The organism is Thiomonas sp. (assembly GCF_034007205.1).
Taxonomy (GTDB): Bacteria; Pseudomonadota; Gammaproteobacteria; order Burkholderiales; family Burkholderiaceae_C; genus Thiomonas.
On the sequence record NZ_JAVERI010000011.1, the window covers coordinates 1 to 56,261 of the forward strand.

At 66.7% G+C, this 56,261-nt stretch carries 49 protein-coding genes and 1 tRNA gene (1 of these 50 running past the window's edge); 18 read left to right on the forward strand and 32 right to left on the reverse strand.

The features are described from left to right. From RBR52_RS10085 to RBR52_RS10095, 3 genes are all read left to right on the forward strand, one after another. Window positions 1-193 (forward strand): hypothetical protein (locus RBR52_RS10085; RefSeq protein ID WP_320377073.1); only part of this gene is annotated, 193 nt, incomplete at its 5' end. Between the two features lie 109 nt (window positions 194-302). After that, complete coding sequence (locus tag RBR52_RS10090) at window positions 303-797, forward strand: hypothetical protein (RefSeq protein WP_320377074.1); 495 nt, start codon at window positions 303-305, stop codon at window positions 795-797. Window positions 798-906: 109 nt separating this feature from the next. After that, window positions 907-1,440, forward strand: a complete 534-nt coding sequence (locus tag RBR52_RS10095) for an SCP2 sterol-binding domain-containing protein (protein WP_320377075.1) — start codon at window positions 907-909, stop codon at window positions 1,438-1,440. Between the two features lie 109 nt (window positions 1,441-1,549). Here the strand turns inward: RBR52_RS10095 and RBR52_RS10100 are convergent, their stop codons facing one another. From RBR52_RS10100 to RBR52_RS10115, 4 genes are all read right to left on the reverse strand, one after another. Next, window positions 1,550-3,571 carry a bifunctional 2',3'-cyclic-nucleotide 2'-phosphodiesterase/3'-nucleotidase gene (locus RBR52_RS10100; protein ID WP_320377076.1) on the reverse strand — a complete coding sequence of 674 codons (2,022 nt, stop codon included), beginning with the start codon at window positions 3,569-3,571 and terminating at the stop codon, window positions 1,550-1,552. A 50-nt stretch (window positions 3,572-3,621) separates the two neighbouring features. Further along, a complete protein-coding gene (nadN, locus tag RBR52_RS10105; protein ID WP_320377077.1) occupies window positions 3,622-5,460 on the reverse strand; it encodes an NAD nucleotidase in 1,839 nt (612 codons plus the stop codon). Between the two features lie 99 nt (window positions 5,461-5,559). Next, window positions 5,560-7,068: a ribonuclease G gene (gene rng / locus RBR52_RS10110; protein ID WP_320377078.1), complete on the reverse strand. Its 1,509-nt coding sequence runs from the start codon at window positions 7,066-7,068 to the stop codon at window positions 5,560-5,562. Then, window positions 7,065-7,742, reverse strand: a complete 678-nt coding sequence (locus RBR52_RS10115) for a Maf family protein (protein WP_320377079.1) — start codon at window positions 7,740-7,742, stop codon at window positions 7,065-7,067. Before RBR52_RS10115 ends, rng begins: the two co-directional genes overlap by 4 nt. Before the next feature lie 81 nt (window positions 7,743-7,823). Here RBR52_RS10115 and RBR52_RS10120 point away from each other — a divergent pair, with 81 nt between their 5' ends. Both RBR52_RS10120 and aroC read left to right on the forward strand, forming a co-directional pair. Further along, window positions 7,824-9,572 (forward strand): Mur ligase domain-containing protein, encoded by a 1,749-nt coding sequence (locus RBR52_RS10120; protein WP_320377080.1) that lies wholly within the window; start codon window positions 7,824-7,826, stop codon window positions 9,570-9,572. Window positions 9,573-9,581: 9 nt separating this feature from the next. Next, window positions 9,582-10,673, forward strand: coding sequence for a chorismate synthase (gene aroC / locus RBR52_RS10125; protein WP_320377081.1), 1,092 nt, complete (start codon window positions 9,582-9,584; stop codon window positions 10,671-10,673). A gap of 50 nt (window positions 10,674-10,723) precedes the next feature. On the opposite strand, the gene RBR52_RS10130 is transcribed toward aroC, so the two are convergent. Beyond that, window positions 10,724-11,041 carry a DUF2442 domain-containing protein gene (locus RBR52_RS10130; RefSeq protein ID WP_320377082.1) on the reverse strand — a complete coding sequence of 106 codons (318 nt, stop codon included), beginning with the start codon at window positions 11,039-11,041 and terminating at the stop codon, window positions 10,724-10,726. On the opposite strand from RBR52_RS10130, the gene RBR52_RS10135 reads away from it, so the two are divergent. Beyond that, complete coding sequence (locus tag RBR52_RS10135) at window positions 11,040-11,330, forward strand: type IIL restriction-modification enzyme MmeI (protein ID WP_320377083.1); 291 nt, start codon at window positions 11,040-11,042, stop codon at window positions 11,328-11,330. The two genes, RBR52_RS10130 and RBR52_RS10135, sit on opposite strands and share 2 nt — an antisense overlap. Before the next feature lie 65 nt (window positions 11,331-11,395). On the opposite strand, the gene RBR52_RS10140 is transcribed toward RBR52_RS10135, so the two are convergent. From RBR52_RS10140 to RBR52_RS10170, 7 genes are all read right to left on the reverse strand, one after another. Then, window positions 11,396-11,470 (reverse strand) — tRNA-Arg (locus tag RBR52_RS10140). Window positions 11,471-11,503: 33 nt separating this feature from the next. After that, on the reverse strand, window positions 11,504-12,331 hold the full coding sequence (locus RBR52_RS10145; RefSeq protein WP_320377084.1) for a lysophospholipid acyltransferase family protein: 828 nt from the start codon (window positions 12,329-12,331) through the stop codon (window positions 11,504-11,506). After that, entirely contained in the window at window positions 12,328-13,632 is a 1,305-nt protein-coding gene (locus RBR52_RS10150; RefSeq protein WP_320377085.1) for a dihydroorotase, read from the reverse strand. Before RBR52_RS10150 ends, RBR52_RS10145 begins: the two co-directional genes overlap by 4 nt. Continuing rightward, a complete protein-coding gene (locus RBR52_RS10155; RefSeq protein ID WP_320377086.1) occupies window positions 13,629-14,597 on the reverse strand; it encodes an aspartate carbamoyltransferase catalytic subunit in 969 nt (322 codons plus the stop codon). The genes RBR52_RS10150 and RBR52_RS10155 overlap by 4 nt, the downstream gene beginning before the upstream one ends. 12 nt (window positions 14,598-14,609) lie before the next feature. Continuing rightward, window positions 14,610-15,164, reverse strand: coding sequence for a bifunctional pyr operon transcriptional regulator/uracil phosphoribosyltransferase PyrR (pyrR, locus tag RBR52_RS10160; protein ID WP_320377087.1), 555 nt, complete (start codon window positions 15,162-15,164; stop codon window positions 14,610-14,612). 2 nt (window positions 15,165-15,166) lie between these two features. Further along, the gene (ruvX, locus tag RBR52_RS10165) at window positions 15,167-15,553 is read right to left on the reverse strand and encodes a Holliday junction resolvase RuvX (protein ID WP_320377088.1); all 387 of its coding nucleotides are present in this window, start codon (window positions 15,551-15,553) and stop codon (window positions 15,167-15,169) included. Next, a complete protein-coding gene (locus tag RBR52_RS10170) occupies window positions 15,546-16,118 on the reverse strand; it encodes a YqgE/AlgH family protein (RefSeq protein WP_320377089.1) in 573 nt (190 codons plus the stop codon). The genes ruvX and RBR52_RS10170 overlap by 8 nt, the downstream gene beginning before the upstream one ends. 81 nt (window positions 16,119-16,199) lie before the next feature. Between RBR52_RS10170 and RBR52_RS10175 the strand changes: the two genes are divergently transcribed. Beyond that, window positions 16,200-17,693, forward strand: a complete 1,494-nt coding sequence (locus tag RBR52_RS10175; RefSeq protein WP_320377091.1) for a deoxyribodipyrimidine photo-lyase — start codon at window positions 16,200-16,202, stop codon at window positions 17,691-17,693. On the opposite strand, the gene RBR52_RS10180 is transcribed toward RBR52_RS10175, so the two are convergent. From RBR52_RS10180 to RBR52_RS10205, 6 genes are all read right to left on the reverse strand, one after another. Continuing rightward, window positions 17,687-23,707, reverse strand: coding sequence for an Hpt domain-containing protein (locus RBR52_RS10180; RefSeq protein ID WP_320377092.1), 6,021 nt, complete (start codon window positions 23,705-23,707; stop codon window positions 17,687-17,689). The genes RBR52_RS10175 and RBR52_RS10180 overlap by 7 nt on opposite strands. Window positions 23,708-23,768: 61 nt before the next feature. Beyond that, complete coding sequence (locus RBR52_RS10185; protein WP_320377093.1) at window positions 23,769-25,979, reverse strand: methyl-accepting chemotaxis protein; 2,211 nt, start codon at window positions 25,977-25,979, stop codon at window positions 23,769-23,771. A 119-nt stretch (window positions 25,980-26,098) separates the two neighbouring features. After that, on the reverse strand, window positions 26,099-26,623 hold the full coding sequence (locus RBR52_RS10190) for a chemotaxis protein CheW (protein WP_320377094.1): 525 nt from the start codon (window positions 26,621-26,623) through the stop codon (window positions 26,099-26,101). Window positions 26,624-26,683: 60 nt separating this feature from the next. Next, complete coding sequence (locus tag RBR52_RS10195) at window positions 26,684-27,049, reverse strand: response regulator (protein WP_320377095.1); 366 nt, start codon at window positions 27,047-27,049, stop codon at window positions 26,684-26,686. A 49-nt stretch (window positions 27,050-27,098) separates the two neighbouring features. After that, the gene (locus RBR52_RS10200; protein WP_320377096.1) at window positions 27,099-27,509 is read right to left on the reverse strand and encodes a response regulator; all 411 of its coding nucleotides are present in this window, start codon (window positions 27,507-27,509) and stop codon (window positions 27,099-27,101) included. 119 nt (window positions 27,510-27,628) lie between these two features. Further along, window positions 27,629-27,781 (reverse strand): rubredoxin, encoded by a 153-nt coding sequence (locus RBR52_RS10205; RefSeq protein ID WP_320377206.1) that lies wholly within the window; start codon window positions 27,779-27,781, stop codon window positions 27,629-27,631. 196 nt (window positions 27,782-27,977) lie between these two features. Between RBR52_RS10205 and RBR52_RS10210 the strand changes: the two genes are divergently transcribed. Then, window positions 27,978-28,841 (forward strand): hydroxymethylpyrimidine/phosphomethylpyrimidine kinase, encoded by an 864-nt coding sequence (locus RBR52_RS10210; protein ID WP_320377097.1) that lies wholly within the window; start codon window positions 27,978-27,980, stop codon window positions 28,839-28,841. A gap of 54 nt (window positions 28,842-28,895) precedes the next feature. Beyond that, window positions 28,896-30,182, forward strand: coding sequence for a glutamate-1-semialdehyde 2,1-aminomutase (gene hemL, locus RBR52_RS10215; RefSeq protein ID WP_320377207.1), 1,287 nt, complete (start codon window positions 28,896-28,898; stop codon window positions 30,180-30,182). A gap of 70 nt (window positions 30,183-30,252) precedes the next feature. Here hemL and mtgA read toward each other — a convergent pair whose 3' ends face one another. The 11 genes from mtgA to RBR52_RS10270 all read right to left on the reverse strand — a co-directional run bounded on the left by mtgA (window position 30,253) and on the right by RBR52_RS10270 (window position 42,109). Then, the gene (gene mtgA, locus RBR52_RS10220) at window positions 30,253-30,969 is read right to left on the reverse strand and encodes a monofunctional biosynthetic peptidoglycan transglycosylase (RefSeq protein WP_320377098.1); all 717 of its coding nucleotides are present in this window, start codon (window positions 30,967-30,969) and stop codon (window positions 30,253-30,255) included. A gap of 2 nt (window positions 30,970-30,971) precedes the next feature. Continuing rightward, window positions 30,972-31,838, reverse strand: a complete 867-nt coding sequence (gene aroE, locus RBR52_RS10225) for a shikimate dehydrogenase (protein ID WP_320377099.1) — start codon at window positions 31,836-31,838, stop codon at window positions 30,972-30,974. A gap of 14 nt (window positions 31,839-31,852) precedes the next feature. Continuing rightward, window positions 31,853-32,740, reverse strand: a complete 888-nt coding sequence (locus RBR52_RS10230; RefSeq protein WP_320377100.1) for a TonB family protein — start codon at window positions 32,738-32,740, stop codon at window positions 31,853-31,855. A gap of 32 nt (window positions 32,741-32,772) precedes the next feature. Continuing rightward, window positions 32,773-34,821 carry a ribonuclease catalytic domain-containing protein gene (locus RBR52_RS10235; protein WP_320377101.1) on the reverse strand — a complete coding sequence of 683 codons (2,049 nt, stop codon included), beginning with the start codon at window positions 34,819-34,821 and terminating at the stop codon, window positions 32,773-32,775. Next, on the reverse strand, window positions 34,818-35,558 hold the full coding sequence (gene fabG, locus RBR52_RS10240) for a 3-oxoacyl-[acyl-carrier-protein] reductase (RefSeq protein ID WP_320377102.1): 741 nt from the start codon (window positions 35,556-35,558) through the stop codon (window positions 34,818-34,820). The genes RBR52_RS10235 and fabG overlap by 4 nt, the downstream gene beginning before the upstream one ends. Window positions 35,559-35,569: 11 nt before the next feature. Next, complete coding sequence (locus tag RBR52_RS10245) at window positions 35,570-36,202, reverse strand: YqiA/YcfP family alpha/beta fold hydrolase (RefSeq protein WP_320377103.1); 633 nt, start codon at window positions 36,200-36,202, stop codon at window positions 35,570-35,572. A 42-nt stretch (window positions 36,203-36,244) separates the two neighbouring features. After that, window positions 36,245-37,054, reverse strand: a complete 810-nt coding sequence (locus tag RBR52_RS10250) for an ABC transporter ATP-binding protein (protein WP_320377104.1) — start codon at window positions 37,052-37,054, stop codon at window positions 36,245-36,247. Next, entirely contained in the window at window positions 37,051-37,779 is a 729-nt protein-coding gene (locus RBR52_RS10255) for an ABC transporter permease (RefSeq protein WP_320377105.1), read from the reverse strand. Before RBR52_RS10255 ends, RBR52_RS10250 begins: the two co-directional genes overlap by 4 nt. Window positions 37,780-37,961: 182 nt before the next feature. Then, entirely contained in the window at window positions 37,962-38,942 is a 981-nt protein-coding gene (locus tag RBR52_RS10260; protein WP_320377106.1) for a hypothetical protein, read from the reverse strand. A gap of 57 nt (window positions 38,943-38,999) precedes the next feature. Further along, entirely contained in the window at window positions 39,000-41,192 is a 2,193-nt protein-coding gene (locus RBR52_RS10265) for a TonB-dependent receptor (protein ID WP_320377107.1), read from the reverse strand. Window positions 41,193-41,620: 428 nt separating this feature from the next. Then, window positions 41,621-42,109: a CBS domain-containing protein gene (locus RBR52_RS10270; protein ID WP_320377108.1), complete on the reverse strand. Its 489-nt coding sequence runs from the start codon at window positions 42,107-42,109 to the stop codon at window positions 41,621-41,623. A 115-nt stretch (window positions 42,110-42,224) separates the two neighbouring features. Here RBR52_RS10270 and RBR52_RS10275 point away from each other — a divergent pair, with 115 nt between their 5' ends. Next, a complete protein-coding gene (locus tag RBR52_RS10275; RefSeq protein WP_320377109.1) occupies window positions 42,225-42,998 on the forward strand; it encodes an alpha/beta hydrolase in 774 nt (257 codons plus the stop codon). Here RBR52_RS10275 and RBR52_RS10280 read toward each other — a convergent pair. Continuing rightward, window positions 42,914-43,291, reverse strand: a complete 378-nt coding sequence (locus tag RBR52_RS10280) for a DUF2917 domain-containing protein (protein WP_320377110.1) — start codon at window positions 43,289-43,291, stop codon at window positions 42,914-42,916. The two genes, RBR52_RS10275 and RBR52_RS10280, sit on opposite strands and share 85 nt — an antisense overlap. Before the next feature lie 139 nt (window positions 43,292-43,430). Between RBR52_RS10280 and RBR52_RS10285 the strand changes: the two genes are divergently transcribed. Further along, window positions 43,431-44,441: a LysR substrate-binding domain-containing protein gene (locus tag RBR52_RS10285; protein WP_320377112.1), complete on the forward strand. Its 1,011-nt coding sequence runs from the start codon at window positions 43,431-43,433 to the stop codon at window positions 44,439-44,441. 1 nt (window position 44,442) lies between these two features. On the opposite strand, the gene mnmC is transcribed toward RBR52_RS10285, so the two are convergent. Together mnmC and RBR52_RS10295 are read right to left on the reverse strand one after the other, a co-directional pair. Next, the gene (gene mnmC, locus RBR52_RS10290) at window positions 44,443-46,665 is read right to left on the reverse strand and encodes an FAD-dependent 5-carboxymethylaminomethyl-2-thiouridine(34) oxidoreductase MnmC (protein WP_320377113.1); all 2,223 of its coding nucleotides are present in this window, start codon (window positions 46,663-46,665) and stop codon (window positions 44,443-44,445) included. Next, entirely contained in the window at window positions 46,662-47,282 is a 621-nt protein-coding gene (locus tag RBR52_RS10295) for a 5-formyltetrahydrofolate cyclo-ligase (protein WP_320377114.1), read from the reverse strand. The genes mnmC and RBR52_RS10295 overlap by 4 nt, the downstream gene beginning before the upstream one ends. A gap of 15 nt (window positions 47,283-47,297) precedes the next feature. On the opposite strand from RBR52_RS10295, the gene RBR52_RS10300 reads away from it, so the two are divergent. The 7 genes from RBR52_RS10300 to ppsA all read left to right on the forward strand — a co-directional run. After that, window positions 47,298-49,382, forward strand: coding sequence for a lytic transglycosylase domain-containing protein (locus RBR52_RS10300; protein ID WP_320377115.1), 2,085 nt, complete (start codon window positions 47,298-47,300; stop codon window positions 49,380-49,382). Between the two features lie 91 nt (window positions 49,383-49,473). Further along, window positions 49,474-50,466, forward strand: a complete 993-nt coding sequence (locus RBR52_RS10305) for a complex I NDUFA9 subunit family protein (protein WP_320377116.1) — start codon at window positions 49,474-49,476, stop codon at window positions 50,464-50,466. Window positions 50,467-50,694: 228 nt separating this feature from the next. Further along, a complete protein-coding gene (locus RBR52_RS10310; RefSeq protein WP_320377117.1) occupies window positions 50,695-52,707 on the forward strand; it encodes an ATP-dependent helicase in 2,013 nt (670 codons plus the stop codon). A 108-nt stretch (window positions 52,708-52,815) separates the two neighbouring features. Further along, complete coding sequence (locus RBR52_RS10315; protein ID WP_320377118.1) at window positions 52,816-53,463, forward strand: DUF1345 domain-containing protein; 648 nt, start codon at window positions 52,816-52,818, stop codon at window positions 53,461-53,463. 139 nt (window positions 53,464-53,602) lie between these two features. Next, the gene (locus tag RBR52_RS10320; RefSeq protein ID WP_320377119.1) at window positions 53,603-54,265 is read left to right on the forward strand and encodes a hypothetical protein; all 663 of its coding nucleotides are present in this window, start codon (window positions 53,603-53,605) and stop codon (window positions 54,263-54,265) included. Window positions 54,266-54,546: 281 nt separating this feature from the next. Then, window positions 54,547-54,906, forward strand: a complete 360-nt coding sequence (locus RBR52_RS10325; protein ID WP_320377121.1) for a hypothetical protein — start codon at window positions 54,547-54,549, stop codon at window positions 54,904-54,906. Continuing rightward, window positions 54,903-56,261, forward strand: the 5' portion of a protein-coding gene (gene ppsA, locus RBR52_RS10330; protein ID WP_320377122.1) for a phosphoenolpyruvate synthase. The gene runs 1,074 nt beyond the window's last position; the window shows 1,359 of its 2,433 coding nt (coding positions 1-1,359); the start codon lies at window positions 54,903-54,905; the stop codon falls past the right edge of the window. The genes RBR52_RS10325 and ppsA overlap by 4 nt, the downstream gene beginning before the upstream one ends.

Here is a 56,261-nt window from a genome sequence, read left to right on the forward strand (position 1 = left end):
CCTAGGAGCCTGTCGGACTTGGGGCGTCGATAGCGAAAAACGGCCCCGGCGAGGACAGTTTTTGCCGATTTCGCCGGGCAATAGTCGAACTATTGCCCAAGAAAACGGTGAAAAATGGACCGGCGAGGCCGTTTTGCAGCCGACGATCCTCAAGTCCGACAGGCTCCTAGGTCTGGCGGTATCTGCGGGTTGATCCGGGTGCAAAATACTCGACGGATCGGCATACTCCAGCCTCTACCGCGCGAATCGATGCGGGCAAAAACATTGGAGGCAGGTTCGCGGTCAACGCGAGCTCGAGGTGGATGTCTGCAGATTTGCCGCTGGACTGGATATTCGAGAAAACGCCCAAGGGAAGGGACGAACTCGCCACCCGCGCCAATGGCCTGCTGCCCGGGCAGCGCAACCTGCTCATCCTCGCCGACGGCCACCGCCCCGTGCACGAACTGCTCAAGGCCGGCGCCGATCCGCAGCGCTGCATGCAGGCGCTGTGCGGACTGATCGACGCGGGCTATCTCGTGCACACGGCAGAAGACGCAGCACAAGCTGCCCACGGCGCAACCCCGAGCGCCGCTGCGAACCCATCCGCAGCCAGTCCGCACGCCCTGCTCATCGCCCTGGCCGAAGAACAGTTCGGCGCCCAGGCGCCCCGGCTGGTGCAGAAAATCGAACAACATCCCGACACGCCCGAAGGCCAGGCCGCAGCCGTGCAGGCCTGCGTCAAGTTCATCCGCCTGTTCATCGACGAAAAGCAGGCGGCTGCTTTCGCCCAGCGCGCGCAGGAGTTGCTGCAGCACTAAGTACAGCCTTCATGGCTCCGCCTTTGACCATGTCGTCGCGCCATGGCCGGGCTCCTTTCCCCCTGCGCGAGCTTTTCAATCCAACAGGAGACAAACCCACATGAAAACGATGTTCAACCCCCACCGCACCCTGCAAGCCCTCGGGCTGGCCGCCGGCCTGGCGCTGTCGTGCGCAGCCGCCACAGCCTGGGCCGACACCCCCGTGCTGATGTCGCCGCAATGGGCCAGCGAAGCCTGCACAGCGTGGAACAACACTCCCGAGCTGACCAATGGATTGAAGGGAGAATTCATGCACGATGACAAGGGCCGCGGCTACAAGCTGGTCGAGATGTACCGCAACGACTGCGGCAAGGCCAGCGTGGTTGAACTCAAGCTGCAGTTGCGCAACGACAAGGCGATGTGCGTCTATGGCGGCGCGCCCATGCTCCAGCCCAATTTCGATGTGGACTTCCTGATGCACGCCGACACCAAGCGCTGGGAGGAAATGGGCAAGGGCGACTACGGCCCGATGTCCGCGATGATGTTCGGCCGCCTGCAATTCGAAGGTCCCAAACTGGTCGCCATGCGGGCGATGGACCCGTTCAGCTCCTTCCTGCTGCTGGTCGGCAAGGTGCCGGGCAGCACCGCGACCTGCCCGAAGTAAGCAGCCCCGCATCTTCCCAGGGTCGGCTCGCCTGGTCCGGGGATTTGTTGAAATGGTGCCAAAGCGAAAACGGCCTGCGCATGCAGGCCGTTTTCACTCTAGGTCCGGCCTACTGGTCGAGGTGCAATTGGTAGATGCTGGCGCTGCCGTCGGGTTTGGTGGAGTCGAGGGTCACATGGGTGATGCCGTCGTCGATGGCGAGTTGCAGGGCGTTCGGCCCGGATTCGAACAGCACCTTGCCGGCAGTGGCCGTCTTGACGAAGCGCCAGTTGCGGTTGGAGGCATTCGCCGCGCGGGTCAGGGTTTTTTGCGCCTTGACGAACGAGATGATGGCCTCGCGGTTCTCGTCGGGCGATTCGTAGATGACATAGCTCGAATCCGGGAAGGTCTTGCCGATGAATTTGCCCAGGCCGCTGGCGCGGTAGTTGTTGGTCACGACAATGACTTCGGCCGCCGGGTCGAGCGCCGCTCCGTTCATTCGCAGGTTGACGATGCGCTGGCCGACAGGTTTGGTGACATCGATCTCGTAGGTCAGCCCCGATCCCTGGATGACGTCGAAGTTGTACGAGGGAAAGGTCGAATCGATGAGCTGCTGGTCGGCGGTCTTGGCGGGGTCGATGGTGTTGAAATATTGCGCCGACTTTTCGAGCCAGAGCTTCACGTCGGCACCGGTGATTTTGACCGCCTGCAGCGTATTGGGGTAGACGTAGAGATTGGCCATGTCCTTGATCGCCACGCCCCCGGCAGGAATGTCGGTGTAGCCGGTGGCGCGGAAATTCATCTTGAACGGCGCCGCCGCCGACAGCACCGGCAGGCCGGCATACTGCGGCAGGTTGGCGTCGGCATACGACTTGTAGGCGGCAATCTGGGCATCGTTGATCAGTTGCACCACGCCGACATCGCCCACTTGCGTGAACTGGCTGGCAATGCGGTATTCCGAGGTGCCGATGGGCGTGCTGACGTAGTTGACGGTCGCATCGTGTTCGGCCTGGATCAACGCCTTGATCGCCGGGTCGGCAGGAATGACCACGGCGGTTCCGCTGGCGTCCTTGGAATTGATCGATTGCAGGCTGGAAGTCGCGCTGGCAACTTTCCACTGCTTGCCGTCCCAGCTCAGCTCCATTTTCATCAGGCCGACGCTGTTGCCCCAGAATCCACCCATGATGGCGGGCACCCCTTTGATCGTGCCCTTGACGTTATCGACCTCCGGGAGGTTGGCGTAGTTCTTGCCGTCGGGGAAGTAGCTGTGCGAATGCCCCATGAACATCGCGTCGATTCCGGGCACGTCGGCGACGTAATACGCGGCGTTTTCCATCGTGGGGCTGTACGGTGCGGTGGAAATGCCGCCGTGCACCAGCGCCACGACGACATCGGCGCCCTTGCTGCGCATCTCGGGCACGTACTTGGCGGCCATTTCCTTCACGCCTTCGGTGTAGACGTTGCCTTCGAGCCAGCGCTTGTCCCATTGCATGATTGGCGGCGGCGTGAAGCCGATGACGCCGATCTTCAGCGAATACGCCTTGCCGTCGCTCGCGGTGAACTGGCGGTCGAGCAGGGTGTAGGGGGCGTACAGCCCCTGCTTGTCCGCGGTCTTGTAGACATTGGCCGTGACCAGCGGGAAGTCCGGGCCCTTGCAGTTGGCGTATTGCGGGTTCCAGTTGGCGTTGTGCGTGACCTGGCTGAGGAAGTCGAGTCCGTAGTTGAACTCGTGATTTCCCACCGACATCGCGTCGTACTTCAGGTAGTTCATCGCCTTGAAAATGGCCAGCGTCTGATCGCACGAGACGCGTTCGACGCTGGCCTGATAGTCCGCCAGCGCCGTGCCCTGGATGGTGTCGCCGTTGTCGAACAGCAGGGTGTTGGGGTGGTCCTTGCGGATGGCCTCGATCAGCGTGGCGGCGCGGTCCAGGCCCAGGGTGTTGGTGTCTTGGGTCGTGTAGTAGTCGTAGCTCAAGACATTCGTATGCAGGTCGGTGGTCTCGACCAGGGCCAGGCTGAGTTTTGTCCCAGCCGCAGGGGTGTCGGCGGCGGCTGTGCTGTCTCCGCCGCAGGCGGCAAGCGCGAGCGCGGCGCTGCCCAGGACGGCCAGCGCCGCGCGGCGGCTGATGAGAGGCAATTCCTGGAGATTCATGAAAGACTCCTGAGGATCAGACGGTTTCGTTGCCTGTCTGGCGGGGGCGATCACTGCTGGAGCGCGCCGGTCTTGTCGTAGAAGTTCTGCGTCGAGTAGTCGCTCACCGGCAATTTGTCGAGCGTGCCGACCTTTTTGACGTAATCGACAAAGGACTGGGCGTAGTCCAGATAGGTATCGAGCGCCCGGCCGCTGTCGGTGACGGTCTTGAAGGTCAGATAGCCGTCCTTGCCCTGCGCGGTGTAGCTGTTGGTCACGACCTTGTAGGTGGCGGCGGGGTCGAGGGCGGTCCAGGTGCTGGCGGTCTTGGCCTTGAACTGCAGGTTGCTGAAGCGCTGACCCTTGGGCAGCGACAGGTTGACGTCCCAGCGCAGGCCGGCGGCGTAGGGGTAGGCGCCGGTCGACCCGCCGGTCATCAGCGCATAGTCGAGCGCCTCTTCGAGCACGGCCTTGATTTCCGCGCCGGTCATGGTCAGTTCGGTGAGGGTGTTGGCAAAGGGCAGCAGGGTATAGGCGGTCTTGATGGTGACGTCGCCCGCAGGTACGTCGATGCGCACGCCTCCGGCGTTCTGGATGGCGATGTCCGAAGTCAGGCTTTGCGCAAGAAACGCCTGGGCCACGATGTTGGCGATGTCCGAGCCGTGCGCGCGGGTCGCTTCGGTGCATCCCGCGGCCTTGGAAGCGTCGCCGGGAAAGCGCACATGGCAGAGGTATTGCGCCGATTGACCGATGACCTGGGTTTCGAGCTGGCTGATCTGATCCTTGTAGCCCTTGAGCACCGATTCCGCGCCGGCATCCGGCGCGATCATCAGCAGTTGCGGGTCCTTGGCGATGGTGGCCTTGAGGGTGTCGAGTTCGGCTCCGGCGACGGTGTAGGTCTTGCCGTCGGCGCCTTTGCGGGTGAAGGTGTCGCCCAGCAGCAGGTGCGGCGTGCCTGTGCAGGTCTGCACCGTCTGGTCGGCGGCGAAGTTCACCTGCAGTTCACCGACCGCCTTGCCGTATTCCCAGGCCTGCGCAATGCAGACGGTGCTGCCGTCCTTGTTTTTCAGCAGCGTCGGGTAGTCGCCCGACTTGGGCAGGCCGTAGCGGGAAAAGTCTCCGAGCAGGGTGTGCGAATCGCCTCCCACGATGACATCGACATCGGTGAGCTGCGGCGCGATCTGCTGGTCGAAGGTGTAGCCCACATGGCTGAGCAGCACGATGCGCTTGACGCCCTGCGCCTTGATCTGGTCGATGGCCTTTTGCGCCGCGGTCACTTCGTCGGCGAAGGCGGTGGTGGGCAGCGGGCGCGAAGAGCCCTGGGTCTTGCCGACGACGGTCAGGCCGACGATGCCGATCTTCTCGCCGCCGACCTCCTTGATGACAAAGGGCTTGATGTAGTCGGTCGCCGATTGCGGCGCCAGCGGCGTGCCCGGTTGCGGGGTGACGTTGGCCGACAGCATCGGAGTTTTGCAACTGCCGGCGTGCAGAAAGTCGATGAAGCGGCTGAGCCCGGCGTCGCCGTCGTCGAACTCGTGGTTGCCCACGGCCATGGCGTCGAAGCAGATGGTGTTCATCAGGTCGGCGTCGGCCTTGCCCTGAAACAGGGTGTAGTACAGCGTGCCGACCAGGGCGTCTCCGGCGTGCAGCTTGAGGGTGTTCGGGCTCTTGGCGGCGATTTGATCGACCGCGGCCTTGACTCGGCCAAAGCCGCCGATCTGCACCGTGGTGGCAACACCGTCGAGGGTCAGCGTCGTGGTGGTCGGCGACAGGTTGGAGTGCACGTCGTTGACATGGGCGATGGTGACGGCGACGGGCTGGTCTGCGACCGGGGAGTCGCTTCCCCCGCCGCAGGCGGCGAGCAGGGTGAGGGGAAGCAGGCAGGCAGCAAGGGCGGGGAACGGTTTCATGGAGAAATATCCAGTCACAAAAGGACACAATGCGACTGTATTTTTCGCTCATGACAGTGCCGTGTCGGCCCGGCCGGGCGCCGTCGGACGACGCTCGAATCACGTCAGCACGATGTCGTACTGCTGCTGCGAGAACGCCGGTTCGACCTGCAGCGAAACCGGCTTGCCGATGAAGTCCGACAGCGACGCCAGGTGGCGGCTTTCCTCTTCCAGGAACAGGTCGATGACGTCGGCGTTGGCGACGATGCGGAACTCGCGCGGGTTGAACTGCTTGGCCTCGCGCAGGATTTCGCGCAGGATTTCGTAGCACACGGTGCGCGCGGTCTTGACCTGGCCGAGCCCGCCGCAGGTCGGGCAGGGCTCCATCAGCATGTGCGCCAGCGAGTCGCGGGTGCGCTTGCGGGTGAGTTCGACCAGTCCGAGCTGCGAAAAGCCGCTGATGGTCACCTTGACCTTGTCGCGCGACAGCGCCTTGCGCAGTTCGTCGAGCACGGCGGCGCGGTGCTGGCTGCTGTGCATGTCGATGAAGTCGATGATGATCATGCCGCCGAGGTTGCGCAGCCGCAGTTGCCGGGCGATGGCCTGCGTGGCTTCGAGGTTGGTGCGGTAGATGGTGTCGTCGAAGTTGCGCGCGCCGACGAAGCCGCCGGTGTTGACGTCGATGGTGGTCATCGCCTCGGTCTGGTCGATGATCAGGTAGCCGCCGGACTTGAGGTCGACGCGGCGGCCGAGCGCGCGCTCGATTTCCTCGTCGACATTGGCGGTCTCGAACAGCGGCCGCTCGCCGCGGTAGAGCTGCAGCAGGCCGCTGACCCTCGGCATGTATTCGGCGGCAAAGGCCTGAAGCGCCTCAAAGTTTTCGCGCGAATCGATCTGCACGCTGCGCGTGGCCTCGCTCACCAGATCGCGCAGCACGCGCTGCGCCAGACTGAGTTCCTGATAGATCAGGGTGCTGGGGCTGGCGTCGTGCGCGCGTTGCTGGATGGCTTGCCAGGTCTTGCGCAGATAGGCGATGTCTTCGGCCAGTTCGGCGTCGCTGGCGTCTTCGGCATTGGTGCGCACGATGAAGCCCTGCGAGCTTGCGGCTTCATCGGCGGCGAGCAGCGCGCTCATGCGTTCGCGCAGCGCGGCGCGCGCTTCGGCGCCGTCGATCTTCTGCGAAATGCCGATGTGGTCGTCCTGCGGCAGGTGCACGAGCATGCGCCCGGCCAGGCTGATCTGCGTGGTCAGGCGCGCGCCCTTGGTGTTGATCGGGTCCTTGAGCACCTGCACCATCAAGGTCTGGCCCTCGTAGAGCAGTTTTTCGATGGGCTGCAGAGACGAAGCCGCAGGGGCATCGGCGGCCCCCTCGGTGGTTACGGGAACGGTCTGCCGCTGCCACAGATCGGCCACATGCAGAAACGCGGTGCGCTCCAGCCCGATGTCGATGAAGGCCGACTGCATGCCGGGCAGCACCCGCGCCACCTTGCCCAGATAGATATTGCCCACCAGCCCGCGCTCCAGGCTGCGTTCGATGTGCAGTTCCTGCACGGCGGCGTGGGCGACCAGCGCGACCCGGGTTTCCTGCGGGGTGATGTTGATGAGAATGTCTTCGGGTGTGGGGTTCATGGGCGGGTTGTCTGTGTTGATGTGTGGCATGCCGTGTTCGCGGGCCAGCCTGCGGCGCGCAACAACCGCAGCGTTTCGAACAGCGGCAGGCCGATGATGCCGCTGGCGCTGCCGCTGATGTGTTCGACGAAGGCCGCGCCGCGGCCCTGCAGGGCGTAGGCGCCGGCCTTGCCGAAAGGCTCGCCGCTGGCGATGTAATCGGCGATGTCTTGCGGGCTCAGTGCGGCCAAGCGCACTCGTGAGGTCTGCAGCGCATCAAACCGCTCATCGCCGCGCTGCACGCTGACGGCGGTGAGCACCTGGTGCGTCCGGCCGGACAGGGCGCGCAGCATGCGTGCGGCGTCGTCTGCGCCCTGCGGCTTGCCGTAGATGCGGCCGTCCAGCGCCACGGTGGTGTCGGCGCACAGCAGCAGGGCCGAGTCGGGCGCCACATCGGGATGGCACCGGGCCAGGCGCGCGCGCGCCGCATCGAGCTTCAGGCGGGTGACGCGCTGCACATAGTCGCTCGGCGGCTCGCCGGGCAGCGCGGCTTCCAGCGCCTCGCTGTCTTCGTCGGGCGGCGGCGCGAGCAAGGTGAAGGGCACGCCGACCTGCCGCAGCAACGCCTGCCGCCGCGGGCTGGCGGAGGCCAGATAGATCGTGACGGCAGGCGTGCGGCTCGGGTCGGTGTGCATGCGAGGTCGGGAAAGCGTGGAACGTTTATTGTCCGTGCAAACGCGGTTCCCGAGACCGACAGGCTCCTAGAATCTCCCGACATGCATATTCATATTCTTGGCATCTGCGGCACTTTCATGGGCGGCTTGGCGGCGCTGGCGAAGGAGGCCGGGCACCGGGTGACCGGCTGCGACGCGCAGGTCTATCCGCCCATGAGCACCCAGTTGCAGCAGTTGGGCATCGATCTGGTCGAAGGCTACGGCGCCGATCAGCTCGCGTTCAAGCCCGATCTGTGGGTCATCGGCAATGTGGTGTCGCGCGGCAATCCCTTGATGGAGGCGATCCTCGATGCCGGGTTGCCCTATGTCAGCGGCCCGCAGTGGCTGACCGAGCATGTGCTGCAGGGTCGATGGACCCTGGCAGTCGCGGGCACGCACGGCAAGACGACGACCACCTCGATGTTGGCGCATATTCTCGATGTGGCGGGGCTGAATCCCGGTTTTCTCATCGGCGGCGTGCCGCTGGACTTCGGCCAGTCGGCGCGGCTGGGGGGGGACAAGACTCCCCACCCCAACCCTCCCCACGAGTGGGGAGGGGGCGAACACGCTTCCCCCAAGCGTGGGGGAAGCCGGGGCGGAGATGCCCACCCCAACCCTCCCCACGAGTGGGGAGGGGGCGAACACGCTTCCCCCAAGCGTGGGGGAAGCCGGGGCGGAGATGCCCACCCCAACCCTCCCCACGAGTGGGGAGGGGGCGAACACGCTTCCCACACGAGCGCAGGAGAGTATGAAAGCTCCTCCCCCACGGCGTGGGGGAGGTTGGGAGGGGGAGGCTTTTTCGTCATCGAAGCCGACGAGTACGACACCGCCTTCTTCGACAAGCGCTCCAAGTTCGTGCATTACCGGCCGCGTACCGCGATCCTGAACAACCTCGAATACGACCACGCCGACATCTTCCCCGATCTCGCGGCCATCGAAACCCAGTTCCACCATCTCGTGCGCACCGTGCCGCGCAGCGGTCAGCTCGTGGTCAATGCCCGCTCGGATGCGCTGCAGCGCGTGCTTTCGCGCGGCTGCTGGAGCGAAGTGGTGCATTTTGACGATGCTCCTGAGAAACTCGCCGGGCCGCCCCAAGAGTTTCTCACCCCCTCGGGGGGGCTGGCGCGCAGCGGCAGCTCAGGGGGCTCACACCCAGGCTGGAGCGCGCAGGGCGGCGAGCAGCAGTTCGAGGTGCTGCTGGGCGGCAAGCGTATGGGCGAGGTGCGCTGGAACCAAACCGGGGCGCACAACCGCAGCAACGCCCTGGCCGCCATCGCCGCGGCCCGGCATGCCGGGGTGTTCGCCGACGCAGCCTGCGCCGCGCTGTGCAGCTTTCAGGGCGTGAAGCGCCGCATGGAACTGCGCGGCACCGCGGGCGGCGTTGCGGTGTACGACGATTTCGCCCACCACCCCACAGCCATTGCCACGACCATCGCCGGTCTGCGGCGGCAGATGGACGCCGACCCCGCGACCCGTGCCGGCCGCATCCTCGCGGTGTTCGAGCCGCGTTCCAACACCATGAAGCTCGGTGCGATGAAGGCGCTGCTGCCGGGCGCACTGGCGGACGCCGACCTGAGCTTCGGCTATGCCGGCGGCCTGGGCTGGAATCTGGCCGAAACCCTGCAGCCGCTGGGCGCCAAGGCGCAGGCTTTCGACGATCTGGGCGCGCTGGTGGCCGCCGTGGCCGCCGCCGCCCGCCCCGGCGACCGCGTGCTGGTGATGAGCAATGGCGGCTTTGGTGGGGTGCATGACAAACTGCTGCGCTCGCTCGCCGCCCGCGTCTCTGACGCCACGCCCGCCCCTCGATACTGAAAGTCCCCCATGTCCGGCAACACCCTCGGGCTGCTGTTTGCAGTGACCACCTTCGGCGAATCCCACGGCCCGGCCATCGGCTGCGTCATCGACGGCTGCCCGCCAGGAATGGAACTGAGCGAGGCCGACATCCAGCCCGATCTCGACCGCCGGCGGCCCGGCACCAGCCGCCACGTCACCCAGCGACAGGAAGCCGATCAGGTGGAAATCCTCTCCGGCGTGTTCGAGGGCAAGACCACCGGCACACCCATCGCCCTGCTCATCCGCAACACCGACCAGCGCAGCAAGGACTACGGCAACCTGCTGAACACCTTCCGCCCCGGCCACGCCGACTACACCTACTGGCGCAAGTACGGCCTGCGCGATCCGCGCGGCGGCGGGCGCTCGTCGGCCCGGCTGACCGCGCCCATCGTCGCCGCGGGTGCGGTGGCGAAAAAGTGGCTCGGGCTGCACCACGGCGTGGTGGTGCGCGCCTGCATGACCCAGCTCGGCGCAGTGCCCATCCCCTTTCAGTCGTGGGACGTGGTGCACCAGAACCCGTTCTTCGCCCCCAACACCGACATCGTGCCCGAGCTGGAGGCGTATATGGACGCACTGCGCAAATCGGGCGACTCGGTCGGCGCGCGCATCCTGGTTGCGGCCAGCGGCGTGCCCGCAGGCTGGGGCGAGCCGCTGTACGACAAGCTCGACGCCGACATCGCGCATGCGCTCATGGGGCTGAACGCCGTCAAGGGCGTGGAAATCGGCGCGGGCTTCGCCAGCGTGGCGCAAAAAGGCTCGCAGCATGGCGACGAACTCACCCCGCAGGGCTTCACCTCCAATCACGCAGGCGGCGTGCTCGGCGGCATCAGCACCGGGCAGGACGTGACGGCCTCCATCGCCATCAAGCCCACATCGAGCATCCGCCTGCCGCGGCAATCGGTGGACCTGCACAACGCCCCCACCACGGTCGAAACGCATGGCCGGCACGACCCCTGCGTGGGCATCCGCGCCGCGCCCATCGCCGAAGCGCTGGTGGCCATCGTGCTCATCGACCACGCGCTGCGCCACCGCGCCCAGTGCGGCGACGTGCGATTGGACGTGCCGCCGATTGCGGGGTAGGAGCCTGTCATCCCCTGCGAGCGTGGGCAGGGCGATTTTTCAGCGTGGCCTCAAGCGGCAATCGCCAGCTCGCCGAAGGTGGCCTTTGCGCACAGATCAGGGATGTAGAGCCCTTCATCAAGATCGGGCCAATAGAGATCGTGGCCCGCGCCCTCGATGCACACATTCGCTTTTTCCATTTCTGTCGCACCGGCGACGCGTTCGGGCAGCAAGGAAAACGGCACCGCGATTTGCGCCCCGTTATCCAGATCGAGCACCAGACGATGATGGGTTTGATCCATCGAGGTGGCAAGAGCCCTGGGCTGGATGCGGTCGAGCGCTTTTCCGCGTTCCAGCGCGGATTCGATGGAGGATTCAGTAATCGCCATGTGTTTCTCTCCAGGCTTGACACAGTCGGGGCAGGGCGGATTCGATTTCCCGCAACAAGCCCGCGCCCGCTATCCCAACGCCACGCTGGCCGATCTCTACGACCCGCTGACCCTGCCCGCTGAGCTGCGCCGCGCCCACCAGGCCAACGACCGCGCCGTGGACGCCGCCTACAGCTACAAAGGCGACCGCGCCGACGCCCCGCGCGTGGCGTTTTTGTTCAGCCTGTATCAGCGGCTCACAAGCTTGCTGCCAGCTCCCGGCAAAAAACGCCACGCTCATCCTGACTGAAAGTACGAGCAGAGGTGTGTTTGCTCCCTCTCCACTTGTGGGGAGGGCTGGGGTGGGGAGGTTCATGGTCCCGCCGACAGGAATCGAACCTGTATTTGCCGCTTAGGAGGCAGCCGTTCTATCCATTGAACTACGGCGAGGTGAGCGGCTGAATTGTAGGGGCACGCCCAGGTTCAGCGGCTGTCGCGCAGGCGCTGGTGGAGATGTTCGGCGATGGCCTCGCGGGTTTGATCGGCCAGCGCGCGGCGGCTTGGGGCGCGCAGCGGGGGCAGGTAATCGACTTCCACGCGCAGCGGGGCGGCGGCGCTCATGCGCCACAGACTGCCGACCATGGTCTCATTGCCGACATACGAGGCGGCGCGACTGAAGCGGCCGCTGCGGCGGTCGGCGTAGAACAGCGCCACGGGCTGCACGGCAAAGGCGCCGTCGCGGCTGCAGGCGGCCTGGAACAGATTGGCGTGAAACGGCAGGAGTTCGTGGCCATAGCCGGTGGTGCCTTCGGGGAAGACGCCGACATGGTCGCCCTTCTGCAGGCATTGCGCCATCTGGTGGATGACGCGCACCACGTCCTGCGCGCGCTCGCGCTCGATGAACAGCGTGCCCACGCCGCGCACCAGCGGGCCGACGAGCGGCCATTGCGCCGCTTCGGACTTGGAGACGAAGCGCACGGGCTGCACGGCATTGATGGCGAAAATGTCGATCCACGACACGTGGTTGGCGGCCACGAGCGACGGGGTTTGCAGCGGCGCGCCATTGACTTGCAACGCAATGCCGCTCAATCGCAGCAATTCAGCCGACCAGTCGCGGATTTGCTGCCGACGCCCGGCGGCGTCGAGCCGGGGAAACAGGCGCTGCACGATGCGCTGGCCGCGCAGGGCATGGGCGCCGAGCCGGGTCAGCCGGGAGGTGAAGCGCACCGGCGCGCCGATGCGGTGCAACAGGGGCGCAGGCGCCAGCGGGGGCGGCTCGGCGAGGGCGGCGGGTTCCTGCGCCGGGTTCATGCCAGCGCGGCGGCGGGCTGCGCGCTCCACACCACGCGACCGTCGATCACGGCATGCCGCACGCGGCCGGGCAGTTCGATCTCGGCCAGGGGGGTGTGGCGGCTTTGGCTTTGCAGCGCGTCGGGAACGGCGCGCCAGCGCGCCTGGGCGTCGACGAGGATGAGCTCGGCGGCGGCTCCTGCCTGGAGCGTGGCGGGCGGCAGACCTGCGGCCTGCGCGGCGCGGTGGCCCACGCAGCCCAGCGCCTGCACCAACGGCAGTTGCAGATCCAAGGCGAACTGCAGCGCGGTGGACAGCAGCAGCTCCAGCCCGGTGGCGCCGGGGGCGGCGTCGGCGAAGGTCTGGGTCTTGTCTTCGCTGCTCACCGGGGTATGGTCGGAGCACAGCGCGTCGATGGTGCCGTCGGCCAGCGCGGCGCGCAGGGCGTCGCGGTCTCTGCTCTGGCGCAGCGGCGGGTCGAGCCGGGCGCGGGCGTCGAAGTAGCCGATGTCCAGATCGGTGAGCATGAGACTGTTGATCGACACGTCGCAGGTCAGCGGCAGCCCTTCGGCCTTGGCCTGGCGCACCAGCGCCACGCCGGCTGCGCTGGAGAGCTTGCTCACATGCACCGCGCAGCCGGTGGCGCGCATGAGTTCGAACAGAGTGTGCAGCGCCACGGTTTCGGCCATGACGGGCACGCCGCTCAGGCCCAGGCGCTGGGCATAGGCGCCGCTGGCGGCGATGCCGCCGCGGCTCAGCGACGCATCCTGCGCGCGCAGCCAGACCTTGTAGCCGAAGGTGCTGGCGTATTGCATGGCGCTGTAGAGCACCTTGGTGTCGGCGATGGGGGTGTCGGCCTGGGAGAAGCCGATGCAGCTCGCGCGGGTGAGTTCGGCCATTTCGCTCAGCCGTTCGCCCTGCAGCCCTTTGGTCAGCGCGCCCAGCGGATAGACGCGCGCGCTCTTGATGCGGCGGGCGCGCCAGCGCAGCATTTCCACCAGGCTGGGTTCGTCGAGCACGGGATCGGTGTCGGGCGAGCAGACCACGCGGGTGACGCCGCCGGCCAGCGCCGCGACCAGTTCGGTTTCCAGCATGCCCTCGTGCTCGTAGCCGGGCTCGCCCAGGCGGGCGCAGAGGTCGATGAGGCCGGGCAGCACGAGGAGGCCGCGCGCGTCGAGCGTCTGCTCGGGGGTGAAGCCTTCGGGCGCTTTGCCCACAGTGACGATGCGCTCGCCGGAAATGGCCACATCGCCCTCGGCGTCGAGCCCGCGCAGCGGGTCGATGAGACGGCCGCCGCGGATCAGAATTTGCGTGGTGCTCATGCCGGGCTTTCGGTGGAGGCGACGATGGACAGCACGGCCATGCGCACGGCGATGCCGAAGCGCACCTGATCGAGGATGACGCTGCGCGGGCCGTCGGCCACGGCGCTGTCGATCTCGACGCCGCGGTTGATCGGGCCGGGATGCATGACGATGACATCGGGCCTGGCCAGCGCCAGGCGTTCGGGCGTGAGGCCGTAGGTCATGTTGAATTCATGCGCGGACGGCAGCAGCGCGCCCGACATGCGCTCGTTTTGCAGCCGCAGCATCATGATGACGTCGGCGCCGCGTATGCCCTCGGCCATGTCGTGGCAGACGCGCACGCCCATGTCGCGCAGATTGTCGGGCGCCAGGGTCTTGGGGCCGACGGCGCGCACTTCGGCGGCGCCCAGCGTGGTGAGCGCGTGGATGGCCGAGCGCGCCACGCGCGAGTGCACGATGTCGCCGACGATGGCCACCGTCAGATTGCTGAAGTCACCCTTGAAATGGCGGATGGTGTACATGTCCAGCAGGCCCTGCGTGGGGTGGGCGTGACGGCCATCGCCGGCGTTGACGATGTGCACATGCGGGGGCGTGTGCTGGGCGATCAGAAAGGGCGCGCCGCTGTCGGCGTGGCGCACGACGAACACGTCGGCATCCATCGCTTCGAGGTTGGCGATGGTGTCGAGCAGGCTCTCGCCCTTGGAGGTGGAAGAGCGCTGGATGTCGAGATTGAACACATCGGCCGACAGGCGCTGCGCCGCGATCTCGAAGGTCGTGCGGGTGCGCGTGCTGTTCTCGAAGAACAGGTTGAACACGCTCTTGCCGCGCAGCAGCGGGACTTTTTTCACTTCGCGGCTGCCGAAGCTCACGAAGCCCTGCGCGGTGTCGAGGATGTGCGTGAGCACGTCGCGCGGCAGGCCTTCGGGGGTGAGCAGGTGGCGCAGCTCGCCGTGGGTGTTGAGTTGGGGGTTGTGGGCGCGGGTCATGGCCGACTCGATTTATCTGTTCACCAGGTCGAAGCGAAAGCGGATGCCCTCGGTCACGTCCTCATCGCGCAGCAGCGCCAGCGAAAACTCAGCGGGCAGGGTGAGCGTGGCCGCGGCGATCTGCGGGCAGATGGGCAGCTCGCGGCCGCCGCGATCGACCAGCACGGCCAGATCGATGCGTGCCGGGCGGCCGAAATCGAACAGCTCGTTGATGGCCGCCCGGGTGGTGCGGCCGGTGTGCAGCACGTCGTCGATCAGCAGCACGGCGCGGTCGGCGATGGATACCGGCAGGGCGGTGCGGTTGGCGCTCGGATGCAGGCCGCGGGTGGCGAAGTCGTCGCGGTGAAAAGTGGACGAGACCACGCCGTAGGGCTGGGTCAGTTGCAGATCGGCGTGCAGACGTTGCGCCAGCCAGGCGCCGCCGGAATAGATGCCGATGAGCAGAGGCGGCTCGGGCTGCGCCGCCAGCGTGCAGCGAACCTGGTCGAGAAGCCGGGCGTAGAGCGCCTCGGCGTCGGGCGGGGCGGTGATCGGGGAAGCGGTTGGGGCGACAGGGGAGGAAGGCATGGTCAGCGTTGCTGCAGGTATTGTTCGACGATGAGCCGGGCGGCGGCGCTATCTACATCTTCGGCGCCTTCGTCTTCGGCGGCGACCGAGGTGTAGCGTTCATCCACCAGCGCCACCGGCAGGCTGAAGCGACCTTCGAGCTGGCGCGCGAAGCGCTGGGCGCAGGCGGTATGGGCGTGCGCGGCGCCGTCAGGGTGCAGGGGCAGGCCGACCACGAGTTGCTGCGGCTGCCACTCGCGGATCAGCGCGGCGATGGCGTCGAACTTGAGGTCGTTGCGATCGGCGCGCAGTGTGCGCAGCGCGGTGGCGCTGCGGGTGATGCTGTTGCCCACCGCCGTGCCGATGCGCTTGGCGCCCCAGTCGAAACCGAGCACGGTGATGTCAGGCATGTCCTGCGGTTTGCGACAGCATGGCGGGGTTGAAGCCCAGCAGCGCCATGGCGGCGTTGAAGCGCGCCTCCACCGGGGTGTCGAACAGCACGATGGGGTCGGCCTCGACGGTGAGCCAGCCATTCTGCGCAAGTTCTTCTTCGAGCTGGCCGGCGTTCCAGCCTGAATAGCCCAGGGCGATGAGGCTGCGCGCCGGGCCGCCGCCGGCGGCCATGCGTTCGAGCACGTCCTTGGACGTGGTCATCTGCAGCCCGCCGGGAATGTCGAGGCTGGAGGCAAAGGCGGTTTCGGTGGCTTCGTGCAGCACGAAGCCGCGCTCGGTCTGCACCGGGCCGCCTTGCAGCACCGGCTGAGCTGCGGGCAGGCCGGAGGCATCCAGCCCCACGCGCTCGAACAATTCCTTGACGGTGATGTCTGACGGGCGGTTGATGATCAATCCCAGCGCGCCGCGCGCCGAGTGCTCGCAGACATACACCACGGTTCCGGCAAAGTTCTCATCGACCTGGCCGGGCATGGCGATCAAAAACTGGTTGCTCAGATTGGAAGCGTCGGGACGTGGGTTCATGGAGTGGAGTTTATCGCGCTTACCGCACACCGCCGCCGGGCTTGGGCTATGGTGTGTTTTGGTGAGACGTGGTGGATGCCGATGACCTGCGAAACCTCCTTTTGCTGCGAATCGCCGCGCGCCCGGCGTCTGCCGCTGGGCCTGGTCTGGCTGCGGCGCGATCTGCGGCTGCACGACCACGCAGCGCTCAGCGCCGCGCTGCGCGCCTGCGACCGGGTGGCGCTGGCCTTCGTCTTCGACCGCGACATTCTCGATGCGCTGTTGCAGCGCGGGCTGCAGGCGGATCGGCGGGTGGAGTTCATTCTGGCGGCGGTCGAGGAAATTGACGCCATCTTGCGCGAACGCGGCGCGGCGCTGATCGTGCGCCATGCCAGCGCGCGTGAGGCGATTCCGGCCCTGGCCGCCGCGTTGGGCGCCCAGGCGGTGTTCTGCGGCCGCGATGACGAACCCCAGGCGCGTGAGCGCGATGCCGCTGTCGAGCGCGCATTGCAGCGAGACGGCCGGGCGCTGCACACGGTCAAGGAGCACACGATATTCGAGCGCGACGAGGTACTCACCGCCCAGGGCAAGCCGTATTCGGTATTTACGCCTTATCGCACGGCCTGGCTGGCGCGTTATGCCGCCCAGCCGCAGCATCCTTGGGAGGGTGAACTGAGCGCCGGGCGTCTGGCCTCTTTGCCTGCTGCGCTGCGACATGCACTGCCCACACTCGCTGAGTTGGGTTTTGCGCCGACGAATCTGCGCGAGCTGAAACTGCCGCTGGGCGCGTCGGGCGCGCGGGAGCTGGTGGGCGATTTTCTGCGCCGTATCGATGACTACGACCAAGCGCGCGATTTTCCGGCGCGCAAGGGGCCGAGCTACCTCTCGGTGCACCTGCGCTTCGGCACGGTGTCGGTGCGCGAACTGGCCGCGATGGCGTGGGCGCGGCAGCAAGCGGGCAGTGAAGGGGCGCGGGTCTGGCTGTCGGAACTGGTGTGGCGCGATTTTTATTTCCAGATTCTGTTTCATCATCCGCAGGTGGTGCATGGGGCGTTCAAACCGGTTTACGACCGCATTCAGTGGCGCAATGACCCGGCGCAGTTCGCCGCCTGGTGCGAGGGCCGCACGGGCTATCCGCTGGTGGACGCGGCCATGCGCCAGATCAAGCAGACCGGCTATATGCACAACCGCCTGCGCATGGTGGTGGCGAGCTTTCTGACCAAAGACCTGGGCATCGACTGGCGCTGGGGCGAACGCTACTTTGCCGACCATCTCAACGATTTCGATCTGGCGGCCAACAATGGTGGCTGGCAATGGGCCGCCAGCAGTGGCTGCGACGCCCAACCGTATTTCCGCATTTTCAACCCGGTGGCACAAAGCGAAAAGTTTGATGCCAGAGGCGATTTCATCCGCCGCTACCTGCCGGAGCTTGCGCAGCTTTCTTCCAAGGACATTCACGCGCCGTGGAAGGCGCCGACGGCGCTGCTGCAGGCGGCAGGGGTACGTCTGGGAGAAAACTACCCCGCGCCGATCGTGCGACACGATTTGGCGCGGGCTGAAACGCTCGAGCGCTATTCGGTGATGAAGGCTCAGTGATCCGCTGCGGACTGGGTAAAGGTGCGGATGAGTTCGAGCAGCTCGGTCTCGGAATAGGGCTTGCCGAGATAGTGATCCACCCCGAGCTGCGCTGCGTAATTGCGGTGCTTGTCGGCGATGCGCGAGGTGATCATGATGATGGGCAGCTTCTGCAGCCGCGAATCGGCGCGGAGGTTGCGCGTGAGGTCGAAGCCGTCCATGCGCGGCATTTCGATGTCGAGCAGGATGACGTCGGGCAGGGTGCTGGTCTGCTGCAGTTGCTCCAGGGCGTCCAGGCCGTCCTTGGCGAGCTGCACCAGATAACCGTTGCGCTGCAGGAAGCGCTGCGTGACGCGGCGCACGGTGATGGAGTCGTCGACCACCATGACCAGCGGACTGCCGCTCCTGGCGGCCTGTGCCACGTCGCCGCCGCTCGCCGCTTCCGCGCTGGCGATCAGCGGCTCGGCAGGCGCAGCCTGCGCTTCGTCGTGGGGCGCAGGAGCGAGCTGCGCGGCCTGCATGCGGGCGTGTGCATCGTCTCCATAGATGGCAGCCAGCGCCACCGGGTTGTAGATTAGCGCGGGCTCGCCGTCGGGCAGCACGGAAATGCCGGCCAGGCCGGGCACGCGCGCGAGCTGGGGCCCCAGGTTTTTCACCACCACTTCGCGGCTGCCCAGGACTTCATCGACCTGGATGGCCACGCGCTGCGTGGCGCTGCGGATCACCACCACCGGCACGCTTTTGCCGAAGGGTTCGCTGCTGGCGCCAGACTGCCCGAGCAGCGCGTCCAGCCAGTAGAACGGCAGGGTGCTGTCGGCATACTCGATGCTCTGGGCGCGCGCGGCGCTGGCGATCTGCTCGGGTTTGAAGCGCAGCACGATGTCCACCAGATTGGCGGGCACGGCATACACCGCGGCGCCGATGCGCAGCAGCACCACGTGTGTGATGGCCGTGGTCAGCGGCAGCAGCAGGGTGAAGCGCGTGCCCGCGCCGGGCTGACTGTCGAGCAGCACGCGGCCGCCCAGGGCGCTGACTTCGGTGCGCACCACGTCGAGACCGACGCCGCGGCCGGCCACCGCCGTGGTGCTCTCGGCGCTGCTGAAGTGGGGGCGGAACACCAGTTGGGCGAGTTCGTCGTCGGAGAGCGCCTGCTCGGGGGTGACGAGGCCGAGCCGTTCGGCCTTGGCGCGGATGGCGGCGTAGTTCAGCCCCTGGCCATCGTCGGCCAGGGTGATGACGACTTCGTTGCCTTCCTGCCGCAGGCTCAGGGTGATCGTGCCGACTTCGGGCTTGCCCGCCGCGCGCCGTTCCTCCGGGGTTTCGATGCCGTGTGCCACGGCGTTGCGCAGCAGATGGTCGAAGCTGCCGGAAACCCGTTCGAGCACCCCGCGATCGAGTTCGATGGTGCCGCCCACGATTTCCAGCCGCACTGCCTTGTTCAGGTCTTTGGCAGCCTGGCGCACGGTGCGGTAGAGGCGCTCGGACAGGCTGTCGAACTCGACCATGCGGGTGCGCAGCAGGTCGCGCTGCAGCTCGCGGGTCTGGCGGGCCTGGCGGGTCATGTCGTCGTCGACTTCGCGCAGCAGGCGGCCGAGCGTGCCCTGCACCATGGCGATGTCGTTGACCGACTCGGCCATCATGCGGGTGAGTTCCTGTGTGCGGGTGAAGCGGTCGAATTCCAGCGGGTCGAAGTCGCGGTTTTCGTCGCGCGCGGCCTGGACCTGCGCGCTCATCTGCGCCTCGGCCTGGATTTCGATTTCGCGCACCTGCTGGCGCAGGCGCTCGAGGTTGTCGCTCAGATCGGCGACCGAGCCGCGGATGGCGCCGAACTCGTTTTCCAGCCGGGCGCGGGAAATGGTGATTTCACCTGCCTGATTGACCAGACGGTCGAGCAGGCCGGCCCGAACCCGCACGGGCTGGGCGGCGATGCGCGGCGTGAGGGTGCGGGTTGCCGGGGCCGTGACCTGGGGTGCGGCGAAGACGGGCGCGGCCGTGACCGTCTCGGCGCCGGCTTGCGGCTGGGCCGGGGGCGCGGTATCGGGCTCGGGGGCCGGGATGAAAACCTCGGACAGGGCCGCCGCAGGCAGGTCGGCCAATTGGCTCTCGCCGCGCTGCGCCGCGGCGCATAGCCGGTCGAAGCGGGAATTGAGATGGTCGAAGCGGTTCAGCAGTTCGGCCAGGTCGGCCTCGCCGACGGGGGCGTTGGCGGTCAGGGCGTCGATGTCGGATTCGAGGCGGTGCGCCAATTCGCCGAGCTGCATGGCGCCGGCCATGCGTGCACTGCCCTTGAGGGTGTGCAAGGACCGCATCGCCTGCGCCGCAGGTGCGGTGTCGGCAGGATGCTGCTCCCACTGGCGCAGGCTGGCGGCCAGGGTGGGCAGCAGTTCATTGGCTTCTTCCTCGAAAATCGGAAACAGGTCGGGGTCGATGGCATCGACGAGCTGATCGGCGGGTGCGGAAAACGGCGCTGCGCCCGTCTGTGGCGGCGGGGTGGGTTCCGGTGGCGCAAGCGGCTCGGGGGCTGGTGGCTCGGGGGCTGGCGCTTGCGGTTCCGAAGCCGCAGCCCAGGAAGGCTCGTGGGCAGCCGGCGTGAACTCTGGCGCGGCAGTTTGGGCTGTTTGTTCAGTCTGGACAGGTGCTTCGGCGCTGGGCGTCTGCGCGGCTTCCTGCAGGGCTTCGAGCCGGGCGAGCAGTTCGGGCTGTACGGGTTTGAGGAAGCCTGCGGCAAACTGGTGCAGCAGTTGTTTGATGTCGTTGCAGGCCTGCGCCAGGGCATCGAGGTCGGCGGGAGGTGCGGCGCCTGCGGGCAGGTCGCGCAGGGCGTCGAGCGCATGCTCGGTGTGGCTGGCCAGATCGGCCACGCTGCGCAGGCCGACGGTGGCGGAGCTGCCCGCGAGCTTGTGTGCCGAGATGATGGCCACTTCATCCGGGGGCTGGGCCGGGTCGGCCAGCCAGTCGTGGATGGCGCCGTGCAGTTGGCGCGAGAGCTCGTCGGCCTCGGCCAGGTAGATGTTGTAGAGCGGGGTGGGGATGCGCAGATCGCCGATCTGGCGGTAACCGCGGTCGCCCTCGTCTGCCGGCGGCGCGGCGCTGACGCTGGTATCGGCCGGGGTGATCTGCTGGGCCGAGACGGCGGCCTCGAACGCGGCCATGTCGGCTTCTTCGACCAGGGGCATCTCGACCTGGGGCATCTCGACCGGAGGCGTTGGCTCGGGCGCCGGAGCGGGTTGCGGCAGTTCGAGGTCGATGCCTTCGAACAGGGCATTGAAGTCGGTGGGTTCGTGCGCCTCGATCAAAACTTCGGGCGCCTCGATGCCGCTGGGTGACTCCAGCGGCACGGCGGCCGTTGCGGCAGAAAAAGCCGGCTCTTCCAGAGCGTCTTGCAGGACGGGCAGCGCTTCGGCTTGGGTTTCGGCCGCCGATGGCTCGGCAGCGAAGACCTGTTGAGCGGCGGCTTCGGGCGCGGGCTCGGCAGGCGCCGGTTCGATCTGGGGGGGCTCGGTCTGGATGGGTTGCTGCGGCGCGGCGGATTCTCCGGCGGCGTAGGCCTCGGCGGCGCGGCGCAGCGGTTCGCTGCCGAAGGCCTCGGCCTGACCCTGCTGGATCGCCGCCGTCCAGGCGCCGAGCTGGCCGAGGGCGTATTCAGCCAGGGTGAGCAATGCCGGCGTGGCCCGGTGTTGGTCGGCGATCTGCCGGTTGAACACTTGTTCGAGCGCCCAGGCGGCTTCGCCATAGTCGCGCAGGCCGACCATGCGCGAGCTGCCCTTGAGGGTGTGAAAGGCGCGGCGCAGGCTGATGAGCGCGTCTTCATCGTCGTGATGGGCGCGCAGCCGTTGCAGCAGTTCCTGGCCGTTGCCGATGACTTCCCGGGCTTCTTCCAGAAAGATGTCGATCAGTTCGTTTTCGGCGCCTTCTTCCGGCTCTGTGGACGGGGGGATGGGTTCGCTGGCGGCGGCAGTTTCGGCGGGTGCCGCAGGAGTCTGCTGCGCTGGCGCGCTGGCCATCTCCGGGGGCATGGGGGCGGCGATCGGTGCGATGGACGGTGCGGCCGATGGTGCGGCAACGGCCTCGCCCGGCGCGCTCAATAGTTGCGCAGGCAGATCGGGCACCCCAGCCAGGGCGGCCTCGGCGCGCAACTGGGCCAGACGCTGCTCGGTCTGTTCGGGGGGCAGACCCTGCGCGATGTCGTCCTTGAGTTGCTGCGCCGCTTGCTCGACATCCTGCTGCAGGCTGGGCGGGGCGGTGCGCCGGGTGGAAGCAACGACGGCGCGCAGCTCTTTTTTGTCGTCGTCGAACACGAACAGCGTCTTGGCCAGCTCGGGCTGGTAGGACAGCATGTCCACCAGGAAGCCGAGCACGCCGATATTGCTGGCCAGGGCATCGAAGCGCTGGCTGTCGGTCGCCGCATCTTCGGCCATGAGACGGTCGATTTCCGTGCGCAGATGGCTCAGTGCCTGGCTGGCCACGTCGACTCCGAGCACGGAAAAGACGCCGCGCATCTGCGACAGCAGGTGCGGCACCTGCGCCAGATCGGGCTTGTGCGAGGGATCGCGGAAATAGGCGTCGAGCAATTTCTCGACGGTGTTCATGTCGGCGCGCAGTTCCTGTACCACGCTGCCCAGGGTCTGCGACTCGGAGGCCTGGCGGAACAGGTTTTCCATCCAGTCGGCCAGCGGGTCGGGAGTTTCGCCCCTGGTGCTCTGGTCGAGGCGGCGCGCGAGAATCTGTGCGCGTTCGAGAAATCGCTGCTCTTCGGGACGGAAATGGGCGAAAGTGATTTCGAGAAACAGGATGGCGGTGGCCACATCGAGCGCGCGCTCGGGAGTGAGAAAGTCGCTGTGCGCGCTGATTTTTCTGAACAGGGCGGCGAGCGAGCGCGGCAGCGCTTCGCTGCCGGGCGTGAGCGCGCGCAGGGGTTGCTCCAGCGCCTGGGTGAGCTCGACCAGACGGGCCATGCGTGTGGGATCGAGGTGGCTCTGCACATGACCGGCCAGCGCGCCCCAGGCGTCGCGCAGGATCTGCACGCGCTTGCGCACCTGTTGCACCAGGGCGGGGTCGATCAGGCCGAAGTGACTCTGACGGTAGTCGGCAAATGGCGCAGCGGCGAGGTGCAGGCGGTCGTCGAGGGCACGCAGCATCGGCAGGGACCGTGCCGAAGCGTCGCCTTCATGCAGCGCCTGGGCGCAGAAGAAGATCAGATCGTGGCCGAGTCGCTGCGGAGCTGGGCTTTGCCCCTGCAACTGGTTGCGCAGTTGCAGGTTCAGGCGGCCCAGCAGTCGCTTGATGTCCAGATCGGGGGCGAGCAGGCCGTGGCCGATGGCCTCGAACAGGCCGCGCGACAGCCACCACAGGCTGGCGGTCGGGCCAGCGCTGTTCTCCTGCGCGCGCCGGGCCACCGCATCGAGGGACTGCATCGCCTGCGACGTTTGTTGCCCGCGCAGGACGTGCAGCAAGGCCATTTCGAACTGCGCCCGGTCTTCGGGCGTGAGGGGGCGAGGGGGGGAAGCGGTGCCTTGGCCTGTGGGGGGGGCTTCGGGCCAGGTCCAGTCGTAGTCCCACAGGTCGGCCGGATGGATGCGTTCGGCCTGCGCCAGTTCCATCAGGTCGCGGTACTGGGGATACAGCTTGAGCGCCGGTTCGTTCTTTCCGGCGCGGTGGGCTTCGAGGAAATCGATCAGGGCGTTGAAACCCGCATCGAAGCGCTGCAGTGCGGCGTGGTCGAGTTTTTCCGGTTGGTCGATCAATCGGTCCAGCGCGTTCTCGGCTGCCTGCATCAGTTTGGCTGCGCCGAAGAATCCCAGCAGTTCGATGGCGCCTGCCGCCTGGTGCACCTGGGTGCGGGCAGAGCGCAGGCCGGTTTTTTCGGCCTGGGCCGATCCGAGCACGCCGTCGTCCTGCTGTTGCGCGGCGCGCTTGAGCGCGGTGCGGGCGGATTGCAGGTTGTCGCTGATCTGATCGAGCAGCCAGGCCAGAGGCCCCATGTCCGTCTCAGGGGCGGATGCCACGGCGAGGTTCGAAGCTAAGACTGTGTTCATGCCGGAAAACGCGAGGAACGGGCGTGGGTGGGGACGCTGGGATGTGAATGCGGCGGATCGGTCAGTTGATCTTGAACCGGGAGACGGACTGGCGCAGATCGTCGGCCACACGCGCGAGTTCGCGCACCAGCGAGGCGGTGGAGCGGGTGCCTTCGGAGGTCTGCTCGGTCACGGTGAAAATGGTCTGGATGTTTTCGGCCACTTCGTTGGCCGAGCTGGCCTCGATCTGGGTTTGCTGCGCAATCTGGGTGATGAGGTCGGCGAGCTGGCGCGACACCTGGTCGATCTGCGCGAGCGCGCCGCCGGCGTTGTCGGCCAGCTTGGCTCCCTCGACCACGCCCTGCGTGCTTTTTTCCATGGCCGCCACGGCGTCCTGGGTGTCGGTCTGAATGGTGCGCACCAGCGCGGCGATCTGCTTGGCGGATTCGGCCGAGCGTTCGGCCAGGCGCTGCACTTCCTCGGCCACCACCGAGAAACCGCGGCCCGCTTCACCCGCAGACGCGGCCTGAATGGCGGCGTTCAGCGCCAGCACGTTGGTCTGTTCGGTGATGTCGGAAATCAGCTCGGTGATTTCGCCGATTTCCTGCGACGATTCGCCCAGCCGCTTGATGCGCTTGGAGGTTTCCTGAATCTGCTCGCGGATGCTGTTCATGCCGTCGATGGAATTGCGCACTGCGCGCTGGCCCTGTTCGGCGGCCTGCAGCGACTGGTTCGCCACCTGCGCCGATTGCTGCGCCTGCTCCGACACCTGGTTGATGTGCTGCGCCATGCCGAGCACCGACTGGCCGGCCTCACGAATTTTCTGGAGCTGCTCGTCGGCCTGCTGCATCAGACGCTCGGAAGTGGTTTGCGCCTGTGCCGCGCCTTCGATCACCTGGTCTGCGGTCTGCTGCACCTGCCCCACCAGGTTGCGCAGTTCTTCCACCGTGTAGTTCACCGAGTCGGCGATGGCGCCGGTGATGTCTTCGGTCACGGTGGCCTGCTGCGTGAGGTCGCCTTCGGCCACCGTCTGCAGTTCGTTCATCAACCGCAGAATGGCGGCCTGATTCGACTCGTTGGTGCGCCGGGCTTCGAGTTCCTGGCGCTCGGTCTGCCGCCGCTGCAATTCCACCAGGGTGGCGCGCTGGCGCGCGTCGTTGAGCAGGATGTAGATCAGGTCGGTCGCGGCGATGACGGCCAGCAGACCCAGCAGGGTCATGAACAGAACCGCCGACCCGTTCACCCCGGTACGGGCCAGATACAGTTTCTGGAGTTGGCTGAGGTCTTGATACAACAGGCCCGATGCGGTGAGCACTGCGTTCTGCGCCTCGCGCGCCGAGGCCAGGCTGGGCAGATTGGCCAGCAGCTTGCGGGCGGCGGCTTCGGTCTTGGCGTAGGTCTCAATCAGGCCTTGCAGTTGCTGGCGCGCCTGCGGGTCGGTGAGGGCAGTGAGCTGCAGGTCGGCGTTGCCGTTCAACAGTCCCTTGGTCAGATCGTTGAAGGTGCTCAGATCCTTGCCCAGGGTGAACACGGCCTCGGGCCGCACGCCCTGGAAGGAGAGGAAGGCGTTGGCCGATTTGTCGATGCGCTGGGTCAGCATGGTGAGCTGACTCGCGGCGTTGATGTTGGCAGACGGCGCATGCTGCTGCAGCAGCAAGGTCGTGAGCGTCTCGGCGCTGTCGAGCAGGGCATCGGTCTGGCGGTTGATGTCAGCGAGCTGCTGGGCGGTGGTGGTGAGCACGCCCTCCTGCTTGACGAGCAGCTCGGCGTTTTTCACGCTCGTCTGGGCTGCCGGGACGATTTTGTCGAGCATCTCTCGGGCGCCTGCGGGTGCGCCGGTTTGCTGCAGGACGGCGACCTGGTTTTTCAGCGCCTCGGCGCTGGAACGCACGGTGGCGAAAGCGTCCTTGTTGCCCAGCAGCGCCGCATTCATCGCCCGCGCCAGACGCTGCGACTGGGTCAGCGCGGCGCCCGAAGCCTCCAGTTGCCGCGCCGCATCGGAGGTGCCGCGCAGCACCACGACCAGGGTCAGGCCGAGCAGCACCAGCGAGATGATGAGCAACACGCCAAAAAAACGCTGCTGTTGCGCCAGCGGCATGCGGCTGATGACCGGCAGCCGCAGAATCAGCGGGCGGTTGCCCTGGGCCTGATGCAGCGCAGCGGCGGGATCGCTGATGCTGGAATCGATCTGCAGGGTTTCCTGTCCGCCCTGGGCGAGTGCCGTCGGGGCAATTTCGGTGTCACCTTCAGAGGCGCTGTTTTTCTTTCCGAAAAGGGACGAGAGTAAGGACATGACTGCTCCGAAAGACGTGTTTCAAGTGAAGGATGCAAACCGCAGGGATGCAAACCAAGGGACGGTTGACAGAAATGGGGCCATGCGCAGGTGCGACAGCATCGCGGCGCTCGAAAGGTTCAGGTGACGCTCAGGAATTGCTCGTTTTCGGCCAGGACCAGCAGATCGATTTCATGCCAGAGGTTCTGCTCGGCATCGCGGTAAGTCGTCCCCAGCCACGGGTGGGAGCCTTCGCCAGAACCCTGATCCTCGATGCCGAGAACTCTCTGCAATTGCTCAGGACTGCGCAGCCCAACCAGTTGATCGACCAGCAAGGCGACATTGATGTCGAGCGCGGGGGCGAACTGGATCAGCCGCGCCTGCGCGGTCGGCGCGCTGTCGGCTGCGCCCAGGAACCGGCCCAGGTGCACCACGCCGCAGACCTGGCCGCGCAGGCTGGTCAACCCCAGAAACCAGGGTCGGGCATGGGGCAGCGGGGCGCAGTGCTGCACCGGCGAAATCTCGCCGGAAAACTCCAGAGGCAGCAGCAAACGCCACTGCCCGGCCATCACGGCCAGCCAGCGCGAGGGAGCCTGCCCGCTCTGCGCGGCCGCCAGGCGTTGGGCGAGATGGGTCTGGAATTCGCGCAGCGAAGCTCGGGACATGGCGCAGCCGGTGGCGTGAGGGTCGAGGAAAGGAAAGGTCAGGAGGAATTTCAGCGCAGGTCAGGCGATGCTGCGGATCTTGTCGAGCAGCACGGTGGCGTCGACCGGCTTGATGACGTAGTCGGACGCCCCTTGGCGCATGGCCCAGACCTTGTCGGTTTCGAGCTTCTTGCTGGTGCACATGATGACCGGAATGCCGGCGTAGGCCGGGTCGCGCGTGATCTGCCGGGTGAGCTGAAAGCCATTCTGCCCCGGCATCACCACATCCATCAGAATCAGGTCGGGCTTGGCGGCGGCGAGCAGGGCCAGCGCCTGCTCGCCGTTCTCGGCGGTGTTCACCGAATAGCCGTGCCTGGTCAGCAGATCGGAGAGGAAATACAGCTCGGTCTTGGAATCGTCGACGACGAGGATATTGTGTACGGGCATGGCGGTTCAGGAATGGAAAACGGTCAGGTGCAATGATCGTGCGGGTCGATCAGGTGCCGGTCGCGGCGGCGGGCTGATGGGCATTCAGGTGCCGCTTGACCGCGTCGAGCAACTGGTCTTTGGTGAAGGGTTTGGTCAGGTAGTCCTGCGCGCCGACCATGCGGCCGCGCGCCTTGTCGAACACCCCGTCCTTGCTGGAGAGCATGACCATGGGGATGTGGGAAAACTTGCCGCTGCGCCGGATGATGGCCACGGTCTGGTAACCGTCGAGCCGGGGCATCAGGATGTCGCAGAAGATCAGATCGGGGTTGTGGTCGTTGACCTTGGACAGGGCGTCGAAGCCGTCTTCGGCGAGCAGCACCTCGTAGCCTGCCTGCTTGAGAAAGATTTCGGCGCTGCGGCGGATGGTGTTGCTGTCATCGATGACCAACACTTTGAATGGGCTGGTAGGCGCAACCATGCACATCCTTCGAAAGGAGAGGAAAGGAAAAATACGGTGACTTGCCGTTCCCGATCAAACCGGCACCTTCTTAAAAAATGGCGCCGGCTAGACCGGCACCTTCTCAAAAATGGCGCCGTCTAGACCGGCACCATTTCGAAATCTTCTTTGCGGGCGCCGCACTCGGGGCAGGTCCAGTTCATCGGCACATCGGCCCAGCGCGTACCCGGTGCAATGCCACTTGCCGGATGCCCCTCGGCTTCAAAGTAAATGAAGCCGCAAATCAGGCACATCCAACTGCAATACTCTTGTTTGTCCACAGCGTATCGGGGTAGAGGAGAAGATTCAACGATTCTATGGTGCGCTGTTGCATTTTGACCCACATGGGGAGGACTGCTGCGCGCGATCAAGGCCGGCGGCAGGGTTCGCGTCAAGATCGAGCTCGGTCGGGCTTGCGCCATCCTGAAGCCGCACTACCATGCCAGCATGATGACCGAATCCACAGAATCCCCTCCCGCCGTGATGTTCTTCAACGCCGCCGATCCCAGCGGCAGTGCGGGGCTTGCGGCCGACCTGGCGTCGTGCTCGGCGGTGGGCTGCCATCCCCTGCCTGTCACGACCGCGCTCTGGGTGCGCGACACCGCGGAGATCTTCGACACCATCGAGATCGAGGCCGATGCGGTGGTCGAGCAGGCGCGCGCCGTACTCGAAGACGTCCAAATTTCCGCCTGGAAGGTCGGGTTCCTCGGCAGCGTCGATGTGGTCAATGCCGTGGCCGAACTGTTGGCTGACTACAGCCAGGTGCCGCTCGTCACCTATGCCGGCAATTTCCACGTGCTCGACGAGTCGCAGACCGACGATTACATCAAGGCGATGCAGGATGTCATTCTGCCGCAGACGCGCGTGCTCACCGGCAACCAGAGCGCGCTCACCCAACTGCTGTTGCCCGAATGGGATGCCGAGGCCCCCCCCACGCTCGACGCGCTGATGCTCAAATCGCATCAACTGGGCGTGCAATACCTGCTGGTGACGGGCATCGTGGCCAGCGAAGGCAAGGTGGAGAACGTCTTGATGAGCCCGCGGCGGGTGCTTTTGCGCGAGAGCTTCGATCTGTTCGAGGCCGGGTTCACCGGCGCGGGCGACACCCTGTCGGCGGTGCTCACCGCGATACTCGCCAATGGCGCCAAGCTCGATCAGGCGGTGCACGAGGCCATCGAATACCTCGATCATTGCCTCGATTTCGGCTATCGCCCCGGCATGGGGCAGGTCGTGCCCGACCGCTTCTTCTGGGCCCAGCCCACCGACGAGGAAGACGAGATGCCGGGCGAGCCGGGCTCGCCGACCCTGCAGTGAAATCCAGGGACGTTCGACTGGCGTCAGCGTCCACTGTTCTATTCAAAAATAGGCATCATGACCAATCTGCAACTCTTCGACCGCGCCCAGCGCACCATCCCTGGCGGGGTGAACTCGCCGGTGCGGGCCTTCCGCCAGGTCGGCGGCGTGCCGCGCTTCATCGACCGCGCCGAGGGCGCCTACCTGATCGACGCCGAGGGCACGCGCTACATCGACTACATCGGTTCGTGGGGGCCGATGATTGCCGGGCATGCGCATCCCGAGGTCACCTTGGCCGTCCAGCGCGCCGCGACTCGCTCGCTGAGTTTCGGCGCGCCCACGGCCGACGAAATCGACATGGCCGAAGCCATCTGCCAGCTCATGCCCGCGGTCGAAATGGTGCGCCTGGTGTCCAGCGGCACCGAAGCGGGCATGAGCGCCATCCGCCTGGCGCGCGGCTTCACCGGGCGCGATGCCATCGTCAAGTTCGAGGGCTGCTACCACGGCCACGCCGACAGCTTGCTGGTCAAGGCCGGTTCGGGCCTGCTGACCTTCGGCAATCCCAGCTCCGCCGGCGTGCCGGCCGATCTGGCCCGGCACACGCTGGTGCTGGAGTTCAACAACATCGCCCAGATCGAGGAATTGTTTGCCCGGCAGGGTCACGAGATCGCCTGCGTGATGGTCGAGCCCATCGCCGGCAATATGAACTTCATCCGCGGCACGCAGGCCTGGCACCAGCGTCTGCGCGAGCTTTGCACCGAGCACGGCGCGCTGCTGGTGTGGGATGAGGTGATGACGGGTTTTCGCGTGGCGCTGGGCGGTGCGCAGCAGGTGTACGGCATCCGCCCCGATCTGGTGGTGATGGGCAAGGTGATCGGCGGCGGCATGCCGCTGGCGGCCTTCGGCGGCCGCGCCGATGTGATGCACAAGCTCTCGCCGCTGGGCGCGGTGTATCAGGCTGGCACTCTGTCGGGCAACCCGGTGGCGGTGGCCGCGGGCATGGCGCAACTGCGCCTGATCCGGCAACCCGGCTTTTACGAGCGACTCAGCGCCGCGACGCAGAAACTGATGCAGGGCCTGGAAGCCGCCGCGGCCCGGCATGGCGTGACCTTCCGCACCGACAGCGAAGGCGGCATGTTCGGTTTCTATTTCTCGGCCGAACTGCCGCGCAACTATCCCGACATGGCCCGCGCCGACGTCGAGGTGTTCAAGCGCTTCTTCCACGCCATGCTGGATCGCGGGGTGTATCTGGCGCCGAGCATGTATGAGGCGGGTTTCGTCTCGGCGGCGCACGATGACGGGGTCATCGAGGCTACTCTGCAGGCGGCGGACGGCGCGTTTGCCGAATTGGCCAGGGGCTGACCGGGAAGGCTGCGAAGCTCCCCACCCAACCCTCCCCACAAGTGGGGAGGGAGGTCCATTCGGCACGTTCTCAGCGCGGAATCTGCACCTCCCACTGCCGCGCGGCAATCACGGCGGTGCGCGCGTTCATGTAAGGCGAGTACAGGCGCTTTTGGTAGATGCGCGGCGCGGGCAGCATCACGGCCAGCCGCGCGGCCTGCGCCGGGGTGAGGCGCGCGGCGCTGGTGTGAAAGTAGGTTTGCGCCGCAGCCTGCGCGCCATAGATGCCGTTGCCCCATTCCACACTGTTGAGGTAGATCTCCAGAATGCGGCGCTTGCCCAGTATGCCTTCGAGTATGAAGGTGATGATGAGCTCCTGCCCCTTGCGCAGATAGTCGCGCTCGGGCGAGAGGAACAGGTTCTTGGCGAGCTGCTGGGTGATGGTCGAGCCGCCGACGACCTTGCCGCTGCGCTCGAAGGCGCGGCTGTGGTTGCGATCCCAGGCGTTGCGTATGGCATCCCAGTCCACGCCGTCGTTACTGAGGAAGGTGGCGTCTTCCGAGGCGACGACGGCGCGTTTGAGGTGCGGGCTGATGGCGTCGTAGGGGATCCAGTCGTGCTTCCATTCGACCTTGTCCCCGCTCTTGAGGATGCGCAGTTCGGCGGCGCGCATGAAGGTGGTGCTCGACGGTGGAATGATCTTCCACAGTGCGATGCGCAGGGCGAAATAGGCCTGCAGCACCAGGATGGACAGCACCAGCAGCTTGAGCAGGCGCCGCCACAGCGGCGCGGCGACGCGCGACGACATGGTCAGGACGTTTGCGATGCGGTGAGTTCGGCGCGCAGCGCAGCCAGCACCGGGGCGGTGTCGGGGGCTTCGCCGTGCCACAGGGTGTAGCTCTGCGCGGCCTGTTCCACCAGCATGCCCAGGCCGTCCCAGGCGCTGGCGCCCGCGGCGCGGGCCTGCGCGACGAAAAGCGTGTCTTGCGCCCCATACATCATGTCGTAGGCCCAGCGGCCCGGGCGCAACACGCCCTCGGGCAGGTCGAGCGCTGCGCCCCCCAGGCTGGCGGCAGTGGCGTTGATGACGCCGTCGGCCCAATGTGCGGGCGGCTCGAACACCACTTGCAGATCGGCGCCGTGCTGCGCGGCCAGGGCGCTGTGGCGCGCGGCCAGTGCCTGCGCCTTGTCGGCGCTGCGGTTGCACAGGGCGATGGCGCGTGCACCGGCTTTGAGGAGCGGGCCGAGCACGCCGCTGGCCGCGCCGCCGGCGCCGAGCAGCAGCACGCGCTGGCCCTGCAAGGGGCGGTGCGCATCGGCGCCCAGCACGCGCGCCAGATCGCGCACCAGGCCGATGCCGTCGGTGTTGTCGCCCCACAGCCCGCCTTCGTCCCAGCCCAGGGTGTTCACCGCCTGCGCCAGTTGCGCCGCCGCGCTGCGGCGAGCGCACAGGCGCCAGGCGTCGAATTTGAACGGCACGGTGACATTTGCGCCGCGACCGCCTTCGGCGTGGAAGGCGTCGAGCGCGGCTTCGAAGCCATCCACCGGGGCGAGCCGGGCTTCATAGCGCAGCGCCACGCCGGTCTGCTCGGCGAACAGGGCGTGGATGCGTGGCGAGCGGCTGTGAGCGATGGGGTTGCCGAACACGGCGTAGAGCGGGGGCTGCGTAGAAGTCATGGAAATGTCTGCGGTCAGGGTGTGGCCTGAGCCGGGCTTTGCGGCGCCTGCACCGCGGTTTCCAGACCCTGCGTGCGGGTGAAGCGAAAACGCGAGATCACCACGATCTGATCGGCCTGCCTGAGCATGGCGTCGGTGAAGCGGCCATACGGCTGCGCGGCCTCGACAATGGCGCGCGCCTGGCGGTCGAGCGTGGGGTTGCCCGAGCTTTGCACGATTTCGGTGGAAACCAGCCGGCCGTTGGCGGCGATGGTGATCGACATGATGAGGCTGCCGTACAGCTTTTGGCCGCCGCTTTGCGGAAACTCGCGCGTGCCCAGGGTTTCGATCTTGGTGCGCAGTCTGTCGTAATACAGCGCGTAGGCGGCTACGCGCGTGGACGGGCCGATGTAGCGGCGGCGCGGCCTGGCGTTCTGCTGCTGAATCTGGCGTTCGATGGCGCCGAGCATGTCGAGCAGTTGACGGCGCTTTTGCTCCAGCGCCTGCCGGGTCTGGGGATCGTTTTCCTGCCGCACGGTCTGCGCCAGTTGCACGATCTGCTGCCGCACCTGGGTGAGCAACTGCTGCTGCTTGCGCTCCAGCGCCGAGAGCGTGCGCTGCTGGTTGACCGCCGCGTCGCCGAGCGACACGTCGGCGGTGTAGGGCAGCGGCGTGGTGGCCAGGCCCTTGTCGGCCTTGCCGCCCGCGTCGAGATTGGCCTGCGCGACGGCCTGCGGCTTGGCCGGGGCGTCTGCGGTGCGCTGGTTGACCAGCACGACGTCGAGCGGTGCATTGTCGAACAGGCGGTTGAAGGTCTCGGGCGCGGCAAAGCGCAGGCTCAGCAACGCGGCATGCACCCCGATCGAGGCGATCAGGGCCCATTGCAGGGAGCTGGGAGAGCGCAGGCGTAGGGCGGCGGGCACGGAGAAGGCGGATGAGTCGGGTGGCGGCGATTTTATGAAGCCTGCGGGTCGGAGGATGCGGGTTCTTCGGCTTCGGGCGCGTCAGCGTCCACCGCCACGCTGATGGGTGCGGCCAGTTCCACGGCGTCCTCGTCTTCCTCGTTGGCTTCTGCGCTGGGCTCGACGGCTTGTTGCGGGGTGTCGAGCTGGCCGAGCACGCGGCCGAAGACTTCGAGGGTGATGAGGTCGGTTCCGGTGATCTGCACCCGCACCCGCGTGTTGCGCGGCAGGTCTTGCGCGCCCACGGCGGTGAACACCAGCGGCAGACCGTCCACGCGCACCGCGCCTTCGCGCAGCACGCTGGCCTCGAAGGTGTCCTGCCCCTGCTGGGCCAGGTAGCGCAGCGTCCAGTAGCGTTCCAGCGCCGACTGGTGCGTGGCGTAGGCCTTGTAGGTGTCTTCGAAGGATTCGACGATGGCGAACAGCAGCGGGTCGCGCGGCTTGAACGGCGCCTGCAGCAGCGCGGTCTTGCCCAAGCGCGCGCAGGCGATGAGCTGGCCCTGGTTGAGCAGATCGACATAGCGCCGCAGCGGCGAGGTGCACCAGGCATACTGCGCCACGCCCAGGCCCTGGTGCGGCGCGGGCTTGAGGCCCATGCGGGTGCGCAGATTGGCACCGAAACCGCTCTGGCTGCGGTAGATGCCGGGCATGCCCAGTTCGGCCAGCCAGCCGCCCCAGGTGGCGTTGGCCAGGATCATCAGCTCGGCGACGATGGTGTCCAGCGGCGCGCCGCGGCGGCGCGGCTCGATGCGCACCGTGGCGTTTTCCGCGCCTTGATCCAGGCCGTCGATGCGGAAGGTGTAGTCCACCCCGCCGGCGCGCTCGGGTTTGCCGCGCACCTGTTCGCGTCCGCGCTTGAGTTGCTGCGCGAGAGTCCACAACCACGCGAGTTCCCGCGCATGGGGATAGCCTTGCGCCGCCGGGTCAGCCGCGAGGGCTTCCTCGGTGACCACGGCGTCGAGTTGATCGTGGCGCAGATTGCTGGCCATGCGCACCTGTTCCACGCGGGTTTCGAAGTCGACGGGCTGCAGGTCGCTGCCGACGGTGCAATAGAGCGACAGCGCCGGGCAATCGCGTCCGGCTTGCAGGGTGAAGGCCTGCACCAGGTCGTCGGGCAGCATGGTGATCTTGTCGCCCGGCATGTACACGGTGGACAGGCGGTTGCGCGCGACCTGTTCCCAGGCGGAGTCGCGCGTCAAAGCCAGTGCAGGTGCGGCGATGTGGATACCGAGCCGCACCCGGCCATCGTCCAGCCATTGCAGCGAGAAGGCGTCGTCGATTTCGGTGGTCGCCGAATCGTCGATGCTGAATGCAGGGGCCGCCGCCAGCGGCAATGCCTCGTCGAAAGCCGGCATCGGCAGCGCCGGAAACGCCGTGCCCTTGGGAAAGCGTTCCAGCAAAAAACGCTGCATGTGGAAGGTCCACGGCGAGGCGATGGCCCCGGCGTCGCGCAGCAGGGTGAGCGCGCCGTGGCCGGTGTGTTTCACCGCCAGCGCCACGGCCTTGTATTCCGGGCTGTTCTTGTCGGGCCTGAACAGGATTTGATAGAGCTTTTCCGCGATGGGCTGCGGGCAGCGGCCTGCGGCCAGCTCGGCGGCGAAGGACTCGATCTGGCGCAGTTGCTCCTCCTTGCGGGCGATGGCCGCCAGCGCCGCCTGCACCTGCACGGCGGGCGCCTTGCGGAACTGGCCGCCGCGCCCGCGGCGCTGGAAGTAGTGCGGCGCGCCGAACAGCCGCAGCAGGATGGCCGCGCGCTGGCCGCCGTCTGGCGTGCCGCCGTAGTAGTCGGCGGCGACCTGATCGAAATGGAATTCGTCTTCCGGGGCGAATTCCCACAGCAGATCGAGGTCGATCTCGTCCTGCTGCGCCTGCGCCCAGGCCATCAGCTCGGCGGGCGCGGGCTTGTCGAAACGCACCAGCGCCTGCGCTGTTTTGATCTTCTGCCGTTTGCCCGAATCGAGCTCGACCTGCAGACTGGACTCGGCCTCGCTCATGATGCGACCGGCGTGGAATTTGCCGGCGTCTTCGAACAAAACATTCATAGAGTCATGCCGCCGTCGACCTCGATGACCGCGCCGCTGATATAGCTGGCTTCGCTGCTGGCGAGAAAGGCGTAGACGCTGGCGATTTCTTCGGCCTGCCCCAAACGGCGCAGCGGCACGCGCTCGGCCATTTGTGCCATCACCTTGTCGGGAATGGTGGCGAGCATGGGCGTCTGGATGAAGCCGGGCGCCACTGCATTCACCCGCACGCCCTTGGGTCCGAGTTCGCGCGCCCAGGTCTTGGTCATGGCGATGATGCCGGCCTTGGTCGCGGCGTAATTGGTCTGGCCGAAGTTGCCATACAGCGCGACCACGCTGGAGGCGCTGAGAATGGCGCCGCTGCCGCGCTCGATCATGTGCGGCGCGACGATCTGGGTGCAGCGGAACACCGCGCGCAGGTTGACGTCGATCACGGCGTCGAACTGCTCGTCGGTCATTTTCACCAGCCGCGCGTCGCGGGTGATGCCGGCGTTGTTGACCAGGGTGTCGATTTTCCCGAACTCGGCGAGGGCGCCGTCGACCAATGCGGTGAACGCGGCACGGTCGGAGACATCGAGCGCCTGCGCCAGCACCGGCGTGCCCGCGGCGCGCAGCGCGTCGGCCACGGGGTTCAGCGTGTCGGGGTTGCGGTCGCACAGCACCAGGCTGGCGCCTTCGGCGGCGAATTTGTGCGCCGTGGCCAAGCCGATGCCTTGCGCCGCGCCGGTGATCAGGGCGATGTTTCCTTGAAGTCGCATGATGAGTTTCCTTAAAGTTCAGTTGAAGCGGGGTTGAGGCACCACCGCAAGACCGGGTCGAGGTGTCGTTCGGCGTAATCGGACAGCGCATGATCGCCGCCGGGCAGGATGTCGCACTTTGCGCCGCGGTAGCGTGCGGCCATTTCGCGCCAGTCCAGCACCTCGTCGCCCTGCGCAATGATGACGTAGTAACGTTGCGGCTCGGCGACAGGCGCGCGCAGATCGCCGACCTCCAGCGCGCGGAGTTCGTCCACGTGCGCGGCGGTGAAGTTGAATTGCAGCGTCGGGTCGTGCCAGGCGGTGAGGCTGCCGATCTGACCGCGCAGATCGCGGGCAGGATCGACTGCGGGGTTGAGCAGCGCCGCGCGGGCCTGCAGGGTGTGCGCCAGCCAGGTGGCGTAGAAGCCGCCGAGCGAACTGCCGATGAGACTGAGGTTTTCTCCGCACGTGTCACCCAGCAAGTTGCGGCACAGCGTCATGGCGTCGCGCGGCGAGGGCGGAAGCTGCGGGCAGAGCCAGCGGATGGGCGGCTCCCCTTGCGCTACCCGCTGTGCATTGATTCTCTGCACGCGCTGCGCCGTGGCGCGCGCCTTGGCGGATTGCGGTGACGAGCGAAAGCCGTGGAGATAGAGCAGGGTGGGCATGAGAGCGCAGTCAGCGCGGTGCAAGCGCGCCGCCCCCGAATGCTACCCTGCTGCCCCGCTGCTGCCGTTGTCGGCGCAGCGCGGTTGGATCGAGGCATGTGCCGGCGATCCGCCGATGTGTTCGAGGATTTGCTGCTCGAAGTCCAGCAGGGTGCGGCGATGCCGGCCCGGGCCGACCGGCCTGGACAGAATGCCGGCAATCCGTCCGGGGCGGCCGCGAAGCACGATCACGCGGTCGCACAGCAGGGCGATGTCGCGCACGTCGTGGCTGACGAACAGCGTGGTCAGATTGCGCTGCCGCGTGCGCTGCATCATCACCTCCAGCAAGGCCGTGCGCGTGAAGGTGTCCAGGCTGGCGAAGGGCTCGTCCATGAGCAGCATATCGGGATCGATGGCCAGCGCCCGGGCGATGCCCACGCGCTGCGCCATGCCGCCGGAGAGCTTGGCCGGATGGAGATCGCGGGCATGCGCGAGGTCGACCTCGGCGAGCGCCGCCTGCGCGCGCGCCGCAGCCTGATCTTCCGGCAGGACGAGCCTGACGTTGTCGAGCGCGGTCAGCCAGGGCAGCAGACGGGGCTCCTGGAACACCATGCCGAGTCGATGGAAATTCCGCGTGATGCGTCCCGTTGTGGCTTCGGCCAGCCCGGCCACCAGCCGCAGCAGGGTGGATTTGCCGCAGCCGCTCTGCCCCGTGATGCCCAGGATTTCGCCGCGGCGCACTGCGAAGCTCAGGTCGGAAACGCCGCCGCCCTGAGCGAAGATCAGGCTGACGTGATCGAAGCGCAGTGCTGTCTGGATGTCGCCGGAGTCTGGCAGGGCTGCGTTTTCTGCAGAGGCTTCAGGGGAGGTCATGTTCTGGCATGGTGCAGTCTGGACAGTATCCACAGGCGCACCGGGTGGATCAGCGCGTATTCGATCACGAGTCCGAGCAGCACGATCCACAGGATGCTGGCGTAGACCTGTGTGATTTCGCCGTAAAGATAGCTTCCCCAGAGATAGGGCCCCAGTCCGGAGGAACTCGAAAACGCCTCGGCCATGATGACCCCGCGCCACGCCACCGACAGCGTGCCGGAGGCGGCGCCGGCCAGGGTGAGCGCCAGCGATGGCAGGATGATCTTCTGCATGCGCTTGCGCGCGCCGAGATGGTATACCCGGGCCATGTCGAGCAGGTCGTTGTCGATTTGCTGCAGGGCATGCAGGGTGGCGATGAAAATCAGCGGCAGCGCCATGCTGACGCCGACCAGGATCGACGGCCCCTGCCCCAGACCCAGCCACAGAATGGCCAGGACCAGCCAGGCGATGGTCGGCGCCGATTCGACCGTCACCATCAGCGGGTGAAGCAGGTCGGCGAGCAGCCGCAGGCGAAACGCGGCCAGCCCGATCAGCAGCCCGCCAACCACGGCCAGAACAAAGCTGATCAGCACATTGCTGAGCGTGATGAGCGAATCACGCCAGAGCTGCCCGTCGCTCATGCCGGTCTGCATTGCCTTGAGGGTGTCCCACAGCGGCGGCAGCACGCCCGGGGACATCGTCTGCGCCGCCCATTGCCACAGGCCGAGCAGGATCAGCACGGTCACGAAGGGGGCGGCCAGGCGCCAGGTTCTCTCAAGGAAACGCCGTGACGCCCCAAGTTTCCTCGACCCCAACGGGGGACGGGTGGGCGAGCCGGCCCTGGAGACACACACTGGACTACCCTCCTCGCTGCGCTCGACTCCCCGAGGAAGTCGAGCGCCCCCTTCGGGCGGCCGTGCGGAGGCGCTCATGGCGTGATGAACAGCGCAGGCGGCATGGCGATGCCGAAAACGTCCTTGAGATAGCGCTCGACCACAGGTCTGGCCGTGGCGGCGTCATCCATGCGCCAGACGACGCGATGCGCCTGGAGCATGTTCTCGAAAGCCTGCGGTGGAACGGGCTGGCGGAAAAAATCGGCATAGCCCTTTGCCGCGATGCGCGCCGCCTCTGCCTGATTGCGCGGATCGTTGGCCCACTGCGCCGCGCGCTGCAAAGCGGCGACGAAACGCTCGCGTGCGGCGGCAGGCAGGCTGTTGCCGATCTGCCAGAGCGCGCCCAGCGGGATTTCAGTGCCCAGAGTCTGCGTCGGATCGAGCGCCACGGCCCAGCGCACGGGCCAGTTTTCCTGTTGCTGGCGCAGCAGAACCTGGCTGACCATCGGCTCGGCAGCGGCAAACCCGGCAGGCGCCCTGGACGGATCGCGCAGCAGATTCATCAGCACGGTGCCCGATCCTGCGGCAATGAAATCGGCTTTGACGCCGATTTTCTGCAAGGCCTTTTGCGTGACGATCTGCGGCGGCGTGGACAGGCCGGGGCTGACCGCGACCGTCTTGCCCTGCAAGGCGGAAAGGGCTGTTGCGCGACCCTCGGCGTCAACCGGCGTGAGCAGGTAGATGCCCCGCCACACCCAGGGGCTGACGAGATGGACATTGCGCATGCCGCCCTGGACGAAACGCACGCCGCCGACCAGATTGAACAGCGCGTAATCCATATCCCCGGAGGCGATCATGGCGCGCATGGCCGATGGATCGCCCGATGGGTTGGCCTTGAGCTCCAGCTTGTCCTGGGGCAGCCACTCCTTTTGCTTGGCCTGCAGCACGAACACCGGCAGCGCATTCGGATCGGGCGGAAAGGAAAGCCGTATGGTTTGCGCGCGCAAAGGCGCGCATGCGAGGAAAAACAGGCCGGCCAGGGCGGCAAGCCATCGGGTGGGAAGTGAGGGTCGCATGATGTGGGTGAGAGAGTGAATGATAGGTGTATGGCCGCGACGTGATGGGCGGCCGCGTCAGAAGTAATGCCGGATGCCGACGAAACCGTAGATGCCGACCGTCGAGCCGAGGATGGGGTCGACCGTGGCGTCGAACAGGTTGTCGATTCCGGCGAACAACTCGGTGTTGCGCAGCGCGGCGGGTTGCCAGTTCGCCCGCAGGTTGACCAGGGTGTAGCCGCCGGCCGTCGCCGGGCGCAGCGCGCCGGGCGTGGCGGTGCTGACGTAGTACTGGTCGCCGGTGTGCTGCACCGCGACGTTCAGGCGCAGCGCGGGCCGGGGTTTCCATTCCAGTTCCAGGGCATAGAGCTGGCGCGGAGTGAATTCCAGGCGCTTGCCGCTGGTGGTGTCCTTGGCGTCGAGCAGCGTGGCCGCGGCGCTCAGTTTGAGCGCCGCGCTCAGGCGATAGCCGCCGCGAAGCTCCAGCCCCTGGATGCGCGCCCTGGCGATGTTGCGATAGGTGCGGTAAGAGGCGCCTGCCGATGTGACGGCGACAGCACCGATGCGGTCGCGTACCTCGTTGTGGAAGGCCGCAAGGTCGTAGTGCCAGCGCGATGCGCTGCCGCCGAGTCCGATCTCGAAGTTGTCGCTGGTCTCCGGCTTCAGGGCGTAGGCGGTCTTGCCCACGGCGGGGTTGACCACGTCGGAGCCGAGCATCAGGCCCTGAGGGGTGATGCGGTTGATGAACAGCTCGTGTATGCCGGGCGTGCGGTAGCCCTGCGCATAATTCACGCGCAGCCTCGCTGCGGGATGGAAGGTGTATTGCAGTCCGACGTTGGCGCTGGTGTGGCGGTCGCTGTTGCTGGCCTTTTCCTGCCGCAGCGCGGCCACCGCATTCATCGCTTCGCTGAGGGTCCATTGATCCTGGATGTAAAACGCGCTCACGTCGTATTGGCGTTCCTCGACGATGCCCTGCGGATTGAAGAACGGGGCGGTGCGTTTTTCTTCCCGATGCTCGGCGCCGAACAGCAGGGCGTGCGCGGCGTTGGGCGTCCATAGGGCATTGAGGTCGTGGCTGAGGATGTGCACCTTGCCGGTTCCATTCAGCGGCGCTGCGCTGGCCTGGGAGGCATAGCCGTACTCGCGCCAGCCGGGGACGTCGATGGCTTCGGTCTTGTCGTAGCGCGAGGCATAGCTGCGCCAGTTGAATTTGAGCGTGTCGGTGGCCTGCCAGCGGGCGCGCAGCGCCAGATCGATGCGATCGTTGTCCATGGATTGGTGTATGGGCACGGCGAACACGGGTACGCGGCCCTGGCCGTCGGGTTTGAGATACTGGGTCTGCTGGCTGGGGCTGATGTAGTTGCCATCCCGCCTTTCGTGCATCAGCATGGCGTCAGCAGCCAGTTCCAGCGCCGGGGTGAAGTCGTGGAAAACCGTCCCTCCGAGCGTGACGACCTCCGAAGGCTCGCGGTAGGTGACATCGATGGGATAGGAGTCCGGGATGCGTTGCCCTATGGGTATGGAGCCTGCGGCGCACTGCGGGCTGGTGCGCAGGCAGGTGGTGTTGTTCGGGCGCAGGCCCAGATCGGAGCGGGAAGGGGCCACCGGTCCGCCCTGCGCCCCTTTGGGCACCAGGGTCTGCGTGCGCCGCGCCTCGGTGTAGGGCCGGGTCTTGATCGCACTCAGGTAGGCGCTGAATCCGGTTGCGCCTGTTTTGCCGCGGACATCGCCATCGAACTGCCAGCGCGCGCCTTCGCCCTGCGGGTTCGCCCCTGCGCTGGTGGCGACCGATCCTTCGATGCCTTCGGTGGGGCGCTTGGTGATGATGTTGACGATGCCGCCCAGCGCATCCGAACCATAGAGCGCGCCCATCGGCCCCTTGACGATTTCGATGCGTTCGATGCTTGCGGCAGGAAGACGGTCGAGCTCGTATTTCATCCCCGAGTCAGCGGCCACCCGCCTGCCATCGATGAGCAGCAGCGTGCCCTGGCTGCCCATGCCGCGGATGGACATCTCCCCGCGCCCCGGATTGGTGAATACGCCGGGCGAGTTCTGAAAAATGTCGCGCAGCGTGACCGCACCCATGCGCGTGATCTGCGTTTCGGTGATGACCTCGGTCGAGGAGGTGAGCCTGTCGATTGGCGTCTCGGTCTTGGTGCTCGATGTGACGGTGATCGGGGCGAGCTGGGCGGGTTCCTTGGCGTCTTCGGCCAGGACCATGCCGGATTGCAGGCCGAGCGCAAGAAGGGCGAGGGGGCGAGAGAGGGTCATGAGAGGAGCTTTGCATGAGTCTGTAACGTCATGCAATCTAGCATACGAAAAGAAATAGGAATTGTTCGCAATAGCGAATATTGCGAATGCGCAATACTTGGGATACGCCTGACTTGGCAGTGCCCGCCCCCTGCCGGGTTTCATGCCAACTGGAACTTCAAGGCGCGTTTGTGCGCCAAGGCGGTGTTGCCGATTCGCGCAATGACAGCGGATTTCGCCGCGACTAGGAGCCTGTCGGGCTTGAAGAATCGAAGCGAAAATTCGGCTGGCCGAGACCGATTTTGCCGGGCAATAGTCGTTCTATTGCCCAAAAAAAGCGGCGAAATATGGGACGGCCAGGCGGATTTGCAGCCGACGTTCCTCAAGTCCGACAGGCTCCTGGCGCCCTGCATCTCGCCGTGACAGGCGGGCGCCGTCAAGCAGCGCTCTCAGCCCCGTGCGGAGGCCGAGGCGCGTGCGGCTTGCGCGTCGGCCTGGTCCACGTCTTCCGGCCAGTCGCGGATATAGGCCTTGAGCATCTGGTTCTCGAAGTCCTGCTCGCGCACCACGGCCTGCGCCACGTCGTGAAACGAAATCACCCCCAGCAAGGAGTCGTCCTGCATCACCGGGATGTAGCGCACCCCGGCTTCGAGCATGGTGCGGCGCAGGGTGTCCAGCGTGGTTTCGGGGCCGCAGACTTCATAGTGCGTGTCCATGTGTTCGGCCACCGTATTCTTGCCCAGCACGCCGCCGCCCTCGGCCACTGCCGCCATGATTTCCGAGAAGGTCAGCATGCCGACGAGTTTGCCCTGTTCCATGACCACCAGCGAGCCGATGTCGTGCTGCGCCATGGTCTGCACCGCCTGCAGCAGGCTGGCCTGCGGCGGCACGGTGAACAGCACATGGCCCTTGATACGCAGAATATCGCTGACTTTCATGGCGCTCTCCTCGGTGTTTTCAGTTAGTGAAATATAGTCAGTCCATTGCGCGCAGGCCAGAGATCATTCCCTCGGGTTTTGCGTGGATGCAGTCTTTTTTCTACGGAAAAGCGCCATGTCCGCACATCACCCCAACTCCCTTCCCCTCGTCCTGCTGCACGGCGCGGGCGGCGACGCCAGCGTGTGGGCGGCGCAGACCGAGTGGCTGACGGCGCGCGGCTGGCATTGCCTGCCGCTGGAGCTTCCCGCGCACGGCGCCACGCCCGCGCCGCCGCTGGAACGCATCGAGCGCATGGCCGACTGGGTCTGGTCGCAGCTCGACGCGCGCCAGATCGGCCCCGTGGTGCTGGCCGGGCACAGCATGGGCTCGCTGGTCGCGCTGCATGCCGCAGGTCAGCGTCCGGGGCAATTGAGGGGGCTGGCGCTGCTGGGTATTTCGTGGCCCATGCGGGTGTCGCGCAAGTTGCTGGCGCAGGCCGAGCAGTCGCCGCAGGAGGCGATCGACAACGTGGTGCGCTGGTCTTATGCCCAGGCCGAGCCGCTCACTCCGGCCCCGGGTTTCCAGCCGCCGCAGATATACCGCAAGCTGCTGCTGCGGCAGCAGGCGAACTGGGCCGGGGGCAGCCTGCTGGCCGTCGATCTTGCCGCCTGCGACCGCTACACCGGCGGCGAGACCGCGGCGCGCTCATGGGGCGGGCCGACGCTGTTTCTGCTCGGCGAGCACGACCGCATGACCCCGCCCGCTCAGGCCGAAGTCCTGCGCGCGATGCTGCCGCGCCAGCGCACGGTGATGCTCGACTGCGGTCACAACCTCATGGCCGAGGCGCCGCACGCCGTGGCCCACGCGCTGGCCGACTGGATGGAACGCGAACTCGGTCTGGCTTTCTGATCGCACACTGCGCGCCCGATGCTGGCGCCCAGCCGCAGCCGCGCCGCGCCGCACCACACCGTGAGCACCACCTTGCCGCAGCCGCGCACCGTGTAGCCTTCTCCGGCATGCAGGAAGACGTCGTCGGGCTGGCCTTCCTCGGTGAGCCAGACGCGCACCGGGTCGGGCTGTGGCGCAGGCACCTGCGCCGCCTCCAGCCGCACGCTCAGTCCTGCGGCGTGGCGCAGCGTCAGCGAATCGCCAGTCTGCAATTCGATCCCGTCGCGCTGGATGGACACTTCGGTCTGCGGCATGATGACCTCCGGTTAGCATGTCAAAAATGCATGAAGGAAGACGGCATCGAAAAGACCCTCGCGCTCTTTCGATCTTCATGTCGGCTGAAGTCTAGGTGGCGGACAGGGCGGCAAAAAGCGCAAATACGGAAGGTTCATCATGCAAAAAATCGATGGTTCCGCGGACTGCCGGAGCGCGGCTTGCCAGGCACGAGCCCCGCGCAGCCGTCAGGTCGATGCGGGCAATCTGCGCGGCTTCGAGGCGGCGGCACGGCTGGGCAGCTTCACCGCCGCGGCCGATGCGCTGGCGCTGACCCAATCCGCGCTCAGCCGCCAGATTCAAACCCTGGAAGCCAGCGTGGGCGTGCCGCTGTTCGTGCGCGAAGGGCCGCGCGCGCGCCTGTCGCCCGCGGGCGAGCAGTTCGCTGCGGTGGTGCGGCAGGCGCTGCACCAACTCGATACGGCAGTGGAGGGGCTGCGCGCCAGCCAGGGGCGACCGCGGGTGCAGATCACCACCTTTGCATCGCTGGCCAGCCAGTGGCTCATCCACAGGCTGGGGGAATTCCAGACGGTCTATCCCGACATCGACATCGCCGTCGAAACCTTCGACAATCTCAGCGATCTGCAGACCGGCGGGCTGGACATCGCCATCCGCCGCCTGCGCAACGACAACCCTCTGGCTCACGCGCCGCACACGAGCTTCCTGTTCGGCGAGGAAATCACGCCGGTGTGCAGCCCCGCATTGGCGCAGACCGGCCGTGCGCCCGGTGCGCTGGAAGACCTGCCCCGCTGCGTGTGGATCGACGATGTGCGCATTCACAGCGCGCCGCCCATCGCCCGCGCCAATCTGCAGGCGCTGTCCTGGGGCGGCTGGTATGCGGGACTGGGCTTGCCCCAGCCCGAGCCGCAGCGCTGGCTGCGATTCAACTACACCTATCAGGTCATCCAGGCGGCGGTCGCCGGTCAGGGCGTGGCGATGGGGCAGATCGGCCTCATCCGCGATCTGCTGGCCTGCGGCGCCCTGATCGCTCCGGTGGGGCGGCGGGTCGATGCCGGCTACGGCTATTACCTGGCGACCCGCTCCGGCGCGCAGCAGCGCCCGGAAGTGGCGGCCATGCTGCAATGGCTGCAGCAGCAGTTCGCGGCATGGTGTGCGATCGACATTCGATGAATCAGGGCTGTGACGGTCGCAGGGAATGCCGCAGGCGCCGCAGCGCCACGCGCGCCGGGTCGATGGCGTCGGCCAGGTCGGTTTCGATGGGCAGCGGCGTGCCTTCGATCTGGGCCAGCAGGGTTTCGGCCAGCAGCGGCGCCAGGGTGAGGCCGCGCGAGCCCAGACCGGCGCAGACGGCCAGTCCAGACAGGCGGGGCAGTTCGTGCAACTGCTTGCCCGCGGCGCGCTGGGGATCGGCCAGCAGCGGGGCCATGTCGGCGAGCAGGCCGCAGTAGGGCAGGCGGTCGGCGCTGGCCGCGCGCACGCCGACGAAGTGGCGCAGCGCCGCAGTGTGTTCGGGCGGGGGCGGCGATGAGGCGAGTGCGCTCAGGCCCGCGCGGTTGTGCGCCCAGGCTTGTTCGGGGGTAAGGGGCTGGTCTTCGCTCTCGAAAGTGGCGCCGATGAGCAGCCAGTCTTCCTCGCCGGGCTCTTGCAGCAGGCGCACCGCCGCGCGGGGCAGGCGCAGCACATAGCTGCTGCCCATCCACGGCTGCTTGCATGCTTGCAGCGCGGGCCAGAGGCGGGCGGGCAGCGCCTGCGCCTGGCCGCGCAGGGGGCGCAGGGGCAGCCAGTCGGCGTTGGGAATCAGCCCGCTGTCGGCCAGTAATTGCGGGGTTTGCAGCGCGCTGGCGAGCAGAACCAGCGGGGCGCGGGCGAGCGTTTTTCCGGCGGCGTCGAGCACGTGCCAGGCGCCGCCATCATGGTGAAGCCGGGCCGCCCGGGTGTGGCACCGCAGGGTGATGCGCGGGGAGGTCAGCCAGGCCGTGCACAGGGCTTGATTGGCGAGCACGGCGCTGTCCACCTGCCAGCCGTCCTCAGTCCATTGCGCCATTTCGGCGGGCAGGCGCACGCTGCGACGCCAATGCTGCATGCGCCGGGCGTCGGCGGCGTCAGCGGGAGTGAGAGTGGCCGGGCCGAATTGGGCGAGGGAATCCGCATCGGGTGGCAGCGCGCGGCGCAGCTCGGCCATGCCCGCGCGGGTGAGACGCGAGAGCAGGTTGTCGTCCGCCGAGGGCTGCAGATGCGCCAACCCGGCGGGCATGGCCGAGCCGCCGCCTGCGGGTTGCGCACCGGTCTCAATGACTTCGACCGTCCAGCCGCTCTGCGCCAGCGCATGGGCGCAGGCGGCGCCAGTGAGACCGGCGCCGATGACCACGGCCTGCCGCGGCAGCGTCGTGGGCCAGGGTGTCGGCAGGGTGTGGCGGGTGCGCTTCCAGATGGGGTTGAAGGTGGCTTGCAGCCGCTGCCGCTTGCCGCTGAAGCCGGGTTGCAGTTCGACCTCGAAACCGGCCTCGCTCAGCGCCTTTTGCACGGCGTGCGCCACGGTGTAGCTGGCCGCGCGGGCGCCGGGCTTGCTCAGACGGGCCAGCGAGCGCAACAGCTCGGGTGTCCACATGGCGGGATTGCGCGCCGGGGCGAAGCCGTCGAGGTAGAGCGCGTCTGCGGCCAGCTTGAGCCGGGGGGCAAGGGTGGCGGCGTCGCCGAAGGCGAGCAGCAGGTGTACCCCCCCGCCGCCGGGCCGCCCCAAGGCGGGCATCTCCCCCTCCCGACCTCCCCCAGCAAGTGGGGGAGGAGATGACGGCGCTGCGCTATGCAAACGATGCCCCTTCCGACCTTCCGAACCAGTCCGCAAAAGCGCAGATCGACCCCCTCTCCCCCCGGGAGAGGGTTGGGGTGAGGGCTCGCGTGCCAAGGCAGGTAAGGCAAAGCCAACGGCTTGGCTTTGCCCCGCTGAAACGGGGCTACACGCCACGCCTTCATCGAGCACGATGCGGTGCAGGCCGCGCACCGGCGGAGGCCATTTCGCAGCGAGTTCGGCGGCGAGTGGTTGCAGTTCGGGCGGCGCATGGCGCAGCAGATCGGCGGCGCGCACCGGGTGCAGTTCCAGGCTGACATAGTCGAGCCGCCCGCAGCGCTGCGGGTCGGCGCGCCACGCCGCCCAGGTGGCGAGAAAGTTCACCCCCAGGCCGAACCCGGTTTCCAGGATGGTGAACTGCTCACACCCGGCCCAGCGCGCCGGGGTGTCGAGCAGGCCGCAGCCCGCCAGATACACCGTGCGAGCCTGCCCCAGCGCACCGGCGCGGCTGGCGTAGATGTCGCCGTAGCGCGCACTGGCGACCTGGCCGTCGGCGCCCGTCGTGAGGTCGGCGAGTTCCAACAGCGGACCGGATGTGGACTTCAATCGATCAGGGTGAGGGAGAGCGCGTCGAGGCCGTACAGGCCGTCTTCGGTGAGCACCAGATCCATGAGCTGGTCGTGCGGCTGCATGTCGAGCTGGTGCAGCTCGCAGCAGGCATGGCTCAGGCCCACGGTGTACACCTCTTCGCGCCCGGCCAGATAGCGGTCGTAATAGCCGCCGCCGTAGCCCAGTCGCAGCCCCACGTCGGCGAAGCCCACGCAGGGCACAAGCAGGGTGGCGGGCTCGATCACGGTTTCGCCCGCAGGTTCGTCGATGCCGTAAGGGCCGGGGCGCCGCGGTTCGCCGGGCTTCCAGGCGATGAAGGCCATCTGCCTGGTGGTTTCATCGACGCGCGGCAGCGCCAAGGTGCATTCGGGATGGGCGGCCAGCCACTTCGTCACCGTGGGCAGGGGGTCGAATTCGCCGCGGGTGGCGCAGTAGGCGCCGAGGGTTTCGGGCTCCAGCGCGTCGAGCACCTGCAGCAGGCGCGCGGCGAGTTCGGCATGGCGTCGCTCCAGATCGGGCAGGGCCTGGCGCCGGGCGATCAGTTCGCGCCGCAGCTCGGCGCGCAAATGCTGATTGGGTTCTGGGGACAATGGGTCGTAAAGGGGGGTGTTCACGGTAAGCTGTGTCCTATGAGCATCGAAGGGATATTGCCGCGTATTTTGCGCCGCCTGTTGCAGAGTTTGGTCGGCGCGGGCTTGAGCCTGTTCGCGTCGTTGACGCTGGCGCAATCTGCGCCCATTGCCGCCAGCGCATCGGCGCCCGGCGCGAGTGCCGCGCCGGTAGTCATGCCGCCCATGCCCATCATTCCGGCCGACGAGGCGAAGCTGCTGCGGGCGGCGCAAATGGCCTCGCAGCGCGGCGACCCGCAGCCTGCGCAGGATGCGCTGCGGCAACTCGATGGCTCGCTGCTCGCACCGTGGGTGGCCTATTGGGCCATCAAGCCCACGCTCTCCGAGGCCACGCAGGCCGACTTCGACGCCTTCGCCCGCGCCTATCCGCACACCTATGTGCTCGACCGCCTGCGCAACGACTGGCTGCTCGAACTGGGCAAGCGCCAGGACTGGATCGATTTCGACCGCGTCTATCCGCACTTCATCATGCGCGACGATCCGCAGGTGCAGTGCTACGACCTGCAGAGCCGGTTCGCCACCGAGCATGCCGACGTGACGGCGCAGGTGTTCAGGCTGTGGATGGATCAGCGCTATGGCGGCCCTGGCTGCAACAGCGCGGCCACTGCGCTGCTGCGCGACGGCGCCATGCCGCGCGACATGCTGTGGCAGCGCATGCGCCGGTTCTATGAAGACGGCCGCGCCAGGCAGGGGCGCGATCTGCTTGCGCCCTTCTTGCCGGCGGGAAGCTGGCGCATCCTGGCGCAGACCGATACCGACGCGGTGCGCTATCTGCTCGATGCGGCGCGGCGCGGGGCGGCCCGGGCGATGGCCCATGCCGATCAGCGCCAATACCTGGTGCTGGCGCTGCTGAGCATGGCGCGGCAAGACCCGGGGCAGGCCGCACGGCTGCTGCAGGATGATTTTGCCGCCCTGCCCGCGCGCGATCGGGCGCAGATCTGGGGGCGCATCGGCCTGTCCGCGGCGCTGAATCTCCAATCTGATGCGGCGCGCTGGTATGCGCGCATGAACCAGGCCGATCCGGGCTATGTGCCCTCGACCACGGTGCTCGAATGGCAGGCCAGAGCCGCGCTGCGCGCGCAGGATTGGGCCATGGTGCGCAGCGCCACGCGCACCCTGATCGACCAGGGCGACAAAGACCCGTCCTGGCGCTACTGGCATGCCCGCGCGCTCGAAAAGCTCGGCCATCCGATCGAGGGCCGCGCGCTGCTGGCCGAGGTGGCCAACCCCTGGGATTTCTACGGCCAGCTCGCCACCGACGCGCTGGGCATGAAGGTCAGCCTGCCCCCCTCCCTGCCTCCGGCACCCTTGGCGGCTGTAGCGCAGCAAGCAGAGCGGCCGGGGCTGCGGCGCGCGCTGGCCTTGTTCAGCATCGACCTGCGCAATGAGGCGGTGCGCGAATGGAATTTCTCGCTGCGCGGGCTCGACAATCAGCAGATGCAGGCCGCTGCCGAACTGGCCTGCCGGCAGCAGCTCTGGGATCGCTGCATCAATACCAGCGAACGGGTCAAGGGCGGGGTGGACATCGCCCAGCGCTACGTCATGCCTTACCGCGAGGCCATCGGCAAGGCCTCTCAGGCCGAAGACGTGAACGAGGCCTTTCTATATGGCCTGATCCGCCAGGAGTCGCGCTTCATCGCCAATATCAAGTCATGGGTGGGCGCATCCGGGCTGATGCAGCTCATGCCCGCGACCGCCCGGCTGGTGGCGCGCAAGATCGGCCTGGCCGATTACACCCATGACCAGATCGCCGACGTGGGGGTGAACGTCACGCTGGGCAGCGCCTACCTCGGCGGTCTGCTGCAGCAATTCGGCGGCTCCGAGGCGCTGGCCGCAGCGGGCTACAACGCCGGGCCGGGGAGGCCGCGGCGCTGGCGCAATATGGGCCTGCCCGATCAGCCGCTGCTGCCCGGCGCCATCTTTGCCGAGAACATCCCCATTCCCGAAACCCGCGACTACGTCAAGCGCGTGCTGGCCAATGCCACGGTGTATGCCGCCCTCCTCAGCGGCAAGCCGCAGTCGCTCAAGGCGCGGCTGGGCGACGTGGGTACGCCCGACGCCATGCTGGCGAGCAATCAGCGCTGAAGCAGGTCGCGGTCTGCGCTTGAGGCGGCGCATTCTTCTGTCGGGCCGGTTCTGGCACACTTTGCCTTATCGCAGGCTTTCAGGAAATCTCATGCAGCAGCAGAACATCCTCGTCATCGGCGGCAGCGGATTCATCGGCAGCCGCCTGGTCAATGCCCTGTCGCTGGGCAATCATTTCGTCACCGTGCCCACCCGCCGCCGCCAGCGCGCACGCCATCTGGTGCAGTTGCCGCTGGTCGATGTGGTCGAGGCCGATGTGCGTGACGACGCCAAGCTGGCCAGGCTGGTGGCCGGGCGCGACGCGGTGGTCAACCTCGTGGGCATCCTGCACGGCAGTCGCGGTCAGCCCTACGGGCGCGACTTCGCCCGCGCGCATGTCGATCTGCCGCGGCGCATCGCTGCGGCCTGTGCGCAGGCGGGCGTGCGCCGTGTGGTGCACATGAGCGCGCTGGGGGCCGACCCCAAGGGGCCGTCGATGTATCTGCGCTCCAAGGGCGACGGCGAAGCGGCGCTCAAGGCGCAGACCGGGCTCGACCTCACCCTCTTCCGCCCCTCCGTGGTGTTCGGCCCCGAAGACAACTTTCTCAATACCTTCGCCCGCCTGCAGCGGGTGTTTCCCGTCGTGCCGCTGGCGGGGGCGAAAACCCGCTTCGCCCCGGTGTATGTCAGCGATGTGGTGACGGCCTTCGTCAACAGTCTGGTCGGGCCGCAGGCACGCAAGACCTTCGGCCAGACCTTTGAGCTGTGCGGCCCGACCGTCTACACCCTGGCCGAACTGGTACGGCTTTCGGGCCGGTGGGCGCGGGTGGGCGGCGGCTGCGGGCGCCCCATCATCCCCCTGCCCGACGCGCTGGGACGGCTGCAGGCGCTGATGATGGAACTCGCCCCCGGCGAACCGGTGATGAGCCGCGACAACCTCGATTCCATGAAAGTCGACAGCGTGTGCAGCGGCGCCCTGCCGGGCTTCGTGCCTGAACTCGGCGTGCCGCACCCCGAATCGCTGGAGGCCATCGCCCCCACCTACCTCGATCCGAAATACCGGGAGTCGGAATACGAGGCGATGCGCACGACCGCGGGGCGCTGATTCCTGATTCCCGATTCCAGCAGGTAGACGGGCTAGTGCAGTGTTTCACGCTATCTGGAACATAAAAACGCGTCTTTGGCGCCGGGGCGGCGTTGCAAATCCGCGCGATACCTGCGGGTATCGCTGTGGTTTGCGCCTTGCCCCAACCCCAAATCCATCGTTTTTATTTGTTCCATCAAGCATGAAACACTGCACTAGACTGCACCGCCTTGCGTTATCAACTGCCCCATGCTCAACGCCGCCCAGGAACGTGCCGTCGCCCATCTGTCTGGGCCTTGCCTCGTCATCGCCGGGGCGGGCAGCGGCAAGACGCGGGTCATCACCCACAAGATCGGGCGGCTGCTGCGCGCCGGGCTCGAGCCTGAACAGATTGCGGCGATCACCTTCACCAACAAGGCGGCGGCCGAAATGCGCGAGCGCGCGGCGCAACTGGTGGACAGGCGCGGTGTGGCCGGCAAGCTCGCCATTTCCACTTTTCACGCTTTAGGCGTGCGCCTGTTGCGCGAAAGCGGGCAGGCGCTGGGGCTCAAGCCCAAGTTCTCCATCCTCGCCGCCGACGACGTGACGGGCCTGCTGCGCGATGCCGGCGCCACCACCGACAACGCCCAGGCGCGCCGCTGGCAGTGGACCATCAGCCTGTGGAAAAACGCCATGCTCACGCCCGAGGCGGCGGCGCGCGTGGCGCAGAACGATGACGAGCGCGTGGCCGCCAGGGTTTACGCGCGCTATGCCGACATGCTGCAGGCCTATCAGGCGGTCGATTTCGACGACCTGATCTGGCTGCCCGTCACCCTGCTGCAGCAACACGCCGACGTGCGCGCGCACTGGCAGGGCAAGCTGCGCTATCTGCTGGTGGACGAATACCAGGACACCAACGCCGCGCAGTACGACCTGCTGCGACTGCTGGTGGGCGACAAGGGCCGCTTCACCGCAGTGGGCGACGACGACCAGAGCATCTACGGCTGGCGCGGCGCCACACTGGACAATCTGCGCCGTCTGCAGACCGACTGGCCCACGCTGGAAGTCATCAAGCTGGAGCAGAACTATCGCTCGACCAACGCCATTCTGCGCGCGGCCAACGCCATCATCCAGAGCAACCCCAAGCTCTATCCCAAGAGTCTGTGGAGCGAGCATGGCGAGGGCGAGGCGGTGGAGGTGCGCGCCGCGCAGAATGAAGACGAGGAGGCGCAGATGGTGGTCGCGCGCGTGCAGGCGCTGCGCAGCGGCCGCAATGCCGAGCTGGCGCACATTGCCGTGCTCTACCGCGCCAATCACCAGTCGCGCCCGCTGGAGCAGGCGCTGCGCCGCGCCAACATTCCCTATGTAGTCAGCGGCGGGCAGAGCTTTTTCGACCGCGTCGAGATCAAGGATGTCTGCGCCTATCTGCGGCTGCTGGCCAATCCCGACGACGATCCCGCCTTTCTGCGCGCCGTCACCACCCCGCGCCGGGGCATCGGCCCGCAGACCCTGGCGGCGCTGAGCACCTTCGCCGGGCAGTGGAAGATCTCGCTGTTCGAGGCGCTGTTCCGCGACTCCATGCCCGCCGCAGTGGGCGCGCGCCCCGCCGACCATCTGCGCGAGTTTGGCCGTCTGCTGCACGACATCGAGTGGCGTGCCCGCACCGCGCCCGCCGGTGAGTTGCTGCGCGAGATGCTGGAGACCATCGGCTTTCGCGCCTGGCTGCAAGAGCACAGCGACAACCCGCGCGAGGCCGAACAGCGCTGGAAGAACGTCGACGACTTCTGCGGCTGGATCGAACGCAAGGCCGAAGAAGACCAGGTCGGCCTCACGCAGATCGCCCAGACCATTTCGCTCATCACCCAGTTGCAGGAACGCGGCGAGCAGCGCGACGCCGTGACCCTGTGCACGCTGCACGCCGCCAAGGGGCTGGAATGGCCGCATGTGGTGCTGGCCGGATGCGAGGAAGGGCTGTTGCCGTTTTTCACCGAGGAGCGGCCGCTGTCCGATACCGCGCTGGAAGAAGAGCGCCGCCTGATGTATGTGGGGGTGACGCGCGCGCGGCAGACTCTGGTGCTGAGCTGGTGCCAGAAACGCAAGCAGGGGCGCGGCGCAGCGGGGCGCAGTCCCAGCCGCTTCATCGCCGAGATGCAGACTGGGCAGACCAAGGTCAGCAACAAGGAGGCCGCGATGGCGCGCATCGCCGCGCTGCGCAGCCGCCTGGGTGCGATGGCCGCCGAAGAGAGCGCTGCTAGGAGCCTGTCGGACTTGGGGCGTCGATAGCGAAAAATGGCCCCGGCGAGGACAGTTTTTGCCGACGATCCTCAAGCCCGACAGGCTCCTAGCAGCCTGTCGGGTTGGGGGCGCCGTTCACTCTACACTGCCTGCCCCATGCGCAATCCGCTTTTCACCCTGTATCGCACCCTGAGCCACCGCCTGCGATTGAGCGCAGCGTTGGGTCTGGGCGTGGTGCTGTGGTGTGTGCTCAGCGCCAGTTTGTCGCACACCATTGCGTTGCTGTGGGCTTTCGATGCCAGCGCGCTGCTGTTTCTGGCGACGGCCGCCTGGATGATGGCGCACGCTACCACCGAAACGCTCAGGCGCCGCACCGAACTGGAGACCGAAGGCCGCTGGACGGTGCTGCTGTTCAGCCTGGTGCTGTCGGGGGCGGTGTTCGCCGCCCTGTCGGTGGAGTTGCACTCGGTGCGCGGCCATCCCGGCGAACTGGCGCTGGCCGGCAGCAGCATCGTGCTGTCGTGGTTGTTTTTCTCGGTGATCTTCGCCTTGCAATACGCGCACAGCGACTACACCGCGCGCACGGCAGGCACGCCTGCGCTGATCTTTCCCAACAACCAGATACCCGATTATTGGGACTACCTGTATTTCTCCATGGTGCTGAGCATGACCTTCCAGACCTCGGACGTGAACATCGCCGGGCGGCATGTGCGGCGCCTGGTGTTGCTGCACAGCGTGGCGGCGTTCTTTTTCAATGTGGTGATTCTGGCGCTGACGGTCAATGCACTGGCTGGCGCCTTCTGATTCTTGGGGCGCTTCGATGAATCCTCAGGAGAGCGAACAGTTGCGCATTCCTTGATCTGCATCAAGGCGCAAGTTGGCGGATTCGGCAGGGCTTCATGTAACTAATTGATACTCTGGCTTTCTCTTTGAAAGGAAGTCCATGAAAAAATCCCTGTTGACCGTCGCCCTCTCCGCGCTGGCCCTTTCTTCGGCCGCGCTGGCGCAAGAAACCAGGAAGCCGCTGACCTTCAGCGAAATCCAGACCATCCGCATCATGGCCGGCGGGGTGGTGGGCAACGCCCTGGCCAAAACCATGGAGCGCCCGCATCTGGGCGTTCTGGCGAACCGTTCGGTGATCTGCAACGACCTGGCTGGCGGCATCGGCGGCACCTTGACGGTGAACAAAGCCGATTCCCAACTGACTTTCGAGTCGGTGAAAGACAAGGCGGAGACTGCCCCGGCCATCGCCCGACTTCTGCCTTCTGACGGCATTTACATGGCCTTCGGCGGCGAGTGGAAGAAAGAAGAAAACATGGCGCTGCTCGAAGCCGCGCTGGAGCAACTGGCCGAGCATCACTACAAGGGCAGCGTGATTTTCCACGTCACCACCTGGGCGCAAAAACAGCCGCAAGAGATTGCCGCGCGCAACCCCAGGATCGCCAAGTACTTTGAAACCGCCACCCTGCGCGCGGTGACGCTCGACCTGAACAAAAAAGAGGCAATGATCAACAAGATCACCTTTGACGGCAAGGACTACAAGCTGAGCGTCGCCGCCACCGCCCCGCTGCGCGACGATCTGGTCGAACTGTTCAAGCGCCAGTAAGACCGGCGACTGAAAGCCGCAAGGTCTTTCGACCGTTCCACGACACCCCGCCTCGGCGGGGTGTCGTGCTTTTCGGGGTGGTGTGTCGATCCCACATCCTTTCTGGCTTGACTTGACTTCCCTCAAGTGCGGATCGACTGTGTCATCACGTTTTTTCTGCAACGCCAGGCAAAGCTTTGCACCGGTCGTCGACTGCCGTGATAGCTTCAAAGCAAGCTCATCACCGGAAGGGAAGTGATTGCACCAGGCGCTGAAAGCTTTGAGGGTGGGAATGATCCGGCGTGTCCGAGGAGCGTGTCCAAAGGGTAGCCGTCAAGGCGCGAAGCGCAGCCGCGCCCGTCGGCACAGCGCACATTTGCCACGCCGACCCGGAGCTTGGGCTGCGGCTCACGCCGCAGGCGTGGACGACCGCGGCGGGGGCGCTTCTGGGCGGGCTTGATCTGGCGCAAGGACTGGGCGTGATGCCGCGTTACGCTGAATCGGTCTTTCGTCCGATCCGCCTGCTGCAGCAAGCGGGCGGCGGGTTCAGCGCCCGGCAACAGGCCCTGCCCACGCTGTGGGATACCTGGCAGGCGCCGAGCGCGGCAGACCGGCTGCAAAGCCTCAGATCACAACACACAACACCCTGGAGAACCGCATGAGTCGTGACACTTACATTCGCTTTTTCGATCAGATCGGCATCGGCGATGTGCCGCTGGTGGGCGGCAAGAACGCCTCGCTCGGCGAGATGTATCGCAAACTCTCCAGCCAAGGCGTGCGCGTGCCCAATGGCTTTGCCATCACCGCCGAGGCCTACCGCTACATGCTGGACGCCGCAGGCGCCTGGGATGCGCTGCATGAGACGCTCGACGGCCTCGATCCCGACGATGTGCAAGACCTCGCCCGCCGCGGCAAGCGCGCCCGCGAAATCGTCTACGGCGCGGGACTGCCCAAGGATCTGGCCGCCGAGATCGTCGCCGCTTACCGCAAGCTGCAGCAGCAATACGGCGAGGACGTGAGCCTGGCGGTGCGCAGCTCGGCCACTGCCGAAGACCTGCCCACGGCCAGCTTTGCCGGCCAGCAGGACACCTATCTGAACATCCGCGGCGACCAGAGCCTGCTCGACGCCTGCCGCCGCGACTTCGCCAGCCTGTTCACCGACCGCGCCATTCACTACCGCGTCGATCAGGGCTTCGACCAATTCAAGGTGGCGCTGTCCATCGGGGTGATGAAAATGGTGCGCTCCGACCTGGCCGCCTCTGGGGTGATGTTCTCGCTGGACACCGAGTCGGGCTTTCGCGACGTGGTGTTCATCACCGGCGCCTACGGTCTGGGCGAGAACGTGGTGCAGGGCGCGGTCGATCCCGACGAGTTCTACGTTCACAAACCCACTTTCGCCGCCGGTCATCGCACCGTGCTGCGCCGCAGCCTGGGCGACAAGGCGGTGAAAATGGTGTTCGTCGAGGGCGAGACCCGGCAGACCACGCGCAACATCCCCACGCCCAAGGCCGACCGCGAGCGCTTTTGCCTGGACGACGCCGACGTGCTCGAACTGGCCGACGCCGCCATCAAGATCGAGCAGCACTACGGCCACCCGATGGACATGGAGTGGGCCAAGGACGGGGTGGACGGCCAGATCTACATCGTGCAGGCGCGGCCCGAAACCGTGGCCTCGCAGCGCCGCCTGACCGAAATCGAAAGCTATGTGCTCGACGGCCGCGCCGATGTGCTCGCCAAAGGTCGCTCGGTGGGCGAAAAAATCGCCAGCGGCACGGCGCGGGTGATCGCCGATGTGGCGCATCTGTCCGATTTCAAACCGGGCGAGGTGCTGGTGGCCGACATCACCACGCCGGACTGGGAGCCGGTGATGAAAACCGCCGCAGCCATCGTCACCAATCGCGGCGGGCGCACCTGCCATGCGGCCATCATCGCCCGCGAGCTGGGCATTCCGGCGGTGGTCGGCGCGGGCAATGCCACCAGCGTCGTGCCCAGCGGCCAGAGGGTCACCGTTTCATGT

What these genes read in the sequence shown, in the direction of transcription:
- RBR52_RS10090 (WP_320377074.1), top strand. Translation starts at nt 303, where the DNA reads ATGTCTGCAGATTTGCCGCTGGACTGGATATTCGAGAAAACGCCCAAG.
- RBR52_RS10095 (WP_320377075.1), top strand. Translation starts at nt 907, where the DNA reads ATGTTCAACCCCCACCGCACCCTGCAAGCCCTCGGGCTGGCCGCCGGC.
- RBR52_RS10100 (WP_320377076.1), bottom strand. Translation starts at nt 3,571, where the DNA reads ATGAATCTCCAGGAATTGCCTCTCATCAGCCGCCGCGCGGCGCTGGCC.
- nadN (WP_320377077.1), bottom strand. Translation starts at nt 5,460, where the DNA reads ATGAAACCGTTCCCCGCCCTTGCTGCCTGCCTGCTTCCCCTCACCCTG.
- rng (WP_320377078.1), bottom strand. Translation starts at nt 7,068, where the DNA reads ATGAACCCCACACCCGAAGACATTCTCATCAACATCACCCCGCAGGAA.
- RBR52_RS10115 (WP_320377079.1), bottom strand. Translation starts at nt 7,742, where the DNA reads ATGCACACCGACCCGAGCCGCACGCCTGCCGTCACGATCTATCTGGCC.
- RBR52_RS10120 (WP_320377080.1), top strand. Translation starts at nt 7,824, where the DNA reads ATGCATATTCATATTCTTGGCATCTGCGGCACTTTCATGGGCGGCTTG.
- aroC (WP_320377081.1), top strand. Translation starts at nt 9,582, where the DNA reads ATGTCCGGCAACACCCTCGGGCTGCTGTTTGCAGTGACCACCTTCGGC.
- RBR52_RS10135 (WP_320377083.1), top strand. Translation starts at nt 11,040, where the DNA reads ATGTGTTTCTCTCCAGGCTTGACACAGTCGGGGCAGGGCGGATTCGAT.
- RBR52_RS10130 (WP_320377082.1), bottom strand. Translation starts at nt 11,041, where the DNA reads ATGGCGATTACTGAATCCTCCATCGAATCCGCGCTGGAACGCGGAAAA.
- RBR52_RS10145 (WP_320377084.1), bottom strand. Translation starts at nt 12,331, where the DNA reads ATGAACCCGGCGCAGGAACCCGCCGCCCTCGCCGAGCCGCCCCCGCTG.
- RBR52_RS10150 (WP_320377085.1), bottom strand. Translation starts at nt 13,632, where the DNA reads ATGAGCACCACGCAAATTCTGATCCGCGGCGGCCGTCTCATCGACCCG.
- RBR52_RS10155 (WP_320377086.1), bottom strand. Translation starts at nt 14,597, where the DNA reads ATGACCCGCGCCCACAACCCCCAACTCAACACCCACGGCGAGCTGCGC.
- pyrR (WP_320377087.1), bottom strand. Translation starts at nt 15,164, where the DNA reads ATGCCTTCCTCCCCTGTCGCCCCAACCGCTTCCCCGATCACCGCCCCG.
- ruvX (WP_320377088.1), bottom strand. Translation starts at nt 15,553, where the DNA reads ATGCCTGACATCACCGTGCTCGGTTTCGACTGGGGCGCCAAGCGCATC.
- RBR52_RS10170 (WP_320377089.1), bottom strand. Translation starts at nt 16,118, where the DNA reads ATGAACCCACGTCCCGACGCTTCCAATCTGAGCAACCAGTTTTTGATC.
- RBR52_RS10175 (WP_320377091.1), top strand. Translation starts at nt 16,200, where the DNA reads ATGACCTGCGAAACCTCCTTTTGCTGCGAATCGCCGCGCGCCCGGCGT.
- RBR52_RS10180 (WP_320377092.1), bottom strand. Translation starts at nt 23,707, where the DNA reads ATGAACACAGTCTTAGCTTCGAACCTCGCCGTGGCATCCGCCCCTGAG.
- RBR52_RS10185 (WP_320377093.1), bottom strand. Translation starts at nt 25,979, where the DNA reads ATGTCCTTACTCTCGTCCCTTTTCGGAAAGAAAAACAGCGCCTCTGAA.
- RBR52_RS10190 (WP_320377094.1), bottom strand. Translation starts at nt 26,623, where the DNA reads ATGTCCCGAGCTTCGCTGCGCGAATTCCAGACCCATCTCGCCCAACGC.
- RBR52_RS10195 (WP_320377095.1), bottom strand. Translation starts at nt 27,049, where the DNA reads ATGCCCGTACACAATATCCTCGTCGTCGACGATTCCAAGACCGAGCTG.
- RBR52_RS10200 (WP_320377096.1), bottom strand. Translation starts at nt 27,509, where the DNA reads ATGGTTGCGCCTACCAGCCCATTCAAAGTGTTGGTCATCGATGACAGC.
- RBR52_RS10205 (WP_320377206.1), bottom strand. Translation starts at nt 27,781, where the DNA reads ATGTGCCTGATTTGCGGCTTCATTTACTTTGAAGCCGAGGGGCATCCG.
- RBR52_RS10210 (WP_320377097.1), top strand. Translation starts at nt 27,978, where the DNA reads ATGACCGAATCCACAGAATCCCCTCCCGCCGTGATGTTCTTCAACGCC.
- mtgA (WP_320377098.1), bottom strand. Translation starts at nt 30,969, where the DNA reads ATGTCGTCGCGCGTCGCCGCGCCGCTGTGGCGGCGCCTGCTCAAGCTG.
- aroE (WP_320377099.1), bottom strand. Translation starts at nt 31,838, where the DNA reads ATGACTTCTACGCAGCCCCCGCTCTACGCCGTGTTCGGCAACCCCATC.
- RBR52_RS10235 (WP_320377101.1), bottom strand. Translation starts at nt 34,821, where the DNA reads ATGAATGTTTTGTTCGAAGACGCCGGCAAATTCCACGCCGGTCGCATC.
- fabG (WP_320377102.1), bottom strand. Translation starts at nt 35,558, where the DNA reads ATGCGACTTCAAGGAAACATCGCCCTGATCACCGGCGCGGCGCAAGGC.
- RBR52_RS10245 (WP_320377103.1), bottom strand. Translation starts at nt 36,202, where the DNA reads ATGCCCACCCTGCTCTATCTCCACGGCTTTCGCTCGTCACCGCAATCC.
- RBR52_RS10250 (WP_320377104.1), bottom strand. Translation starts at nt 37,054, where the DNA reads ATGACCTCCCCTGAAGCCTCTGCAGAAAACGCAGCCCTGCCAGACTCC.
- RBR52_RS10260 (WP_320377106.1), bottom strand. Translation starts at nt 38,942, where the DNA reads ATGCGACCCTCACTTCCCACCCGATGGCTTGCCGCCCTGGCCGGCCTG.
- RBR52_RS10265 (WP_320377107.1), bottom strand. Translation starts at nt 41,192, where the DNA reads ATGACCCTCTCTCGCCCCCTCGCCCTTCTTGCGCTCGGCCTGCAATCC.
- RBR52_RS10270 (WP_320377108.1), bottom strand. Translation starts at nt 42,109, where the DNA reads ATGAAAGTCAGCGATATTCTGCGTATCAAGGGCCATGTGCTGTTCACC.
- RBR52_RS10275 (WP_320377109.1), top strand. Translation starts at nt 42,225, where the DNA reads ATGTCCGCACATCACCCCAACTCCCTTCCCCTCGTCCTGCTGCACGGC.
- RBR52_RS10280 (WP_320377110.1), bottom strand. Translation starts at nt 43,291, where the DNA reads ATGCCGCAGACCGAAGTGTCCATCCAGCGCGACGGGATCGAATTGCAG.
- RBR52_RS10285 (WP_320377112.1), top strand. Translation starts at nt 43,431, where the DNA reads ATGCAAAAAATCGATGGTTCCGCGGACTGCCGGAGCGCGGCTTGCCAG.
- RBR52_RS10300 (WP_320377115.1), top strand. Translation starts at nt 47,298, where the DNA reads ATGAGCATCGAAGGGATATTGCCGCGTATTTTGCGCCGCCTGTTGCAG.
- RBR52_RS10305 (WP_320377116.1), top strand. Translation starts at nt 49,474, where the DNA reads ATGCAGCAGCAGAACATCCTCGTCATCGGCGGCAGCGGATTCATCGGC.
- RBR52_RS10310 (WP_320377117.1), top strand. Translation starts at nt 50,695, where the DNA reads ATGCTCAACGCCGCCCAGGAACGTGCCGTCGCCCATCTGTCTGGGCCT.
- RBR52_RS10315 (WP_320377118.1), top strand. Translation starts at nt 52,816, where the DNA reads ATGCGCAATCCGCTTTTCACCCTGTATCGCACCCTGAGCCACCGCCTG.
- RBR52_RS10320 (WP_320377119.1), top strand. Translation starts at nt 53,603, where the DNA reads ATGAAAAAATCCCTGTTGACCGTCGCCCTCTCCGCGCTGGCCCTTTCT.